70 protein-coding genes (1 of these 70 only partly in view) are annotated in these 52,887 nt (G+C 61.3%); 24 read left to right on the top strand and 46 right to left on the bottom strand.

Annotation, left to right across the window (positions count from 1 at the left end; all coding sequences use genetic code 11):
* From PMI38_RS23640 to PMI38_RS23515, 27 genes are all read right to left on the bottom strand, one after another.
* Nucleotides 1-125, bottom strand: the beginning of a protein-coding gene (locus PMI38_RS23640; RefSeq protein ID WP_008099765.1) for a phage tail tape measure C-terminal domain-containing protein. 2,284 nt of this gene lie to the left of the window's left edge; the window shows 125 of its 2,409 coding nt (coding positions 1-125); the start codon lies at nt 123-125; its stop codon lies off the left edge, out of view.
* Between the two features lie 30 nt (nt 126-155).
* Entirely contained in the window at nt 156-356 is a 201-nt protein-coding gene (locus tag PMI38_RS23635; RefSeq protein WP_008099763.1) for a hypothetical protein, read from the bottom strand.
* A gap of 17 nt (nt 357-373) precedes the next feature.
* Nucleotides 374-850 (bottom strand): phage tail assembly chaperone family protein, TAC, encoded by a 477-nt coding sequence (locus PMI38_RS23630; RefSeq protein WP_008099761.1) that lies wholly within the window; start codon nt 848-850, stop codon nt 374-376.
* A 3-nt stretch (nt 851-853) separates the two neighbouring features.
* The gene (locus tag PMI38_RS23625; RefSeq protein ID WP_008099760.1) at nt 854-1,345 is read right to left on the bottom strand and encodes a phage tail tube protein; all 492 of its coding nucleotides are present in this window, start codon (nt 1,343-1,345) and stop codon (nt 854-856) included.
* Nucleotides 1,346-1,407: 62 nt separating this feature from the next.
* Nucleotides 1,408-1,776, bottom strand: a complete 369-nt coding sequence (locus PMI38_RS23620; RefSeq protein ID WP_008099757.1) for a DUF3168 domain-containing protein — start codon at nt 1,774-1,776, stop codon at nt 1,408-1,410.
* Nucleotides 1,773-2,258, bottom strand: a complete 486-nt coding sequence (locus tag PMI38_RS23615; RefSeq protein ID WP_008099755.1) for an HK97-gp10 family putative phage morphogenesis protein — start codon at nt 2,256-2,258, stop codon at nt 1,773-1,775. Before PMI38_RS23615 ends, PMI38_RS23620 begins: the two co-directional genes overlap by 4 nt.
* Nucleotides 2,251-2,592, bottom strand: a complete 342-nt coding sequence (locus PMI38_RS23610; protein WP_008099753.1) for a phage head closure protein — start codon at nt 2,590-2,592, stop codon at nt 2,251-2,253. The genes PMI38_RS23615 and PMI38_RS23610 overlap by 8 nt, the downstream gene beginning before the upstream one ends.
* Nucleotides 2,592-3,068, bottom strand: coding sequence for a head-tail connector protein (locus PMI38_RS23605; RefSeq protein ID WP_008099751.1), 477 nt, complete (start codon nt 3,066-3,068; stop codon nt 2,592-2,594). Before PMI38_RS23605 ends, PMI38_RS23610 begins: the two co-directional genes overlap by 1 nt.
* A 2-nt stretch (nt 3,069-3,070) precedes the next feature.
* Nucleotides 3,071-3,316 carry a hypothetical protein gene (locus tag PMI38_RS23600; protein ID WP_008099749.1) on the bottom strand — a complete coding sequence of 82 codons (246 nt, stop codon included), beginning with the start codon at nt 3,314-3,316 and terminating at the stop codon, nt 3,071-3,073.
* A 41-nt stretch (nt 3,317-3,357) separates the two neighbouring features.
* Entirely contained in the window at nt 3,358-4,572 is a 1,215-nt protein-coding gene (locus tag PMI38_RS23595) for a phage major capsid protein (protein ID WP_008099747.1), read from the bottom strand.
* Complete coding sequence (locus tag PMI38_RS23590; RefSeq protein ID WP_008099746.1) at nt 4,569-5,456, bottom strand: head maturation protease, ClpP-related; 888 nt, start codon at nt 5,454-5,456, stop codon at nt 4,569-4,571. Before PMI38_RS23590 ends, PMI38_RS23595 begins: the two co-directional genes overlap by 4 nt.
* 14 nt (nt 5,457-5,470) lie before the next feature.
* Nucleotides 5,471-6,871, bottom strand: a complete 1,401-nt coding sequence (locus PMI38_RS23585) for a phage portal protein (protein WP_008099744.1) — start codon at nt 6,869-6,871, stop codon at nt 5,471-5,473.
* On the bottom strand, nt 6,871-8,595 hold the full coding sequence (locus PMI38_RS23580; RefSeq protein WP_008099742.1) for a terminase large subunit: 1,725 nt from the start codon (nt 8,593-8,595) through the stop codon (nt 6,871-6,873). The genes PMI38_RS23585 and PMI38_RS23580 overlap by 1 nt, the downstream gene beginning before the upstream one ends.
* Nucleotides 8,596-9,081 carry a phage terminase small subunit P27 family gene (locus PMI38_RS23575; protein ID WP_003250988.1) on the bottom strand — a complete coding sequence of 162 codons (486 nt, stop codon included), beginning with the start codon at nt 9,079-9,081 and terminating at the stop codon, nt 8,596-8,598.
* Between the two features lie 135 nt (nt 9,082-9,216).
* Nucleotides 9,217-9,585, bottom strand: coding sequence for an HNH endonuclease (locus PMI38_RS23570; RefSeq protein ID WP_008099738.1), 369 nt, complete (start codon nt 9,583-9,585; stop codon nt 9,217-9,219).
* Nucleotides 9,576-9,755, bottom strand: a complete 180-nt coding sequence (locus PMI38_RS23565; protein ID WP_008099736.1) for a YebO family protein — start codon at nt 9,753-9,755, stop codon at nt 9,576-9,578. The genes PMI38_RS23570 and PMI38_RS23565 overlap by 10 nt, the downstream gene beginning before the upstream one ends.
* Nucleotides 9,756-9,815: 60 nt before the next feature.
* Nucleotides 9,816-10,139: a phage holin, lambda family gene (locus PMI38_RS23560; RefSeq protein ID WP_008099734.1), complete on the bottom strand. Its 324-nt coding sequence runs from the start codon at nt 10,137-10,139 to the stop codon at nt 9,816-9,818.
* Between the two features lie 141 nt (nt 10,140-10,280).
* Complete coding sequence (locus PMI38_RS23555) at nt 10,281-10,574, bottom strand: hypothetical protein (protein ID WP_008099731.1); 294 nt, start codon at nt 10,572-10,574, stop codon at nt 10,281-10,283.
* A gap of 41 nt (nt 10,575-10,615) precedes the next feature.
* The gene (locus tag PMI38_RS27320) at nt 10,616-10,783 is read right to left on the bottom strand and encodes a hypothetical protein (protein WP_008099729.1); all 168 of its coding nucleotides are present in this window, start codon (nt 10,781-10,783) and stop codon (nt 10,616-10,618) included.
* Between the two features lie 122 nt (nt 10,784-10,905).
* Nucleotides 10,906-11,094, bottom strand: coding sequence for a hypothetical protein (locus tag PMI38_RS23550; protein WP_008099727.1), 189 nt, complete (start codon nt 11,092-11,094; stop codon nt 10,906-10,908).
* 206 nt (nt 11,095-11,300) lie between these two features.
* A complete protein-coding gene (locus PMI38_RS23545; protein ID WP_008099724.1) occupies nt 11,301-11,690 on the bottom strand; it encodes an antiterminator Q family protein in 390 nt (129 codons plus the stop codon).
* Nucleotides 11,691-11,700: 10 nt separating this feature from the next.
* A complete protein-coding gene (locus PMI38_RS27640) occupies nt 11,701-12,021 on the bottom strand; it encodes a hypothetical protein (protein ID WP_008099722.1) in 321 nt (106 codons plus the stop codon).
* Nucleotides 12,018-13,316, bottom strand: a complete 1,299-nt coding sequence (locus PMI38_RS23535; protein WP_008099720.1) for a tyrosine-type recombinase/integrase — start codon at nt 13,314-13,316, stop codon at nt 12,018-12,020. Before PMI38_RS23535 ends, PMI38_RS27640 begins: the two co-directional genes overlap by 4 nt.
* Nucleotides 13,313-13,741 carry a VRR-NUC domain-containing protein gene (locus tag PMI38_RS23530; protein ID WP_008099718.1) on the bottom strand — a complete coding sequence of 143 codons (429 nt, stop codon included), beginning with the start codon at nt 13,739-13,741 and terminating at the stop codon, nt 13,313-13,315. Before PMI38_RS23530 ends, PMI38_RS23535 begins: the two co-directional genes overlap by 4 nt.
* Nucleotides 13,738-15,117: a replicative DNA helicase gene (dnaB, locus tag PMI38_RS23525; protein ID WP_008099716.1), complete on the bottom strand. Its 1,380-nt coding sequence runs from the start codon at nt 15,115-15,117 to the stop codon at nt 13,738-13,740. Before dnaB ends, PMI38_RS23530 begins: the two co-directional genes overlap by 4 nt.
* The gene (locus PMI38_RS23520; protein WP_008099714.1) at nt 15,110-15,796 is read right to left on the bottom strand and encodes a helix-turn-helix domain-containing protein; all 687 of its coding nucleotides are present in this window, start codon (nt 15,794-15,796) and stop codon (nt 15,110-15,112) included. Before PMI38_RS23520 ends, dnaB begins: the two co-directional genes overlap by 8 nt.
* A 338-nt stretch (nt 15,797-16,134) precedes the next feature.
* Nucleotides 16,135-16,371 carry a helix-turn-helix domain-containing protein gene (locus tag PMI38_RS23515; RefSeq protein WP_008099712.1) on the bottom strand — a complete coding sequence of 79 codons (237 nt, stop codon included), beginning with the start codon at nt 16,369-16,371 and terminating at the stop codon, nt 16,135-16,137.
* A gap of 101 nt (nt 16,372-16,472) precedes the next feature.
* Between PMI38_RS23515 and PMI38_RS23510 the strand changes: the two genes are divergently transcribed.
* The 9 genes from PMI38_RS23510 (at nt 16,473) to PMI38_RS23475 (ending at nt 20,852) form a co-directional block, all read left to right on the top strand.
* Complete coding sequence (locus PMI38_RS23510; RefSeq protein ID WP_008099710.1) at nt 16,473-17,150, top strand: LexA family protein; 678 nt, start codon at nt 16,473-16,475, stop codon at nt 17,148-17,150.
* 335 nt (nt 17,151-17,485) lie between these two features.
* Nucleotides 17,486-17,923 carry a tellurite resistance TerB family protein gene (locus tag PMI38_RS23505; RefSeq protein WP_008099709.1) on the top strand — a complete coding sequence of 146 codons (438 nt, stop codon included), beginning with the start codon at nt 17,486-17,488 and terminating at the stop codon, nt 17,921-17,923.
* Between the two features lie 23 nt (nt 17,924-17,946).
* Nucleotides 17,947-18,114 carry a hypothetical protein gene (locus tag PMI38_RS27315; protein WP_008099707.1) on the top strand — a complete coding sequence of 56 codons (168 nt, stop codon included), beginning with the start codon at nt 17,947-17,949 and terminating at the stop codon, nt 18,112-18,114.
* 218 nt (nt 18,115-18,332) lie between these two features.
* On the top strand, nt 18,333-18,716 hold the full coding sequence (locus PMI38_RS23495) for a response regulator transcription factor (protein ID WP_008099705.1): 384 nt from the start codon (nt 18,333-18,335) through the stop codon (nt 18,714-18,716).
* A gap of 18 nt (nt 18,717-18,734) precedes the next feature.
* Entirely contained in the window at nt 18,735-19,073 is a 339-nt protein-coding gene (locus PMI38_RS23490) for a hypothetical protein (protein WP_008099702.1), read from the top strand.
* Complete coding sequence (locus PMI38_RS23485) at nt 19,070-19,567, top strand: single-stranded DNA-binding protein (protein ID WP_008099700.1); 498 nt, start codon at nt 19,070-19,072, stop codon at nt 19,565-19,567. Before PMI38_RS23490 ends, PMI38_RS23485 begins: the two co-directional genes overlap by 4 nt.
* 2 nt (nt 19,568-19,569) lie before the next feature.
* Nucleotides 19,570-19,731 (top strand): hypothetical protein, encoded by a 162-nt coding sequence (locus PMI38_RS27310; protein ID WP_177324926.1) that lies wholly within the window; start codon nt 19,570-19,572, stop codon nt 19,729-19,731.
* 81 nt (nt 19,732-19,812) lie between these two features.
* Nucleotides 19,813-20,061 carry a hypothetical protein gene (locus PMI38_RS23480; protein ID WP_008099698.1) on the top strand — a complete coding sequence of 83 codons (249 nt, stop codon included), beginning with the start codon at nt 19,813-19,815 and terminating at the stop codon, nt 20,059-20,061.
* A gap of 92 nt (nt 20,062-20,153) precedes the next feature.
* A complete protein-coding gene (locus tag PMI38_RS23475) occupies nt 20,154-20,852 on the top strand; it encodes a hypothetical protein (RefSeq protein WP_008099695.1) in 699 nt (232 codons plus the stop codon).
* A 32-nt stretch (nt 20,853-20,884) separates the two neighbouring features.
* Here the strand turns inward: PMI38_RS23475 and PMI38_RS23470 are convergent, their stop codons facing one another.
* Nucleotides 20,885-21,283, bottom strand: coding sequence for a hypothetical protein (locus PMI38_RS23470; protein ID WP_008099693.1), 399 nt, complete (start codon nt 21,281-21,283; stop codon nt 20,885-20,887).
* 111 nt (nt 21,284-21,394) lie between these two features.
* Between PMI38_RS23470 and PMI38_RS23465 the strand changes: the two genes are divergently transcribed.
* The 11 genes from PMI38_RS23465 (at nt 21,395) to PMI38_RS23415 (ending at nt 27,020) form a co-directional block, all read left to right on the top strand.
* On the top strand, nt 21,395-23,287 hold the full coding sequence (locus tag PMI38_RS23465; protein WP_008099691.1) for a DNA cytosine methyltransferase: 1,893 nt from the start codon (nt 21,395-21,397) through the stop codon (nt 23,285-23,287).
* A gap of 21 nt (nt 23,288-23,308) precedes the next feature.
* Nucleotides 23,309-24,160 (top strand): hypothetical protein, encoded by an 852-nt coding sequence (locus PMI38_RS27635; RefSeq protein WP_008099689.1) that lies wholly within the window; start codon nt 23,309-23,311, stop codon nt 24,158-24,160.
* Between the two features lie 78 nt (nt 24,161-24,238).
* Nucleotides 24,239-24,568, top strand: a complete 330-nt coding sequence (locus tag PMI38_RS23455; protein WP_008099688.1) for a hypothetical protein — start codon at nt 24,239-24,241, stop codon at nt 24,566-24,568.
* Nucleotides 24,565-24,861, top strand: coding sequence for a hypothetical protein (locus tag PMI38_RS23450; RefSeq protein WP_008099686.1), 297 nt, complete (start codon nt 24,565-24,567; stop codon nt 24,859-24,861). Before PMI38_RS23455 ends, PMI38_RS23450 begins: the two co-directional genes overlap by 4 nt.
* Nucleotides 24,858-25,061 (top strand): hypothetical protein, encoded by a 204-nt coding sequence (locus PMI38_RS23445; RefSeq protein ID WP_008099683.1) that lies wholly within the window; start codon nt 24,858-24,860, stop codon nt 25,059-25,061. Before PMI38_RS23450 ends, PMI38_RS23445 begins: the two co-directional genes overlap by 4 nt.
* Nucleotides 25,058-25,441, top strand: coding sequence for an ASCH domain-containing protein (locus PMI38_RS23440; protein WP_008099681.1), 384 nt, complete (start codon nt 25,058-25,060; stop codon nt 25,439-25,441). Before PMI38_RS23445 ends, PMI38_RS23440 begins: the two co-directional genes overlap by 4 nt.
* The gene (locus tag PMI38_RS23435; protein WP_008099678.1) at nt 25,438-25,830 is read left to right on the top strand and encodes a phage protein NinX family protein; all 393 of its coding nucleotides are present in this window, start codon (nt 25,438-25,440) and stop codon (nt 25,828-25,830) included. The genes PMI38_RS23440 and PMI38_RS23435 overlap by 4 nt, the downstream gene beginning before the upstream one ends.
* Entirely contained in the window at nt 25,827-26,177 is a 351-nt protein-coding gene (locus tag PMI38_RS23430) for a hypothetical protein (RefSeq protein WP_008099676.1), read from the top strand. The genes PMI38_RS23435 and PMI38_RS23430 overlap by 4 nt, the downstream gene beginning before the upstream one ends.
* 46 nt (nt 26,178-26,223) lie before the next feature.
* The gene (locus PMI38_RS23425) at nt 26,224-26,424 is read left to right on the top strand and encodes a hypothetical protein (protein ID WP_008099673.1); all 201 of its coding nucleotides are present in this window, start codon (nt 26,224-26,226) and stop codon (nt 26,422-26,424) included.
* Between the two features lie 165 nt (nt 26,425-26,589).
* A complete protein-coding gene (locus tag PMI38_RS27630) occupies nt 26,590-26,790 on the top strand; it encodes a hypothetical protein (RefSeq protein ID WP_238540213.1) in 201 nt (66 codons plus the stop codon).
* A 38-nt stretch (nt 26,791-26,828) separates the two neighbouring features.
* Entirely contained in the window at nt 26,829-27,020 is a 192-nt protein-coding gene (locus PMI38_RS23415) for a DUF4224 domain-containing protein (protein WP_008099670.1), read from the top strand.
* Nucleotides 27,021-27,064: 44 nt separating this feature from the next.
* On the opposite strand, the gene PMI38_RS23410 is transcribed toward PMI38_RS23415, so the two are convergent.
* The 3 genes from PMI38_RS23410 to PMI38_RS23400 are packed head-to-tail and all read right to left on the bottom strand — an operon-like array spanning nt 27,065 to nt 29,132.
* Nucleotides 27,065-27,715, bottom strand: coding sequence for a hypothetical protein (locus tag PMI38_RS23410; RefSeq protein ID WP_008099667.1), 651 nt, complete (start codon nt 27,713-27,715; stop codon nt 27,065-27,067).
* The gene (locus PMI38_RS23405) at nt 27,712-28,035 is read right to left on the bottom strand and encodes an STAS-like domain-containing protein (RefSeq protein ID WP_008099665.1); all 324 of its coding nucleotides are present in this window, start codon (nt 28,033-28,035) and stop codon (nt 27,712-27,714) included. The genes PMI38_RS23410 and PMI38_RS23405 overlap by 4 nt, the downstream gene beginning before the upstream one ends.
* 2 nt (nt 28,036-28,037) lie before the next feature.
* Nucleotides 28,038-29,132 (bottom strand): hypothetical protein, encoded by a 1,095-nt coding sequence (locus PMI38_RS23400; RefSeq protein WP_043274090.1) that lies wholly within the window; start codon nt 29,130-29,132, stop codon nt 28,038-28,040.
* Between the two features lie 98 nt (nt 29,133-29,230).
* Between PMI38_RS23400 and PMI38_RS23395 the strand changes: the two genes are divergently transcribed.
* The 3 genes from PMI38_RS23395 (at nt 29,231) to fdxA (ending at nt 33,296) form a co-directional block, all read left to right on the top strand.
* The gene (locus tag PMI38_RS23395) at nt 29,231-30,208 is read left to right on the top strand and encodes a tyrosine-type recombinase/integrase (protein WP_008099662.1); all 978 of its coding nucleotides are present in this window, start codon (nt 29,231-29,233) and stop codon (nt 30,206-30,208) included.
* 50 nt (nt 30,209-30,258) lie between these two features.
* On the top strand, nt 30,259-32,832 hold the full coding sequence (mutS, locus tag PMI38_RS23390) for a DNA mismatch repair protein MutS (RefSeq protein ID WP_008099660.1): 2,574 nt from the start codon (nt 30,259-30,261) through the stop codon (nt 32,830-32,832).
* Nucleotides 32,833-32,972: 140 nt separating this feature from the next.
* Nucleotides 32,973-33,296: a ferredoxin FdxA gene (gene fdxA, locus PMI38_RS23385; protein WP_004375459.1), complete on the top strand. Its 324-nt coding sequence runs from the start codon at nt 32,973-32,975 to the stop codon at nt 33,294-33,296.
* 603 nt (nt 33,297-33,899) lie between these two features.
* Here fdxA and rpoS read toward each other — a convergent pair.
* From rpoS to PMI38_RS23345, 8 genes are all read right to left on the bottom strand, one after another.
* The gene (gene rpoS, locus PMI38_RS23380) at nt 33,900-34,907 is read right to left on the bottom strand and encodes an RNA polymerase sigma factor RpoS (RefSeq protein WP_008099655.1); all 1,008 of its coding nucleotides are present in this window, start codon (nt 34,905-34,907) and stop codon (nt 33,900-33,902) included.
* 109 nt (nt 34,908-35,016) lie between these two features.
* Complete coding sequence (locus PMI38_RS23375; RefSeq protein ID WP_008099654.1) at nt 35,017-35,877, bottom strand: peptidoglycan DD-metalloendopeptidase family protein; 861 nt, start codon at nt 35,875-35,877, stop codon at nt 35,017-35,019.
* Nucleotides 35,878-36,069: 192 nt separating this feature from the next.
* Nucleotides 36,070-36,708, bottom strand: coding sequence for a protein-L-isoaspartate(D-aspartate) O-methyltransferase (locus PMI38_RS23370; RefSeq protein ID WP_162130469.1), 639 nt, complete (start codon nt 36,706-36,708; stop codon nt 36,070-36,072).
* 38 nt (nt 36,709-36,746) lie between these two features.
* Nucleotides 36,747-37,496, bottom strand: a complete 750-nt coding sequence (gene surE, locus PMI38_RS23365) for a 5'/3'-nucleotidase SurE (RefSeq protein WP_008099650.1) — start codon at nt 37,494-37,496, stop codon at nt 36,747-36,749.
* A complete protein-coding gene (gene truD, locus PMI38_RS23360; protein ID WP_008099649.1) occupies nt 37,484-38,542 on the bottom strand; it encodes a tRNA pseudouridine(13) synthase TruD in 1,059 nt (352 codons plus the stop codon). Before truD ends, surE begins: the two co-directional genes overlap by 13 nt.
* Nucleotides 38,539-39,012 (bottom strand): 2-C-methyl-D-erythritol 2,4-cyclodiphosphate synthase, encoded by a 474-nt coding sequence (gene ispF, locus PMI38_RS23355; RefSeq protein WP_008099647.1) that lies wholly within the window; start codon nt 39,010-39,012, stop codon nt 38,539-38,541. Before ispF ends, truD begins: the two co-directional genes overlap by 4 nt.
* A gap of 108 nt (nt 39,013-39,120) precedes the next feature.
* Nucleotides 39,121-39,975, bottom strand: a complete 855-nt coding sequence (gene fghA / locus PMI38_RS23350) for an S-formylglutathione hydrolase (RefSeq protein WP_008099645.1) — start codon at nt 39,973-39,975, stop codon at nt 39,121-39,123.
* 8 nt (nt 39,976-39,983) lie between these two features.
* A complete protein-coding gene (locus tag PMI38_RS23345) occupies nt 39,984-41,096 on the bottom strand; it encodes an S-(hydroxymethyl)glutathione dehydrogenase/class III alcohol dehydrogenase (RefSeq protein ID WP_008099643.1) in 1,113 nt (370 codons plus the stop codon).
* A 106-nt stretch (nt 41,097-41,202) separates the two neighbouring features.
* On the opposite strand from PMI38_RS23345, the gene PMI38_RS23340 reads away from it, so the two are divergent.
* On the top strand, nt 41,203-42,099 hold the full coding sequence (locus PMI38_RS23340; RefSeq protein WP_008099641.1) for a LysR substrate-binding domain-containing protein: 897 nt from the start codon (nt 41,203-41,205) through the stop codon (nt 42,097-42,099).
* A gap of 109 nt (nt 42,100-42,208) precedes the next feature.
* Here PMI38_RS23340 and ispD read toward each other — a convergent pair whose 3' ends face one another.
* The 7 genes from ispD to dnaE all read right to left on the bottom strand — a co-directional run bounded on the left by ispD (nt 42,209) and on the right by dnaE (nt 52,728).
* A complete protein-coding gene (gene ispD, locus PMI38_RS23335; RefSeq protein WP_008099639.1) occupies nt 42,209-42,916 on the bottom strand; it encodes a 2-C-methyl-D-erythritol 4-phosphate cytidylyltransferase in 708 nt (235 codons plus the stop codon).
* Nucleotides 42,913-43,194, bottom strand: a complete 282-nt coding sequence (gene ftsB, locus PMI38_RS23330) for a cell division protein FtsB (RefSeq protein WP_008099637.1) — start codon at nt 43,192-43,194, stop codon at nt 42,913-42,915. Before ftsB ends, ispD begins: the two co-directional genes overlap by 4 nt.
* Before the next feature lie 162 nt (nt 43,195-43,356).
* Complete coding sequence (eno, locus tag PMI38_RS23325; RefSeq protein WP_008099635.1) at nt 43,357-44,646, bottom strand: phosphopyruvate hydratase; 1,290 nt, start codon at nt 44,644-44,646, stop codon at nt 43,357-43,359.
* 196 nt (nt 44,647-44,842) lie between these two features.
* On the bottom strand, nt 44,843-46,471 hold the full coding sequence (locus tag PMI38_RS23320; protein ID WP_008099634.1) for a CTP synthase: 1,629 nt from the start codon (nt 46,469-46,471) through the stop codon (nt 44,843-44,845).
* Nucleotides 46,472-46,740: 269 nt separating this feature from the next.
* Nucleotides 46,741-48,021, bottom strand: a complete 1,281-nt coding sequence (gene tilS, locus PMI38_RS23315; protein ID WP_008099632.1) for a tRNA lysidine(34) synthetase TilS — start codon at nt 48,019-48,021, stop codon at nt 46,741-46,743.
* Nucleotides 48,022-48,150: 129 nt separating this feature from the next.
* Nucleotides 48,151-49,098 (bottom strand): acetyl-CoA carboxylase carboxyltransferase subunit alpha, encoded by a 948-nt coding sequence (locus PMI38_RS23310; RefSeq protein WP_008099630.1) that lies wholly within the window; start codon nt 49,096-49,098, stop codon nt 48,151-48,153.
* 105 nt (nt 49,099-49,203) lie between these two features.
* Nucleotides 49,204-52,728, bottom strand: coding sequence for a DNA polymerase III subunit alpha (gene dnaE / locus PMI38_RS23305; RefSeq protein ID WP_008099627.1), 3,525 nt, complete (start codon nt 52,726-52,728; stop codon nt 49,204-49,206).
* Nucleotides 52,729-52,887: the final 159 nt, after the last annotated feature.

Raw genomic sequence — 52,887 nt, 5'->3', positions numbered from 1 at the left:
GCGTTTTTCTCGACATCCTTCCGCCATTTCTCGGAGCTCCGCCCGGCCTTGTCCATACCCTCAACGAAGCCGCCTACCTTGGCGATGACATCCAGGGTCAGGGTGCCCAGAGACCTAGAAGCCATACCCTTCTCCAACAAATCGAAACGAACGGATCACGCCCAGGTGCTCATCGCCTCTTCGAGCGAGATCTCCCGGTTGTCGTGTTCATGCGGGGCAAAGTCCGCAACGGTGTAGGGCGCCGGCCGCTTCTGGTGGTCGCGGTGCACATTGGCCGTCAGCGCCGCGAGCACGGCCACCGAACGCTCAATACGCATGCCCAGATGCAGAGAGCCGCGGCGCTGCCGGAACTTCACCCAGGAGCGAAACTCACTCAGGCTGAGGGATTCTTTGGCTTGCGCGATCGTCTGCCCACCGACGCCGGAGAGGACGAGCTCGTGCCAGACTTCATCGAGTTCGGTGAGCTCTGCGTCTTTCCCAGGTCATTGACCTCCTGGATGGCGAAGAGCAGAGCAACCGACAGAGCCCCATCGAGGGAGCCCAGACGCTTGGTGCTTTCCGGGTCTTTCGCAAGCTCGACCGGATCAAGCGGGCCATGGGTGATGTCCATGGGGCTGCTGAACACCGGGTTTCCCTCCTCGTCACAGATCGAGGCCGCGATCTTGCCGGCAATACTGTCCTGCTTGCCGTTGAACGAGAGCACATCGCTCACGGCAGTCTGGTAGCCGAGAGGACGAACGAACACGGTCGCATCGAAGTCGGTGCCGTTCTGGCGCCACTTGATCTTCTTTTCCACTGGGCGCCCAGTGAACGACCCTGCGCCCTTGAGCGCGTCGAGTGTCAGCTTCATGGGTTACTCCTTGATGATCCAGTTCAGCTTGCCGGAGCGCTGAATGGTTGCCGCAGTGCTCACCGAGGTGTTGCTGGCAAAATCGAATGGGAAGTCCGCAACGTACCCGGCGAACAAGCACCAGGTGCGAGTGGCTGGGAGCTCGAAGTCATCGCCGGCAGTATTCACCGTCGGGGCGATGTCCTTGCCGTCAGACCAGCCCAGCGCCCACAGGATGTCCTCGTCGCTATCATCCTGGGACAGCTGGAACATGCGAACGTGGCTAGCATTGCGCGGATCGGCCAGGATGGTGGCGGTAGCTTGGCCTGGGGTGCGCAGACCCTTCTTGTACTTTCGCTCGGTATCGGCCAGGCAGGTGTCGTCAATCTGATCTGCCGGCGAACCGCCTGGGTTGAACGCGGTGAGGCATTCAACCTCCATCACGGTCCTTGGGCCTGTGCCGCTCAAAGGCCGCACCAAAGCATAGAGCTGAGCGCCCTGGGCTTTCATCGACATGGGTTATCTCCAGTCAGAAATAAAAAAACCCGCACTCGGCGGGCATGGGTTAAAGCGATTCTTCAGCGGTAAACCATCCAGTCCACGTCGAAGCTGGCTCGGTAATTCTTTGTTTCGGGGTCGCGGCCTTCAGCGCCCCAGCGGGTGACGTATGCGTCCAGTTCGATCGCATCGCGAATGGCGTCCCTGACCTGTCGCGCCTTATCGCCGGTGGCGGCGTACACGTCGACCTGCAGGGTGAAGCTGTCTACATCCGGGCGGCCGGCCAAGTAGTTCTCCGGCTCGCCCTTCACCAGATGCCAGACCGCATACGGCTTGACCACACCCTCCGGCGCCTCGCCGAACGAGTACAAGCGCAGGCTGCTCCCGTTACCGAGAAGCGCGGTCACGCCGGCATCTTGGGAGCAGACCTGAAAAATTGGTGGAGTCATGAGGATGCCGCCTTCTTCGCTGCGCGCCGGATCGCCCGGTCAATCGACTTCTCGTATTCGGTTGCGAAGGTGTTGGTAACCTCGCTGATGCTGTTGGCCAGGGCTGGACGCATGAACGGGGCGGCCGCCATCTGCTCGGTACCGAACTCGATCAGACGCCAGTGCGGTGTCGGTGAGTTCGGACTGAGGTCGCCGCCGTCCTTGAGCACCGCGCCGTGCAGCACGCCAATGCGGAAGCCGAGGTCGCCCGTCTGCTTGAATAGCTTGCCGTTCCAGCGCAACGCGATGTTGTCGGAGATCGCCCGGCCGGTGGCCTTGTCGTCGATTCGCTCGGCTCCTTCCTTGGCCTTCCTCACCACCACTTGGGCGGCCTTCCGTAGCGCGGCCCGACCACCCTTTCGGCGAATGTCATAGCTGACCGAGTCCAACTTCCCCAGCAGGCTATCCAAGCCGGTGATGCTGAACTCGACGCCGTCAGCCATCTTTCACCCCTTTCGAAACGAGGATCGTTAGGTACTCCAGCCCGGACTTATCGTCCTCCAGAGGCGGGCCTTCGATGCTGTACACCTCGCCGCGGTAGACGATCCGCATGGTGGGCAGCACACCTTGGCGATACCGGATCACCATGCGCGCTGTGGCCTCGGACTGATCCGCCTTTGCTGCGACCAAATCGCGGGCTGACAACGGCTCAACCCGGGCCGGGCATTTCGCCCAGCGTGGCACCCAATCAGGTTCACCAAACTCGCCGTTCGCTTCATCGCGAACGAGGGTGAACTCCTCGATGTCGATCCGGTGCCGGAGCTTGCCGGCCTGCATCACACACCCATCCGGATGCGGTGCGGCATCAGAAGGTGCTGGGACGCCAGCGGCAGCTCGGTGGCAATGGTGCCGGTAACGACATCCTCGCGGTTGGCGAACAAGTGGCCAAGCTTGAGCAAGCAGGCCGCTTGGATCTGGGCATTGATCACCATGCCATAGGCGATTGCGTCGGCCTGGTCGTAGGCGTCGGCCAGTACCTGACGGGCATGCTCGAGCAGGCGGCAGCGTAGCGCGTGGTCCGGCTCGCCCTCTGCGTCAGCCACAGCGGCGGCATTCGCCTCTTTGGCCGCCCGCATCGCCGCCGGCACGCCGGCACGGGCCTGGTCGAGCGCTACCTGATCCAGATAGAAGCGTCGATTGAGGAATTGCATCGCCGCCCCTTCTGCCGCATCAAGCTGTTCCTGTACCAGCACCTGGTCGTCTGGCTCGGCCAGCAGGTGATGCATGGCAATGTCGATGGCAATGACGGACATGATCAGTCAGCCTTCTTCTTGGCAGTGGCCTTGATCTTGGTATCGGCGGCTACCGAGGCAGAAGTAGTTGCGGCCGGCCGAGCATCGCCCTGGGTCAGGTCGACCAGCGCCTCATCGTCGCCTTCATGCTTCTCCGCATACCCCTTCTGGATGAGCTCGCGGCCGTGCTGTTCATCGGTGATAAACGGGCTACCTTCAACCAGGGTTTTCCCACCCAGGTAGAGCGGCTTCAAGGGCTTCATCTTCATGACAGCCTCCAGTGGGCCGCCGCGCGGGCGGCCCATTCAGGTCAAGGGGTGGTCGGAGCGGTGAAGTTGCCGTAGATGAAGGCCTCAGGGCGCTTCACCGCCAGCGCAACACGCTCCTCGCAGCGGATCGAGATCATGTTCTTCTCGAAGTCGTCGGCGTTCTCGGTCGAGATCACCACGTTGGCGTCCTCGCGATCGAACAGCTGAGCGCCAGTCTGGAACGCGCCGGTCAGGAACTTGCCCTGGAAGGCGGCGATCTCGGTGGCAACGACAGGCAGGCCCCACAGCAGCGGACCGGTCAGGCCCAGCGGGTTGGCCAGGATGTAGCGGCCAAGGGTGTCCTTGGTCAGTTCGATCTTTGCCCAGTCGATGAAGTGCAGAACGTGGCCCGAGGCAGGCAGGCGCGCCAGTTGCGCCTGCAGCATGGCAAGACGCAGGTCATCGATACCGGACTGCTGCTCGACCTCGAACGCCGCCGCGAATGCGGTGGCTTGCGGCACGATGCCGTGCAGATGAACGCCAGTGCCATCACCGAACAGAATTTCCTGCTCTTCGGCATACTTCAGGCCGTAGCGCATTTCGGTATCGATGGTAGATTGCAGCTGCGCGAAGTCGTCCAGAATCTGCTTGGACGCCTTGAACATGTGAGCGATGGTGCTCACCGGGGTGATCTTGGTAGCAAACTGGATATCGCTGTACGGCTTGGCGGTGTTCTCGGCCACGACGCGCGCGGCGTTGGTGAAGCCGGTCTGCTGAACCCAGAAGATCGCGGGAGAAGTGGTTCGGCCCGGGGCAATCAGGTCGCGGATGAACAGACGCTGCTTCGGCTCGGTATCGATGCCTGGCAGGCGCTGCGGCTCAACCACGCCCTCAGCAACGCCGGAGCTGATCAGGGCAGCTTGAACCGGAACGCTCACACGGCGATTACCCTCGACGCTGGCCGCAAACTGCTTCAGCGCTTCGCTCTTGATAACGACGCCGCCAACGGTGTCGCGTGGGGTCGCAGCGCTGTTCCCTGGGTTGCGCACCAGCTCCTGCTCCATTTCACCCAGGCGGGCCTTCAGCTGCTTTTCGGCTTCGGTGAGTGAGTTGAACTTGGTGGCCAGTTCGTCGACGGTTGCCTTGGTCTCGCTCGACAGAGAGCCTGCCTTCTTGGCTTCGGCCAGGGCATTTTCGGCCTGCTTGCTGAATTCATCGGTCGCCTTCTTCAGTTCGGCGGATACGTTCTTCAGCAGATCTGCGGTGGATTCGCTCATGGTTTTGCTCCGGTTTGAATAGCTGCTGCCGAGAACCGCGCGAGTGCGGCTTGTAGGTCGGCGATGGGGTTGGCCAGTTCGGCCGGTGTTTCGGCAGCGTTCTGCTTGCCGGAGCTGGTAGCGCCAGGCGTACCAGCTTTGAGGTCTTGAATCAGCGCGCGCCGGTCGGTGCGCGACATGCCTTGCTTGGCGAGAATCACGTCCAGGCGGCGAGCCGCCACCTGATGAGGTGCGGAGGCCTGCGGGTCTTCCTGGATCGCATCCGAGGCAAGCAGGCTGTCAGCGAAACCTGCCTCTATCGCGGCGCTGCCGCCCATCCAGGTCTCCACGTCCATCAGCTTGCGCATCGCTTCCGGCTTATCGCCGGTGCGAACTGAGTAGATATCGGCCAGCGTCCCGTCGATTTGCTCGAGGAAGTCAGCTACCTCGCGGATCTCGTTACGATCTCCTGCGGCCATGGTCCAGCTGTTGTGGATCATCAGGAAGCCGGCCCGGGCGACCTGGACTTCATCGGCGGCCATCGCAATGAAGGATGCGGCCGAGGCAGCCAGGCCCAGCACCTGGACGGTCACCTTGCCTTTGTGCTCGCGCAGCAGGTTGTAGATGGCCAGGCCTTCGAAGACATCGCCGCCAGGGCTGTTGATCTTCACGGTCACATCGTTGTCGCCGATGGAGCGCAGCGCAGCGCTGATCCGCTTGGCTGTTACGCCTTCGCCAGTCCACCAGTCGAAGCCGATCGGGTCGTACATGGTGATAGTGTTGTCGTCGGTCGCGGCGGCCTTGATCGACGGGTTCCAGCGCTCCAGCGCCATCGGCATGAGATCGCAGTGGATCTGCGCGCGCGGGCGTGCCGCCGGAGCCTCCGGAATGGTCTTCAGTGTCATGAGTTACTCCAGGGTCAGGCTGCTTTGAGCAGTGGTAGCGAGATCAGGGCATGGGCCATCACTGGGCCGTCGGGGTTTCCTGATTCCAGCGCCTTGGACGCCAGGTCGAATGCATCACTGATCGCCCCCTTGTCACCGCTCTGGTTGGCAGCGGCGATGCGCAACATGAATGCGGTGGCCGCCGGCGACATGCCAGCGGACTGCTTGCCCAGCTGATCGAGCGGGACAAGCGCTGATTGCACGGTGAAGGTATCGCCACCCGGGATCGGTGCCAGGTTTTCGAGGCGGCGTACTTCATTCCGGCTCATCCAGCCATTTTGCAGGGCCGTGTTGTACCAGGCGCCGCGACCGGAGCTGTCAGCGCGCAGCAGGCCCTCTACGGCAAACTCAGCAAAGAACTCATCGGCATCAACCTCACCGATCAGGCATCGGGTGATTTCCTGCTCGATGTTGACGAGCAATGGCCGCAGGCTGTTGGTCAGAAAGTGCAGGTTCTGCGCCTCAACCGAGCTGGCCCAGCTGGACTGCTTATCCATGTGCCCCACCATGAATGGCGGCACGCGGAACCATCGGCAGATTTCTTCAACGTTGAACGACCGAGACTCCAGCATCTGGGCCGCCTCAGGGTTCATCGTTATGCCCTGGTACTTCATGCCGGCCTCGGCCACCATGATCTTGCCGGCGTTCTTGGACCCCATGAAGGCGCCAAGGCTTGCCCTCAGCTGCTCACGCTGCTCAGGCTTCAGTAGCGTGTCGCTGCTGAGGATGCCTGAGGCCTGCATGCCCTGGGCAAACACCTTCGCAGCGGCCTCCTCAGCCGACATGGCCGAGCCGAAAATGTCACGGCCTGTAGTCACGGGGAGCAGGCCGCACACACCATCCAGGCCAAACCCACGGATGTGCATCAGGCTCTTTTCGGGGATGTCCCGGTCAGTACCGTTTTCAACGTATGTGTACTTGAGCCTACCGTTGTCCTGCCGCTTCACCTTCATGCACTGAGGCAGCAGCGGCACCAGTGCGACCAGGCGGTTGCCAATGAACTTCTTCTCGACGAAGGCATTGCCTCGAAGGCAGATGCTCGCCACCACCAGCAGCATGAATCGTTGCGGGGTCATTTCACTGTTTGGCACCCGGCACAGCAGCCGGAACAGCGGGTGATCCTTGGCGGTTTCACGCGACCCGTCGGGCATGCGCCGGTACAGCTTCAGGGGCAAGGTAGAGACCGACTCCGATAGCAGCCGCACGCAGGCCCAGACGGTGGACAGATGCAGCGCCTTGTCGACCGTGACATGCTGGCCGCTCGCCGAGGTGCCAAACCACTCCTGCCAGAAGGCGCCGTCCTTCAAGCTGATGGGCACACCCAGCCAGTCCAGCACAGCAGACTTGATCCGCCCTGGTTTCTTTTCGCGTGCCATTACAGTCCCACCATAATCGGGTTTTCAAAGAAGCCGCTTGCGTCCGGTTCGCCAGCATTCGCCAGCACTCGCCCGATCGCCATGATCAGCGCGACTGCGCCGTCTATCTTGTTGTCGTCGCCCTGCTTGATCGGGCGCACTACGTCGTCGTTGCCAGGCAGGAACTTGCCGATCACGTTGCCGATACACCAAGTCATGATCGGGTTACCGTCATGGTGGAACCGGCCAGCGGTGATAGCCGCTTCCAGCTCCTTCATGGCGTCCGACATGTTGGTGTAGTTCTGCGTGATAGTGATCGGGTTGAATCCCTCGTCGTCCAGGTCGTGGCTCAGTCCTGTCGCGCCATGCGGGTCAATCGGCGACTGGCGCAGCGGTGCCTGGTGATTGGCTTCCTTGGTGTCCTCGAGGATCTCGCGGTAATCGATCTCAGCGCCATCAGTAACATCCAGGTGCTTGGAGTTGACCCAGGCCTGGAACCGCTCCGACATGCGCTTGTTGTCGGTATTGAATGCCGTGTCGTAAGGCACCCAGAACTTGGGACCGACACTGTAATAGTGGGTCTTGCCATCGATGACTCGCCAGAACAGCCGTGCCCGCGAGTTCATGTCGAGCTTGCGAGCCAGGTCGAAGCCAGCAATCCACTCCTGCCCCTCGAATTGCTCCAAGGTCAGGGCCGTGTCTTCGCAGGCCTTCCAGTCCTCCATGTTGAAGAAGCCGGATTTGGCGCTCACCCAGAGGTTCAGGTGCTTCGTCTTGAACGTGTTGGTGAAGCGAGCGGAGCGGATCGCCCGCGCCTGCTGGCTTTCCAGGTACTCCTGAAACACCGAGATCCCATGGTTGGGGTTGGCCTTGGCCAGCATCTTCGGGTCGGTCCAGTCGTCACCTTCATCAAGCGTCCAGATGTACCCGAACAGCTCGTCGTCAGGAACCGTGCCCTCGAGCATCTCGATCACCTGGCGGCGCTTGTCGTAGCATGGTCCTTCGATATCAGCCCCTGCAGTGGTGATGATGAACATCAAGGGCTGTCGGCGCGCGCCCATGCCGGTGAGCATGGTGTCGTACTGCGCCGAGGTTCTGTGCTCGTGGTATTCGTCGACGATGGCACAGCTGGGCGACGCACCGTCGCCTGGGTCGCCGATCAGTGGCTCGAAGCGGCTGAAGTCGGACGGTATGTTCATGTTCGAGGCGTTGACCTCGATGCCAGCAGCCTGGATCAGCATTGGCGACTTGCTCACCATCAGCTTGGCCGGCCGGAAGACCTCCCAAGCCTGATTCTCAGTCGTCGCGCCGGAGTAGACCTCGGCACCAAACTCACCGTCTGCAACGAACATGCTGATGCCCACACCGGCCGCGATTACCGATTTGCCGTTCTTTCGCGGCACCTCCCAGTAGCTTTCTCGAAACCGGCGGTGCCCGCCCTTCTTCCTGACCCAGCCGAAGGTGACCGCCATACCGAACAGCTGCCAAGGCTCCAGGCTGATTAGCTGCCGTTTGAAGGCCCACTCACCCTTGGTGTGGGGAAGTAGCTGGATAAGCTTCAGCTTCTTCTCAGCCTTGGCCGGGTCGAACTTGAAGCGGAAACCCCGCTTTCGGCTCGCAGCCAGGTCATCGAAGTGGCGCTGAATGGCCAGGTGAATGTATCGGCAGGCTGGGACTTTCCCGCGCAGCACGGAGCGCCCCCACGCCATCGCCTTGTCGACGTTGGGGTGCAGGGCCTTGGTCATCTATGAGCTCAGTAGTTGGGCAAATTCGTTGGTGGCTTTTTCTTTATTTCCGCCGATCAGCCGGGTGCGACTGGACGGATCAAGACCCAGCAGCGAGCCGAAGGTCACCATCTGGCGCATTGTTTCGTTGGCGGCGGTCAACGCCGGGTTCTTTACCGGCCCGCCCGTTGCTCCTGCCACCACGATGCCGTGCTCCTTGATCGACTCCTGGGCCATCCGCCAGTTGTCGTAGGCGGTGCAGAAGGCTTCGACGTTGTGCAGATCGGTGAGCGCGACGACGTTCTCGCGCAGTAGCTCTGGAAGGATCATCTTCCACATCACAGCGGCCCGCTCGCTCAGCCACTCTGGCGGATCGACATCGGTGATCTTGGAGAACTCCGGCTCAGCGTTATTCAGCGCTCTCTTGCCGGGGTTGCCGGCGAGCTTTTTCTTGGCCGTCGGCTTGGGTTTGCGACCACGGCCGGCGACCGTGGCGGTGCCTCCCATCGCGCAACTCCTGAATTTTTAATTTCGCGGGTGTAAAAAAACGACTGAGGGCGCGGTGTCCGAGCGAAAGGGCCTGAACTTTTGACCCTCCCCCTCCCCATAGACGAGATTTCGTCTCATTCTCGCCGTTTTCGATCATTTTTTGATCGTTTTCGACTCCCGCTGCGTCTTGGCCTTGTGGCAAACGCGATTGATCGCCCGCAGGTTGTGGTCATCGTCGGTGCCGCCATGAGCCAGAGCCACGATGTGGTCAACCTCATGCGCTTCGCGGATGCGACCAAGCTGGACGCAGTCGTCACAGCGACAGAGGTACTGGTCTCGCTTGAGGATGCGTTCGCGGATGCGGCGCCATGGCCTGCCACCACGCCCTGAGCCCTTGCGAGTAGCCCAAGCCTTGCCCTGCTCTGCTGCCAGCTCGGCATGAGCATCGCAGTAGCCGTTGGCATTGCGGTGCAGTGAGCGGCATCCCTGCGCCCTGCATGGGCGCTGCGGCCTCATCGGCATGGCGTGCCGTCCAGATAGGTCGACGGCGGCGCATCAGGGTCCGGACCGTCACCATCAGCCAGCGCTTCGATCAGCGCCAGGTTCTGGGTCGCGATCTGTTCGAGCAGGTTGGTTTGCTTCTGCTGCTGGTCCAGGATCTGCTGGAGTAAAGAGATTGCTTGCTCGTTCACGGGCCACCTTCATCCATTTGTTGATCCATTCGCGCCGGGCGGCGCATCCGGTGCAGCTCATCAGCCCTGAGCCTTGCGAGACAGGAACAGGTCAGAGTAGCCGCGAAGCTTCTCCACACCCATGAAGCCAACCATGCCGCCGGCGAAGGTGGCCATGCCCTGTGGCAGGCCCATCCATTCGAGCAGCGGCACCAAGGCCAGGGTGATGAGGCCGCACAGGGCGCCCTCCAAGAACATCTGCCGTCGGGTGCCGCCGCCATACACCACCCGGAGGACGGCGATCGCAACGGACAGGCCGGCGGCGCCAAGCTGGGGCTGGTGGGCAATCACCCAGGTGAGCAAAGCGGCCCACAGGCCAGGATCCTTCTCGGGCATGTTTGGCATCTCTGTTCCTCCCTTTTGGGGAGTGCAATAGGTTCGGCCCCAGCATCACTCCCAGCTCGGAGCAATGGGCGTGGCGGGGCCGAAAACGAAAAAGCCCCAGCGTTTGCCAGGGCTTCGGGAAGTTTCAGGTAAGTCAGTCGTCTATCGGGTTGGACCTGCCGGGAGCGGCCCCAACTCAACGTCAGCGCCGTGCGATCGCATCAAGTCAGCGATCCGGTCAAGCTCTTCTTCACCCAGGGTCAGCAGTGCCGCCATGTAAAAGTGCATTTGCATGCCCAGCTCGCGCGGCGCCGCGCCGCCCGTGTACTTGCGCCATTGAGCGCCTTGGGTGAGCCCAGCCAGGTCTGCCATCTGGGGGCTGGTGAACTTGAGATCTTCTTTCAGGCGGGCAAGATCGCCTGCCGACGGCGGGTCGTAATGCTTGATGCGCTTCATCGGATATCCGAAGCCCCGACGAATGCCGGGGCAGTTATCAGTCAGGAAAAGAACTTGAACGCTACCCAGCTCACCGCCAGTGCGAACACTGCGCCTGCAGCAGCCGACAGAAATATGCTGCGCGCTTCGTGCTGGGAGCCTTCGCGAACCTCGCTGCCCAGCTGGGCCAAGGTTTCCCGCATCTGCTTGATAACTTGATCGTGGCTCATGGTCTTCCTCGCTTGGGATGTCGGGTCACGCCTGTTGCAAGACCCTGTGACGGTACTGTCGCCCGAATCGGCGTAAAGCTCAAGACCGCTGGGCGGAAGCCCCGATTTCTCGGGGCTTAACGTTAGAGCTTTTGGATGAAGGCGGCGGCGGTGACTATCACTGTGACTAGACCTCCTACCGCTACAAACGGGTAAAACATCGTCTCCCGCTTCATCTTGTTAGCCTCGGCGATCATCTTCCTGGCCTCGGCGGTGAGCTTGTGAACTTCGGCTTGAAGCTTCTCAAGCTCTAGCTCTTCCTTCTCAGTCATTCGTCTTCCTTTCGGGCTTCGGGCTGCACCCTTTGTGCTTCCCATGTGTCGCATTATGTACCTTTAAGGTACGGAACACAACAAATATTTTCACGCCCCGGAAACGAAACGCCCCGGCTGCAATGGCCGGGGCTTCAATGTGTCGCGTGGCTTGCAAGCTGGACACGCTGCTATGAAAACAGGTGTTTATCCGCGCGGAAAGCTTTTTATGCAGCCTCGCGCAATTGCTCCAGAGCACAGTCGATCCATGCCACTCCAGTGTTGATCAGTTCGCGCGCCTTGGCTTCGCCCATCTTGTGCTCTCGGGCGATCCGCAACGCAGGCCACTTAGCGCCGAAGTACAACCAGACGAATCCGCCCATCTGCGGGTTGCGCTTATTGAGTCTGGCTACGGCGCCGTCCACCGCCAGGGCGAGGTCGTCCGTGATCACGTATTGCTTGAGCCCACCTTCCGCAGGGACGTGCTCCTTCATGAGTGCATAGAGCGGGCAGACATACTGAGGCACGCCCATCCCATCCATGCGCCACCAGCCCCATTGCTCGAGCATGTACGCGGTGTCACCAAGGGCCTTGTCGACGTAGGTTCGATTCTTCATGTCCTTCCCCCTAATCTCCGGTGTGATTGGTGCCGCCGGCGCCGCGCCGGTTGCTTCCCTGATATGTAGCCTCAGGCCCGGATGCCTGAGGGTTCTTCAACTGTTCGATCTGCCGGAGCGCCGCCCGCAGCCTCATACTGAGCTGGGTCACCAGTTCATCCAGGGCCAGGGCCTCGCCGGTTGCAGCCGCCACAAAGCCCGAGGCGTTGCAATGGTCGCAGGGCAGTTCGTGAAACACACCCTGAGTGACCGCTCTCCCACGGCACAAAGGGCACTGAGCCAACCTGATCACAGCCTTCTTGAAGGCAGGGCCATGGCTCTTCCCTGTCACTTTGAATCCTCGCTAATTACAAATGCGGTAAGGTCGCTCGGCGCCACGGTTGCTGTGGCCTCTGGCGAGTTCTGCGAAATTTCAATTAAGGCCTTGGTAAGGCCGTGAATGCCTGCGAAGCCAACCCGGTCAAGCCAGGCATGCCACTTCTCCAGCGCGGCGCGACGCTGCTGCATGGCCTGGGTGTGGATGTAGGTACTGGCGATCTTGCCCAGCTTATGGTTCAGCAGCATCTCGCCGATGTGTCCGTCGATGCCGAGGTCGGTCCAGGTGCTGCGGGACACCTTGCGCAGGTCGTGGCTGGTCCACTCGCCCTTCCCCAGGCGCTTGAACACATTGCTGGCCTGCGTCTCGCTCAGGCACAGACCACGGCGATTCGGAAACAGGTAGACACCCTCATAGCCGCCGGACTGCTGGATGGCCCGGTACCGGGTCAGCAGCGCCTGCACCTGATCGGTCAGCGGCAAGCGGTGCTCGGTGCGGGTCTTGGCGTTGGCTGCGGGAATGAACCACTCGGCAGCGGCCAGCGAGATCTCGTTCCAGCGCGCCATGCGGGTCTCGCCGATCCGGGTCCCGTGAGCCAGCATCATCAGGGCCAGCATGGCGTCGCCTGGCTCCTGCTCGAATGCCTGGGCCAGCTGCTGCATCAGCTCCGGCAGCTGCACGTCACGCAGACGGGCCGCCTTGGGCAGGATCTTGGCCTTGGTGAAGTCGTTGAAGCGCATCCCGGCCATCGGGTTGCGGTCGATCAGGCCCAGCTGCAGCGCCTGACGGAAGGCGGTCAGCAGCAGCGCGAACATCTGCCGCAGGTAAGACAGCGACACTTCGGCCTGGCATGGCCACATGAGGTGCTTGTCCAGGGCATCGGCATTCACGGCCGCCACGGCCAGATCATCCAGGCGCGGCTTCAGGTGCTGGGCGATGGCAGAGCGGGCGCCGGCCTTGCGCTTCGCCGACAGTGAGCGATCCCGCGCCATCCGATCGCCGTACCAGTCCAGTAGCTGCCCCACGGTGGCCATACCCGACACCACCGGCGCGGTGGCCGGGGAACGCAGCAGGCGCTGACGCAGGGCAGGCAGCTCGGCAATCACTGCCGCCACGCTCAGTTCTGGCCAGCGGGCGACCGGCACCCACTTCTTGCCGCGCACCAGGTGCCAAGTAGCACGCTCGCGGTTGCTCCAGAAGCGCAGGTACAGGCCGGGGTGACGCGGGTCGCGCAGGTCGCGCACTGACATGTCGGCGGCCTGTCGGCGCACTTCGGCCTCGCTCAGCTTCACTTCGCGGGTAGCGCTCATGCGGCCACCGTGGCGGGCTGCAGCAGGTAGGCGCGGATGGCCTCGATTGCGTCGATGTTGCCCCGGCACACAATGGCCAGGTAGTTCTGACTGGTCAGCATCTGCAGGAAGGCATCCTGGCTGGCCGACACCGGCGCATCGAACGGCGGCTTGGCCTTGAACTCGATGTACAGGCCGAAGTACCCGCCGCGCGCCATCGGCAGCACCAGGTCGGGCACGCCGGCTTTCACGCCCTGCCCCTTCAGCTTGGCGGCCACGGCCTTGATCCGGTGACCACCGTTCGGCACGTGATAGATCAGCTTGTAGGCCTCCGGATAGCGCAGCTGCAGTTCTTTCATCAGCGCGGCCTGCTCCTGCCCTTCCCTGTCGACGGGCTTGGCGCGAGCCGCTTTGGCCTTGAACGGGCGAAGGGCGGGTACTGTCATGCGACTTCCTTGCGAGCATAGCGGGCCGACAACGGCCGCTCGGATTGGCTTGGGGCCTTGACTGGCGGCTGCCAGCTGGCCGAGAGGGTTTCGAAACGGTTGTACTGGCCGAGGAAGGCTGCGCGGACGGTGCCGGTTTCGATGTCGCGGCCCTTGCCGACAATGATCTCGGCTACGCCCTTGAACTCGCTGTTCTCGTGGTAGACCTCGTCGCGGTACACGAACAGGATCACGTCGGCATCCTGCTCGATGGCCCCTGATTCGCGCAGATCGGAGTTCACCGGGCGTTTGTTCGGGCGCTCCTCGCATTTGCGGGAAAGCTGGCTGAGCAGCACCACCGGAATGCCCAGCTCGCGGGCCAGCAGCTTGCAGCCGCGGCTGATGCTGCTGACCGCTTCAGTGCGGTTGCCGCCCTCGCCGTCCATCAGCTGCAGGTAGTCGACCATCAGGATGTCCAGGCCGTACCGCATCTTGTGCCGGCGAGCCAGCGAGCGGATGCGCCCGACCGTGGCGGCGGCGCGGTCGGCGATGAACAGGTTGGCGTGCTTCAGCTTGGCCGCTGCAGCGCACAGCTCGGCGCCGTGCGATTCACAGGCTGAGCCGTTCTTGATCAGGTTGAGCGGGATACGGCCTTCGGCGGCAACGGCGCGGTCGATCAGCTGGCTTTTGCTCATCTCAAGGCTGATGACCAGGCCGGACTTCTTCTGGCGCACCACGGCGTCCAGCACGAAGCCCATGGCCAAGGTGGTTTTGCCCATGGCCGGACGACCCGCCACGATAATCAGTTGCTCAGGCTGCAGGCCGCCCAGCTTCTCATCCAGGTCAGCCAAGCCGGTCGACAGGCCGATCAACGTCTCGCCGCGTGACAGCCGGTCGTGACGTTCCTGCCACACCTCCAGCTGGTCAGCCATCAGGTCTGCGGCCTTCACGACCTCCTCCCCGTCACCGCCAGCGTCGATGCCCATGGCCGCCGCCTGCACGGCCGCGATCTTGTCCTGAATATCGCCACTGCCCTGCACGATCTCCAGGGTGCGGTCACTCAGCTCGTACAAGGCGCGCTCAATGGCTCGATCCCGAACGATGCCGGCGTAGGTGCCAGCGCTGGCCACACTTGGGGTGTTGTGGACCAGGGAAGCGCAGTGGCCCAGAGCGCGCTCGCCGTTGTGCAGCACGCCGATCTGGTCGGCGACGGTCAGCAGGTCGACTGCCTTGCCAGCAGCGCGCAGAGCCTGGATCCCCCGGAACACCTCGGCGTTCTCGGCGAAGTAGAACGACTCGGGTGACAGGTCATCGGACAGGGTGTCGATCAGCTCCGGGCGCTGCAGCATGGCACCCAGCAGGCCGTGCTCGGCCTCAGCGTTGTAGGGCTCATGCATGGTAATTGCCCTCTACCACTTTCACGAAGTTGGATGGGGCAATCAGCCAGTCGAAGGTCGCTCTGAACGGTGCAGCGCCGAACTTGCCCGCAGCGCGCCCCATCAGGAAGTCGGACCGGGATACGTCGGCAAAGTACTCGCCCCAGAATTCGAGGCTCTGGTGAACAGCACTCTGGTTCCAGCGGGCACGGAGTTGCTTTTTGCGCGCTTCGGATACGAGCACCACCGCAGGCAAGGCAGGCGTTAGCACTCGGTTGAATAGATCAACGATGTCCTGAACCGGGCAAGACGGTGAGCGCGGAACGCGTTCGCCATCAGGTGACGGTTCAATTGATGGTTCCTTTACGGTTCTGGGGGCATCTGGTGCCGGGGTGGGGGGCATTTCCTGCCGGGGCGATGGGGCATCTTGTGCCGGGGGGCATGTCGTGCCGGGGGCATATGCTGCCGGGGTTAATGTGTACCAGGTCGAACGACCGAAACGCTGATGGCTTTTCAGCAGGCTAGCCTCTTCGAGCCAGCGCAGCGCGTTTCGAACGGCGCGCTCTGAAAGGCAGGTTCGTGAACCAATCGTGGCCACAGAAGGCCAGCAAACGCCATCATCGTTGGCGTTGTCAGCCAGAGAAATCAGCACGGACTTCTGCGCCGGGCTCATGCCCTGCAGCGGCCAGCATGCCGTCATCACGATCGTGCTCACGCCTCACCTCCGCACAGCGATGCCCGCAGATGCTCTACACACTCACGACGGAGAGCGGCCTTCGAGGTGGATGCGTACTGGAGAGGGATCATTCGCGCGGCATGGAGTGCTGCGGACTGGTGGTATGCTTTCTGGTGCGAAACGGCCAAGGGTGCGGTGTTGCTTGCATCCATTGCAGAGTGCATAATCGACCTCGATGTTTGTTGTAGAGAAGCCGCCCTGCCAGGCGGTTTTTTTTCGCCTGTGATTCCGGTACTGGATGGATTCGCAGGTGTTTTGGGCATCTACTGGCACAGCGCCAGGTACGCCCATAATTCACTTCATCAGGCAGCTGTCTTGTCAGCGAAGCGGTCCGGGTAGAGCACATGAATCTCAGTGAGAGAGCGCTTCCCGAAGACCTTGCAGATGCTTTCAGCCATCTTGGTCGAGGGACGCTGTATGCCTCGCTCAATGCGGGAAAGGTTCCCAGTGTCGGTAACCTCTCCGATAGCTTGCAGACGCTCAACCAGGTCAGCTAATCGCCAGCCCTTTTCTTTTCTGGCTTTCCTCAGCGGGGTCACTTTAAGACCTCAAACGTGTTTACTTGCAGAAGATTCTGCGCAGTGCGCAGATAAAAAGCAACCTATAATCTGCGCAACACGCTTTGCGTAGGAGGCGCGTCATGGCGAGGATGAGCGCCCTACTAGAAGGGCTGTTAAAAATGGAAATCGGACAAGCTATAAGGGACGCGAGGAAAGCGAAGAAAATGACGCTTGAGGAGCTCGCGGACCTGGTGGGCACCGATAGCGGTAACCTCTCGCGACTAGAGCGCGGAAAGCAGGGTGCCAGTCAGGAGCTATTGCTCAAGATCCTGGAAGCGCTGGGCCTCCCCCTCAGCAGCGCCTTGGCTGCTGGATCAATGCGATCAAACGTTGAGAAAGCCCATGTCCAACCAAGTGCCGTACCCGTAATATCGTGGGTGCAGGCAGGCCAATGGACTGAAGTTATGTCGTCGTTTACCGCTGCAGACGCAGTGGACTGGGTAGCTTGCCCAGTTCCACACGGTCCGCGCACATTCGTATTGAAGGTGAGGGGTGAGTCTATGTTCAACCCTCATGCTCGCAGGTCATTCAGAGAGGGAGATTTGATCTACGTTGACCCGGATCGCCAAGCCGAAAACGGATCTCTTGTGGTTGCGCAACTGGTCGATTGTCCAGAGGCAACCTTCAAGCAGTTGGTAATCGAAGGTCACCAAAAGTACTTGAAAGCCATCAACCCATCCTGGCCTGAACAGTTCATCCCCATCAATGGAAACTGCGATATCAGCGGTGTAGTCATCTTCAAAGGTGAGTACTTGTAAGCCCCTTCCAAGACTATCCCCCCTCCCAGCCCGCAGATGATGCGGGCTTTTTTTTGCTCGCCAAAACGCAAATTTGCGCTTGACGCAGATTTTCTTCTGCGCATAATACAACCCATGTTCTGCGCCACACGCAGAAACACAGCTCTTTAAAAACCAGCAGATGAGCCACCAGGCGCCGAGTGAATCCGGCCGTTGAGCCCTGGTGGACAGTACGCAACACAGCAAGCTTCCTCGCTCGACATGTCGGCCCGCAGGTTCGCTGAGAAACACCGATTTCACTGGCTGGCCTTGGCGACAGGGCCAGACGGGAAATCAACCCCACGGAGCAACACCCCATGCTTGGAAAACTGTTCGGCAAGAAAGGTCGTGAAGCCCGCGCTGCGATGCAGGTGGTTCAGAACCGCGACCTGATGCAGGCGATCGTCTACGGCGCCTTCTACGTCGCAGCCGCCGACGGCGATATCGGCGAGGACGAGATCAAGAAGACCGAGAAGCTGATCGCCAACACGCCTCAGCTCAAAGGCTTCGGCCCGGAGCTGTCCAACACCATGGACCGCGCCGAGAAGGATTTCCACGACGGCGGCCATCGCATCCTGCGCATGAACGCCGAGAAGGAACTGAAGGACCTGGCCCACTCGCCCGAGGAAGCGGCCATCGTTATCAACGTCATGCTGACCATCGCCGAAGCCTCGGGCGACATCGACGACAAGGAAATGGCCGTCCTTGAGAAGTCGGCGAAGCTGATGGGCCTCAGCCTGAAGGACTACCTGTGATCCGAATCGGATCGTTCGCGATCATGACCGTCGCCGTTGTGTGGCTGGTCATGCGCGGCATCGACTACGGGACCTGCGCCTGGTACGGCCATCAGACCGAGCGCGACACCCGCTACGCCGCATTCGTCGGCTGCATGGTGAAGACCAGCAGCGGATGGGTGCCCCGCAACGAACTGCGCACCCAGCAGTAACACCGCGTCAGCCTGACGTTAACTGCCCGATCTACCTGGTTCCCCATCACCAGGCTGCATCGGAGCGTGATCTGGCTCTCTCTGCCGCGGTAAGACGCGATGCGGGCCGCCCAGTGACGGAAGTAAGGGCGCAACCCTGAAACGGCAAGCGCAGAAAAATCCAGGGCCTTGAGCAAGCCCGCAGATCACGCCCCAATGCAGCCCACCGAGGACACTTCATGGAAACGATCACTTGCGGCTCATGGATTGGCCAGCTCGGCAAGGCCCTGGCTCCCCGTGAGCTCGAAGCACTGCTGTGGGTGGCTCAAGGCCTCACCACCAAAGAAATAGCCCGCCAGATGGCGGTCAGCCCCGGCACCGTGGCCAACCGCATCGAAGCCGCGCTCTTCAAGTTGGAAGCCGGCCGACGCATCGAGGCGGTCACCAAGGCCATGCGCCGCCAGATCATCAGCCCGCTCTGCATCGCCTTGGCCGCCCTCATCACCATGCACGCGGTGATCGATGACAGCGACCCAATGCGCCGCGATCGCCGCACGCCGGAGCGCCGCACCGCCCAAGTTCGAATCGTTCGCAAGGCCGAGGCCTTCGAGCTCCACGCCTGACCCACTGAGGACCAACCCATGCAAGCAGCCATCCAACAGAGCCAGGACAAGCTCGAAACCCTGCGCCAGGAAGTGATCACGGCCACCGAGGCATTCCGCGCCAAATCGCGCTTCTATGTCACGCAAAGCGGTAACGGCTGGATTGTCGTCTCTTCCAGCAACAACCGCGTGTACGGCCGCAACACCAGCTACCCGCAGGCTGTCCGTTATGCGGAGAGCCTTGAGCGTGCGATCGATGCCAAAACCCTTCCGGTGGTGGCCGTGGTGAAGGTCCGCCAGATCGGTGAAAGCGCAACACGCTGGGTGGCACTCTTTGCCTTGACGTTGATCTTGTTGGCCGGGGCGGCGTCGTCATGAGCCGCGGGGTAAACAAGGTCATCCTGGTCGGCACCTGCGGCCAGGACCCGGAGGTGCGCTACCTGCCGAACGGCAACGCCGTCACCAACCTCAGCCTGGCCACCAGCGAGCAATGGACCGACAAGCAGTCGGGCCAGAAGGTCGAGCGCACCGAGTGGCACCGTGTTTCGCTGTTCGGGAAGGTCGCCGAGATCGCCGGCGAGTACCTGCGCAAAGGCTCCCAGTGCTACATCGAGGGCAAGCTTCAGACCCGCGAGTGGGAAAAGGACGGCATCAAGCGCTACACCACAGAAATCATTGTCGACATCAACGGCACGATGCAGCTGCTAGGCAGCCGGCCGCAGGGTCAACAGCCAGGCCAGGTGCCAGATCGGCAACCGCAACAACGTCGGCCGGCGCGCCAGCAGCCGAACCAACAGGCGGCGCCACCTGATCACGACAGCTTCGACGACGACATACCGTTTGCGCCCCTTCCGTACCTCGCCGGTGCGTAGCGATGAAGCGCCGGCAGCAGGTTCACCCGTCAGCCTACTACCTGGGCCGCGCCTGCCGCGACAACAGCCAGTCACGCGATGCCCAGCCCTATGGCTGGATGACCGTGGACTGCGGCTGGTGGCTTGCCGGCTGGCACGACCGAGACATGGAGCTTTCCGCTTGAAACGCATCACCGCGCGCGTCCGCCACGGCCGGCGCCAGCAGCAAATCAATTTGCCGCCCAGCGGCTTGGGAGGTATCAGCAATGGCGAAGACGCCAACCCAGCGCAAGCAAGAACAGCGCGAGCGGGACAAGCTGACGAAGGAAGAGCGCGAAGCCCTTTTGCTGTCACGTCGCATTGTCACGGACCTCTATCACAACACGGACAACGCGCTTAAACGCTCGATGGCCCGCGCCGGGATCGAGGAAGAGCAGGACCTGATTTCGCGCCTCATCCACGGCGCCGATCGCCTCACGGACAAGCAACTCGAGCGGCTTATTCGCACAACGTGACATGTCGCCGTGACAGGCGCCCACAAAAAACAGACCTCTTGCCACCATGCCGCCACCAGCACGGAGGGCGGCGCATGCCTAGGAGAATCACCATGCAACTCGACATCAACATCGAAGGGATCGTAGCCGAGTCGGTAGCCGCTGCGCTGAGCCTGGAAAAGCTGCAACCGATCATCGAGAAAAACGTGGAAGCGACAGTGAAACGCGCCATCGAAGAACAGTTCAGCTACAGGTCGCCGTTCGAGAAGCTGCTCAACGAAAAGCTAGCAAGCGTGATGCCGACCGATGTACAGGACATCGGCCGATATGGCGACCTTGTGCTGAAGACTGTTTCCAGCTACCTGGAAAACATGCAAAACCAGGCAGTAAAGCAAACGATCGAGGAAAAGCTCACGGCGATGCTGAAGCCACTTCCGGCCCGCATGACGCTCACTGAGTTGGTCAAGCAGATCACCAGGGCCTTCGAGGAACGGTCCGATATCGCTGGAGAGGACGGGCCATCCATCATCATTGAAAAGTCAGAAGGTGTCTGCGAAGGCTATTGGCAGCTTTATGCCGACGCCGAGCAGAACAAAGACAAATGGTCTTGCTCGGTAAAAATGATGTTCCGTAGCGACGGCGAGTGCTTCGACCTCACAGTCAATGAGTACGACCCGAAGAAAAGCCTGTACCTGGGAGCGACTTACGGCATCGAGGCGTTACTGCTCAACATCTACACCGGTGGCGTGAAGATCGATTTCGAAGAGATCTACACCGGCGACATCCGCTACGCCGGATCTGACGATTACTGACCCTCCCGCGCTGCCCGCCAGCGCCTGACAGTCTAGGGTCTGTCTTCTTTCTGCAGCCAGTATTTGTGGCGCGCCTCAACGTTCTCCATGAGCTCCTTGCACAGGTCAGCGTAATCGTTGATCACGATGGAGAAGTTCGCGAACGAATTATCCATGTCACGCATCATTGATTTGAGCGCCATGTTGTATCGAGCCATTGCTAGCTTTTCGCTTGTCAACTGGATGGATGCGTCAATTGCTTGGGATGCGGCTTCGGTTGAATTGGTAGCCAGCTGGCCTCCCCCTGACCCCTTTGCTACCAGCATGTAATAGGCCGCACAGTTCGCAAAGTCATGCGCGAGGTTGTTAGCAGCCTGCTCTGGTCCATACGCGTATGCGTGCTGCCCCAGCAAGGCGCTTAGAAGCGCAGGGGCAAACTGCCTGATCTTCATTCCCACTCCCTCCACGGTCGCCATGAGTGTAATTCGGAACCGAGGAGTCTTCCCCTATTCAACGATAACGCCTCCCCGGCGAGGGCGGCGCCTGCACGCAAGGACCACAACATGACCTGTATGACCTCCCTCGCCCTGCCCTTCGAAAAGGAGCTGGTTGTCGATCTCTTCGCCGGCGGCGGCGGCGCCAGCAGCGGCATTGCCGAGGCGTACCGCGAACCGGATGTGGCGGTGAACCACAACCCAATCGCCCTGGCTGTGCACCGCGCCAACCACCAGCAGACCGAGCACTACGTTGCAGACGTTTTCGAAGTCGATCCGATCCTGGCAACGAAGGGGCAACCGGTCGGCATCTTGTGGGCTTCGCCAGACTGCCGGCACCACAGCAAGGCCAAGGGCGGTAAGCCACGTGACCGCAAGATTCGCGGCCTCGCATGGGTGATCATTCGCTGGGCATACCAGACTCGTCCGCGACTGATCTTCCTTGAAAACGTGGAAGAGTTCGCCGACTGGGGGCCGCTCGACGATGAAGGTCGTCCGATCAAGGCAGAGAAAGGCCGCACTTTCCAGGCGTTCGTGAACGTGCTGGGCAACGGCATTCCAGAGGACCACCCGGACCTACCGGAAATCCTCGCCGAGATCGGCGACCACGTGCCCAAGGAAGCACTGGTGCGCGGCCTGCGCTACAACTTCGAGCACCAGGTGCGCGTCGCAGCCGACCAAGGCGCGCCTACGATTCGCAAGCGCTTGTACGGCATCGCCCGGCGCGACGGCAAGCCAATCGTCTGGCCCGCGCCGACGCATCACAAGACCCCCGGCAAGGGTCAGCAGGCCTGGCGATCCGCCGCCGAGTGCATTGACTGGGAGCTGCAGGGCCGCACGATCTTCCGCGACGATGCTCTGGTGGAGAACACCATGAACCGGATCGCCAAAGGCCTGTGGCGGCACACCCTGGCCTGCAACGATCCGTTCATAGTCCCGCTACGCGGAACCTCGAAGTCGCACACCAGCACCCACAGCGTCGCTGAGCCGGCCTCGACCATCAGCGGTGGCGGTACCCATCACGCCCTAGTACAGCCGACGATGGCGATGGCTGGATGCCTTACTGAGCATGCGAATGGGTCGAACCAGCGCACCTTTGACACTCTTGAGCCACTACGAACCCAAGTCGCTCAAGTCAAGGGAGGGCACTTTGCGCTGGTCGGCGCACATCTGACGCACCTGACGCACCATGGAAATCGATCAGGCTACCCTGCCACGGACCCGGCCATGACGGTGACAGGCGCGAATCGCGGCGAGCAGGCGCTGGTTTCTGCCTCCCTAGTGACGTTACGCAAGGGCTGCGTGGGTAGTGCCGCAAGCGGCCCTCTCAGTTGCATAACGCAGAACAGCGGTCACCACGCTATTGCGTCCGCCCACCTGGAGCAGGCCAATGGTGGCTTCTATAAGGGCGACGGCCGCGCAGCTGACGATCCGTTTTCGACCGTCCTGGGCAAAGGCTCAAACCAGCGCCTGGTCACTGCCTACATGGTGAAGTACTACGGCGCCGAGAAGGACGGGATCTCACTTCGTGAGCCGGTCCACACGATCCCGTCGAAGGATCGCATGGCTGTGGTCGAAGTCGTCCAGTTGCACAGCCACACGCTGACAGATGAGCAACTGGCCGGTGCCCGCAAGTGTGCGGAGTTCCTCCGCAAATACCTGCCGCAGCACTTCACCGAGCACGCCGATATCGTCATGGTCGGCGACTACGTGCTGATCGACATTACCCTGCGCATGCTGCAGCCGCACGAGTTGAAACGCGCCCAAGGCTTCCGACCCGACTACATCATCGACCGAGGCCTGTTCCTCGATGAAGTGACCGGCCAGCTGTACTGGAAAGCCATCAGCAAGACTGACCAGGTGAAGCTGCTGGGCAACAGCGTCTGCAAGGACGAAGCTCGGGCCCTTGTCGCGACCAACGCAGCCGACCTCATCGAACTCTACCAGCGCCTGGCGGCCTGAAGCCGCCAGCAGGAGACACCCATGCCCACAGAAAACCGATCCAGCACCATCGAGCAGCATGACCATATCGAGGGGATCATCGATATGGTCGGAGTGCCCGAAGGCTACATGCTGGTAGAGCGCAGCATCTGGACCGAAAAGCAGGTCGACGCTGCTACAGCGTGCATCACTCGCCTGAAGGGCGTTCCGACCATGACTGACCGCGCCCTAGCCATGGCAGCGATTGATGCTGCCCAGTGCACCGCGCCGGATATCGCGCTATCCGATCTATTGCCAGCCCCGCAGCCCCACCCCGAGCCTATGGCCTGGATGGTTGGTACTGCCTTCTGGTGGACCAAAGAAGAGGCCGAGCGGGATGCAGCAGAGACTGGGCTGCCGATTGTTGGCCTGGGGCCGATGACCGATCCTGGCGAGGTTGAGCGGCTGAGGTCCATTGAGAGGTCATATGGCCTACGCGAAGCGCTATTGGAGCAGGTGAAGGGCGAGCGTGACCGGATGATCGCTCGCACCATGGAGCTGTCCGGCCAACTGGCCGATCAGGATGCGCTGCTGCACAAGCTGAAGGAGACACTTCAGCGCGAATACTGGGATGAGTACGCCGGCCTGGACGAGACGCGAGAACTTATCGACGTAGCTCTGTCAGCCAGCGCAGAGCCGAGCGCGCCCGACAAACAAGGTTCGTCTCTTGGAGCAGTGCGGGCGCCTGAGATTCAAGACTTGCTGGATCGAGCAGCCACCGCCATCGGCCAGTACGGCGACTCATTGCTTGGCCGCGGCCAACGAGAAGATAGCGTCGACCTCCTTGACCTAGAGCGCGAGGTCCGAGACCTGGAGCAAGAGTTTAAAGGCGCCTTCGCTCTCCCCAGCAGGTAAGAGAACATTTGTACTCCAACCAGCTGTAACCCCTCTCCCCTCTATTCACTGCCGCGATATGGCGGCCAAGGAATCGTCATGCCTGAAGAAATCAAGCTGATCCAGCCGGCGCCGGTTGAGCGCGATGAGTACGGGATGTTCCAGCATCCCGACCTGCCCGACTTCGACGAGGGCGACGGCGAGAAGTGCAAGGCCTGGATCGCGCAGCAGGGCCTGCAGCTCGTCATGGTCCACCTGGAAACAGACGCGCCGGAAGAGATCGCAGATCGCTACTTCCAGTCCGATGAGCCGCACTGCGGCTACTGGGAGCCGGGCAAGCCTGAAGGCGATGGCTGGTTCTGTCTGGCGATCCACGACACCGATGACGGCCCTGTGTGCTGGTGGGGCCGCCGCGAGGTGAAGCCATGAGGCTGAAACAGTATCCGCTGAACGTGCAAAGCGTCGGCAGTGACACCTACATCGCGATGAGCAAGGGTCACCACGACCTTGAAGCGTTCATGGCCGCAGCCGTGAAGGAATGCCCTGGCCAGTTCCTGGGCGGGCCGCAGCACAAATGGTGCAAGACGGTACCGGACCGCTCGGGCGAGTTTGCACATCGATATGTCTTTGTCGAAGAAGGGACGCAAGGCGCGTGGCCGGCCACCTACTGCTGGGAATTCGGCGAGGACTACAAGCGCTACAACGCCGAGATGCAGCCATGATCGGCTGGCTGATTGAGGCCCTGACATACGGCGCCATCGGCGCGCTGATCGGCGCCTCATGGATGAACCAATACAAGGTCGAGCAGGCGACGCCTTGCGTTACCCATCACCAGCGCCAGCTCTCCCCGCACGAAACACAACCCGAACCTACACCCGCACTGGCGCCTGGGCGCTGGATTGATGAGAGGTATCAGCTGTGAAAGCACTTTCAATCAGACAGCCATGGGCCTGGCTGATCATCAGCGGTGGCAAGGACATCGAGAATCGAACCTGGCACACGAAGTTCCGGGGCCGCTTCTTGGTACACGCCGCAACCGGCATGACCCGTCGTGAGTTCCTCTCGGCTTTTGATTTCATGGCCCGACAGGGGATCAAGTCGCCCTTCCCGGTGCCGCCTGACAACCTGTTGCGAGGCGGGCTAATAGGCTCAGTCGAGCTTATCGACAGCGTCGATCACAGCGAATCCCCCTGGTACATGGGTGAGAAAGGATTCGTGCTGCGCGATCCAAAGCCGCTCCCGTTTGTCCCGATAAAGGGGCGCCTCGGATTCTTTGATGTTCCCGACGAGGTGCTGGTATGACCGACTTGATCGAAGTGCGCACAGCACACCTGGCCGGCGAGCCCCTGGCCTGGGCGGTTGGCAGGGCGGAAAGCTTGGACGTGCTCCTTGCCCCACCCATTTACGGCAACCCGTGGCGGGTGTTCGTCCGCTACACCGGCGAGGTCACAATCCGCGAAGTGCGCTATGACCCGCAGGAGAACTGGGCAGTCGGTGGACCACTGATCGACAAGTACCAGGCAGGCTTGAGCCATGACCGGTACTTGTCAGGCGGCCCATGTGGCTGCAGCGCAGGCCCGATCAACTCAACATGGCTCTCAGGGCCTACGCCCCTTATTGCCTTCTGCCGCGCCCTGGTCCACGCAAAGCTCGGCCCGATCGTGCGAGTTCCTAAGGAGTTGATGCCATGAAGACCCTCGGCGAGATCATCGATGCTGCGAAATCCGGCGAGCGCCCGGAATACGACGAACTGCGGCTGGCCGTGTGCGCCATGGACGGGCTCATGACCTTCGACCGTCAGGCAATCTGGAAGCTGGCCGAGGGTGAGGAGAAAGGCAAGAAACCGTTCTTGACCTGGAGCAGCGTCTGGCAGCGTGACGAGCAATTCCAGCGCATCAAGCGCGCCATGGCCACCGACCCGAAAACTTATCTCGGCCCGAATTACGATCCGGATAGCCCGGCCGTGCAAGAACGGCGGCGCATGTCGATCGCCATCATGGAAGGTGTTTCACGCCGCGCACAGGAGAAGCAGCAATGATCCTGCCCCTGATGGACATGGCCTACCTGATCTACCGAGGCCCGCGGTGAACAACCACCAGTACCAGCCATTCTCTGCCAGGGGCTTCGGCAGTTGGTACACCTGCAGCATCTGCGGCACATCCAAGCACAGTGGCTACTACTGGCTCGGCGGCTACAAGAGCAAGACCGAGCCGCCCTGCATTGCCTGGAAGATGGACGCCGAGTGGAAAGCCCAGGCCATCCCGGCACCTCTCACAGAATCCTAATCCCCCAACTACTCAAGCCCGCCGACATGCGCGGGCATGGAGAGACTCATGCTCAATTTCTTGGCTCGCATGTTCAAGCGAAAGAAGAAGCCCGAGCCGCGCCCGATTATGGCACCGACAGGGTTCGCACGCGGACTCAGCCCGGCAGCCGGCAGGCAAGATCCGATGCTTGATCCGCTCAACCCGTTGAGCCCCGTCAGGCCGCTGCATCCAGCCTACCAGGCCGACAACTACGAACCATCGCGCAGCACCAGCAGCTACTGCTCCAGCCGTGACTACAGCAGCTACGACAGCGGCGGCAGTTACTCGTCAAGCGACAGCAGTAGCTCCAGTGATAGCGGCGCCAGCTCCAGCAGCTGCGACTAACCCACAACCTGCCGCCACCGGCGGCGTGGAGACCAACCATGTTCATGACACCGGATGAAGTAGCCGACATGACGGGCTACCTCCGCCCCAAGGACCAGGTACGCTGGCTAGAGGACTGGAAATTTGGCTATGTGATTGGAGCAGACGGGAAACCAAAAGTGCTGAGGCAAGTCGTACTCGCCCGACTGGGTGGCCAAGCCGAAAAGAAAGGACCGCAGTTGCGGCTTTGAGAGGGGCATCACAATGCCGCTCTGAAGAGCGGCTGAGCGGAAAGCTATTTTGTCAAAGGCTCGATATACTTCCGATGCCCAGGAATGTCATTCAACGGGGGGGCTATCGGGCCCTGGACGCACTGCGATCCGTAGACGCAAGTCCCAATCGGAATGTGGATATAATTCTTATAGAACTGGCAAAAAGCAAATAGGAGAATCAAAAGCACAACTAAAGCAATACCACCTCTAAACCAGTGATAGTAGTCATTCAGTGCCGCGACAACACCTCGTCTTGCGAAGTACTCTTGATCGCAGCACATTTCGATTTGCTCAGTTACATCAGCAGCCGCATCGCGGATGAGATAAGGCGTTTCGGTGTTATCCTCGGCCTTCTCATGTATCTCGATCTCACGAATACTTGAGAGAAGACTTGCATCGAAAACTTCTTTTCCGATATGACGATTTAGGTGCCCAATCCTAACCTCAATCTGAGTTACGAGACCAGAAAAAGTCGATTCAGTCCGCACAGATGAAAAGTCATCCTTACCAATCTCGGACTCAACCCAATCTGCAAGATCTTCAAGTTTATCAATGATCTTATCTTTACGCTTTAAAGCTTCCGCACGCCGATTAGATCTGTTCTGAATAAATACAGTAAACGACCAACCCAAGGCCAACGCTATGAGTTGACCAGGAACATTCTCTAAATTCATTCACAGGCCTTCCTGGCAGCTTCAAGCCTGTCAGCGATAACTATCTCGATGCTTTTGACCAAGGAATGGGTGTACTTCAATCTACGCTTCAGGTCTTCGAATTTAAAGCCCTCGTCGCGAATCAACCCTCCGAATGCCTCGTCCAAAAAAGACCTTCCATAGCGGTTATAACCATCAAGCACCACATGCACTTCGTCATAATCACGGAGCGCAGGCGCCAATACATTTTGCCGAAAAAACTGACCGCAACCCTCTCCATCCTCGGGGTAGCGACCATAGGGCCTTTTGTTGAAGTCTTTTACCACCGTTATGGTATGCATAATTAAGGCAACTCAATATTCCACTGGACCAAAGTTCCTGGAAAAGACTTTGGCAACCGATACAACTCAGGCTTCTTGTCCGATTGATTGAACTTATAAAGCCCTTTGTTACTAAACACCCACAAAACACCATCTTCCGTATCGTTAACAAGGGCCATAATGCTCTTACTACCTTGACCATGCTTATCAACTTTCGTTCCAGATACATCACCCTGCATTGACAAATATATCAGATCCTCATCAGATATCTTAGTCGGGACCAGTGCTAAAAGCAAAGATTTCTCTCGTTCAGGATAGGCCGCCACAAGATCAGAGTACTTATCAGGATGAGTAATTTCCACGGCACGCCAGAACCACGGGCGATCAACTACAGTTTTTGGAATGCCGACCCCAGTATCATAGATAGCCAAATATAGTTGCTTACCAACAACACTGCACATCAACCACCATTTCTTATCATTTGAAGCCGCATCAGGATAAGCATGCAATCTGACGTTATTTATAGTCTCAGACACGGCATCGCCGTATATATGCTCAGTCGCAGGACTCATATCGACATAGACACGCTTCTGGATAAAGTCAATGATATCTTCCATCATCTCATTACCAACACTAGAGACAACAGGCATAGCCTTCACACTGTCGAGCGCATAGCTAAACTTAACGCCCTTAATGAGCTTGTGTATATTATTCGCCCTAAGGATTGCATTAACTCTTTTGTTGGTCTTGGACCAAATAACCTCGGCTTTCCCAGATCGCTTAATTCGGACATCATCCAGCGCTGCATAGACAACCACCAGAGCCGCCGCGGTAATACTAGTAGTCTTACTAAAATCTATGAAGCAGTCTTTTCTGAGGAATCGACGTTTTATGTCGTCCAAGAAACGGAGCGTTTCCTCGTAATGCTTTGTGCGTTCGCCAAAGCTATAAATGGAAATGATCTTCGGGGCGACGATGACTTCCCAGCCAGCCCCTTTGGAAACGCGAGACTCCTTCCTGACCGAATACGAAAGGCCCTTTCTCGACAGCTCGTTAAGCCAGCGAGCGACGCCTGCTCTGCGTCGATAAAGCTCCCGATTCGGATCGATTTTTTTCAATTGCAGCTGCTCCAGTGCTTAGCAAATCCTTTCTGGGAGGTGCTAATAGCATCTGGTGCTAGACCCGTCAACGCAAATGGCGTGAAGGAGCCGGACTGATGCGTCCACGGAAAAAAGACAGACACCTGCCGCCGTGCATGTACATAAAGCACGGCGCTTACTACCTGGTGAAGAAGGGGAAGTGGGAGCGACTTGATAGCGATTATCAGGGGGCCCTGCTGGCATACGCGAAGATCATGGGCGGCAAGGGCAAGGGCGGCATGCCCAAGCTGATTGACGACGCCTTGGATGCCATGCGCGGACGCCTGGCGGCAAACACCGTGAAGCAATACGAGGCAGCATCGGCAAAGCTGAAGCATCACCTGGCCGAATTCGAGCCACGCCAGGTGCTGCCACGTCACGTTGCAGCCCTGAAACTGCACATGTCTGACACTCCGAACATGGCAAACCGTGTGATCTCGTTCCTCCGCATGGTGTTCGCCTACGCGCTGGAGCAACAGATCGTCGACTCCAACCCCTGCACTGGCATCAAGCGCCATACCGAGAAGAAGCGTGACCGCTACATCAACGATGACGAGTTCTCAGCCATCTGCGACGCGGCATCACCCTACATCAGGTCCATACTCGAGATGTGCTACCTCACTGGCCAGCGGATCGGCGACGTGCTCGCCATCAGGCTGTCCGACATCAGCGACAAGGGCATTGCCTTTGACCAGCAGAAGACGGGCGCCAAGCTCATCGTCGGGATGACGCCGGACCTCGAACAGCTGATAGTCCGGGCCAAGGCCCTGCCCCGGAAGGTGCGCGGGCTGACGCTGTTCTGCACCCGGGGCGGAGGCAAGCCAGTCTCCTATGAGACGGTCAAGGACGCCTTCAAGAAAGCGTGCGAGAAAGCGAAGGTAACTGGAGCGACCATCCACGACCTGCGCGCCAAGTCGCTGACCGACACCGACAAGCAGGGCAACGACGCCCAGAAGCTCGGTGGTCACACCGATGCGAAGATGACCAAGCGCTATCTGCGGCTTCGTGAAATTGATGTGGCACAGCCACCAGCATTGCCGAAAAAAAGCCTGTAGTATTAGACACTTTGCCATTGTCTAATAGACGCATTGCTTCAAGGCCTTGAATGTCCAGTCTTTCCGATCACACCCCAATGATGCAGCAGTACTGGAAGCTGAAAAACCAGCACCCGGACCAGCTGATGTTCTACCGCATGGGCGACTTCTACGAAATCTTCTACGAAGATGCGAAAAAAGCCGCGAAACTGCTGGATATCACCCTGACCGCGCGCGGTCAGTCGGCCGGCCAGTCGATCCCCATGTGCGGAATTCCGTTCCATTCGCTGGAAGGCTACCTGGCCAAACTGGTCAAGCTCGGCGAGTCGGTGGTGATCTGCGAACAGATTGGCGACCCCGCCACCAGCAAAGGCCCGGTCGAGCGCCAGGTGGTGCGCATCATCACCCCTGGCACGGTCAGTGACGAGGCGCTGCTGGACGAGCGCCGCGACAACCTGATCGCCGCGCTGCTGGGTGATGAGCGCTTGTTCGGCCTGGCGGTGCTGGACATCACCAGCGGCAACTTCAGTGTTCAGGAAATCAAGGGCTGGGAGAACCTGCTGGCCGAGCTTGAACGCCTCAACCCGGTCGAGCTGCTGATCCCCGACGACTGGCCGCGCGACCTGCCGGCCGAGAAGCGTCCGGGTGCACGTCGGCGCGCCCCCTGGGACTTCGACCGCGACTCGGCGCGCAAGGCGCTGTGCCAGCAATTCGCGACCAAGGACCTGAAAGGCTTCGGCTGCGACAAGCTGACCCTGGCCATCGGCGCTGCCGGCTGCCTGCTGACCTACGCCAAGGAAACCCAGCGCACTGCCCTGCCCCACCTGCGCAGCCTGCGTCACGAACGCCTCGATGATACGGTGATCCTCGACGGCGCCAGCCGCCGCAACCTCGAGCTGGACATCAACTTGGCCGGCGGGCGGGACAACACCCTGCAGTCGGTGCTCGACCGCTGCCAGACTGCCATGGCCAGCCGCCTGTTGACGCGCTGGCTGAACCGCCCGCTGCGCGACCCCAAGGTATTGCAAGCGCGCCAGGATTCGATCCGCTGCCTGCTCGATGGCTATCGCTTCGAAAAACTGCAGCCGCAGCTCAAGGACATTGGCGATATCGAGCGGATTCTCGCCCGTATCGGCCTGCGCAATGCCCGCCCGCGCGACCTGGCGCGCCTGCGCGATGCCCTCTGTGCCCTGCCTGAACTGCAAAACGCCATGGCCGAGCTGGAGGCCCCGCACCTGGCGCGCCTGGCCGCTATCACCGGCACATACCCAGAACTGGCCAGCCTGCTGGAGCGGGCGATCATCGACAACCCGCCGGCGGTGATTCGCGACGGCGGCGTGCTCAAGGCCGGATACGACAACGACCTGGATGAATTGCTGGCCATCAGCGAAAACGCCGGCCAGTTCCTGATCGACCTGGAAACCCGCGAGAAAGCCCGCACCGGCCTTGCCAACCTGAAGGTCGGCTACAACCGCGTGCACGGCTACTTCATCGAACTGCCCACCAAGCAGGCCGAACAGGCACCGGGCGACTATATTCGCCGGCAAACGCTCAAAGGTGCCGAGCGCTTCATCACGCCCGAGCTGAAGGCGTTCGAGGACAAGGCACTGTCGGCCAAGAGCCGTGCCCTGGCCCGCGAAAAAATGCTCTATGACGCGTTGCTGGAAACCCTCATCAGCCATCTTGCTCCGCTGCAAGACAGCGCCGCCGCCCTGGCCGAGCTGGATGTGCTGAGCAACCTGGCCGAGCGTGCGCTGAACCTCGACCTCAATTGCCCGCGCTTCGTCGACGAGCCTTGCCTGCGCATCGACCAGGGCCGTCATCCGGTCGTCGAGCAGGTGCTGACCACCCCGTTCGTGGCCAACGACCTGAGCCTGGACAACAGCACGCGTATGCTGATCATCACCGGCCCGAACATGGGCGGTAAATCCACTTACATGCGCCAGACCGCACTGATCGTGCTGATGGCGCATATCGGCAGCTTCGTTCCGGCGGCCAGCTGCGAGCTGTCGCTCGTCGACCGCATCTTCACCCGCATCGGCTCCAGCGACGACCTGGCCGGTGGGCGTTCGACCTTCATGGTCGAGATGAGCGAAACCGCCAACATCCTGCACAACGCTACCGACCGCAGCCTGGTGCTGATGGACGAGGTCGGCCGCGGCACCAGCACCTTCGACGGCCTGTCGCTGGCCTGGGCTGCCGCCGAGCGTCTGGCGCAACTGCGCGCCTACACCTTGTTCGCCACCCACTACTTCGAGCTCACCGTACTGCCGGAAAGCGAACCCCTGGTGGCCAACGTGCACCTGAACGCTACCGAGCACAACGAGCGCATCGTGTTCCTGCACCATGTCCTGCCTGGCCCCGCCAGCCAGAGCTATGGCCTGGCCGTGGCGCAACTGGCAGGCGTACCTTCCGTGGTTATCCAGCGCGCGCGCGAGCATCTGGGCCGCCTGGAAACCAGCAGCCTGCCGCATGAATTGCCCGTTACCAAGAAAACCAAAGGCGAGCCACAGGCACCGCACCAGAGTGACCTGTTCGCCAGCCTGCCACATCCAGCCATCGAGAAGCTGGGCAAGCTGGACTTGGACGACATGACGCCGCGTCAAGCTATCGAAACGCTATATCAACTAAAAAACCTGTTATAACGGCGCCCACTACAAGCTGGTAGAATCCGCCGCGGTTTGCTGGTGCTGCAGGTTATTAGCCTGGCCTGCAGCCATGTACCCGTAAACCGCGCGGCCCTGAGAGGAAGGGCCGCCGCCGTCGCCTGAGGAGAAAACTAGAAATGACCTTCGTCGTCACCGACAACTGCATCAAATGCAAATACACCGACTGCGTGGAAGTCTGTCCGGTGGACTGCTTCTACGAAGGCCCGAACTTCCTGGTCATTCATCCCGATGAGTGCATCGACTGTGCACTGTGCGAGCCTGAATGCCCCGCCCAGGCGATTTTCTCGGAAGACGAAGTGCCTGCTGGCATGGAAAACTTCATCGAGCTCAACGCCGAGCTGGCAGAGATCTGGCCGAACATCACCGAGCGTAAGGATGCCCTGCCGGACGCCGAAGAGTGGGATGGCAAAACTGGCAAGATTGCCGATCTGGAACGCTGATAGCATCCAGATAACAAAAAGGCCCGCAACGGGCCTTTTTTCATTTCTTGCAGGCAAAAAAAAGGGGCGGTTTGACCCGCCCACATTTTTTCCGTAGTCCCTGCTTGTCCCAAACATCATCCTGATGAATCGCTTCTTGCGATGTCCTTGGCCTTCTTCCTGAAAGCCTGTGCGTGTCCGTGTGCACAGTTCGAATACTAGCGACTTCCGCTGGGCAGGCAACTGAGAAACCTCACAAGACATTACCGGGGACACATTTCCACATATTCAGAAAGTTGTTTATTTTCAACTAGATGCGAATTTTATGGATCTGGAAACGACAATGATTTACTAACCCCTGCATCAATGGCTTACACCACGAGTAAGCAAAGGCTTACACGCAATGCATCTGCGCTAGCGCGATTCATGAAATTTGCGCCCGTCTGCGCCAGCCCTTTCGCGGGACAAGCCCGCTCCCACAGGAACACCACAGGCTTTGAAAGCTGCGGTGCGTCTGCCTGTGGGAGCGGGCTTGTCCCGCGAAAGGGCCGGGTCAGGCATACAAAAAGCACAAACAAAAACGCCCCGAGGTCATCGGGGCGCTCTGCATTCGGGAATCAACGCTTACTGGAACAGCGACTCGCTGGACAGCCCATTCTTTTCGAGAATCTCACGCAGGCGCTTGAGCCCCTCTACCTGAATCTGCCGTACCCGCTCGCGAGTCAGCCCGATTTCCAGGCCAACGTCCTCCAGGGTGCTGCTTTCATGACCGCGCAGGCCGAAACGACGCACTACCACCTCACGCTGCTTGTCGGTCAGCTCGCCCAGCCACTGGTCGATGCTCTGCGACAGGTCGTCATCCTGTAGCAACTCACAGGGGTCGGTTGGACGATCGTCGGTCAGGGTATCGAGCAGGGTCTTGTCCGAATCCGGCCCCAGGGACACATCCACCGAGGAAACCCGCTCGTTGAGACCGAGCATGCGCTTGACCTCGGCAACAGGCTTCTCCAGCAACGTGGCGATTTCTTCCGGCGAAGGTTCGTGATCGAGCTTCTGGGTCAGCTCCCGCGCGGCGCGCAGATAGACGTTGAGCTCCTTGACCACGTGGATCGGCAGGCGAATGGTGCGGGTCTGGTTCATGATCGCCCGCTCGATGGTCTGGCGAATCCACCAGGTCGCATAGGTCGAGAAACGGAAACCGCGCTCCGGGTCGAACTTCTCGACGGCACGGATCAGCCCCAGGTTGCCCTCCTCGATCAGGTCGAGCAGCGACAGGCCGCGATTGACGTAACGACGGGCGATTTTCACAACCAGGCGCAGGTTGCTTTCGATCATGCGCTTGCGGCCAGCGGGGTCGCCCTTTTGCGACAAGCGCGCAAAGTGCACTTCCTCTTCCGGCGAAAGCAGCGGCGAGAAGCCGATTTCGTTGAGATACAGCTGGGTAGCGTCGAGCGCCCGGCTGTAATCGATGTACTTATGCTGTTTGAGCGAAGAGCCTGATTTGGCCCTGGTCCGAACCGACGGTACAGCAGGTTCGTCTGACACCACATCCGTTTCCAAAACGATGCCCGTCTCCATCAGGAGGACGTCATCGTCGATGTCAAACTCCGGCGCTTCTTTATTGAGAGCCATTGTTATAGTCCCTTTGCTGAGTTCGAACTCAGACTCGAGCGGCGCCTGTATCCCTGGCAACGCAGGAGCCTGTCCCCTCTACATCACAGGAACAGGCCGGGTACAACGGTCAACGACGTGGCAGGAACTGGAGTGGATCGACGGGTTTGCCCTGGCGGCGAATCTCGAAATGCAGCTTCACCCGATCAGTGCCCGTGGACCCCATTTCAGCAATCGACTGCCCTGCCTTGACCTGCTGCCCCTCCCGAACCAACAGCCTGCGGTTATGGCCGTAGGCACTGACGTAGGTGTCGCTGTGCTTGATGATGATCAGTTCGCCGTAGCCCCTCAAGCCACTCCCGGCGTAAACCACCGCACCATCAGACGCAGCAAAAACAGGCTGTCCCAAATCACCGGCGATATCAATGCCTTTATTCAAACTACCGTTTGAAGCGAATTTGCCAATCAGCACGCCGTTGGCAGGCCAGGTCCAGCCCCCTACGGCGCGCTCTGCAGCGGGCACCGTGGTAACCACCGGGGTAGGCGTGGCGGGCGTTGTTGGCGTCGGTTTTCCGCCGTTGGCGGGCGGGGTGATAGGCGCAGTAACAGGCCGACGAATGACGGTGGTCTTGCTTGAAGACGACGGGCTGGAGACTACCGTGGTGGTGCCCGTCGATGCGCTGCTGAAGCGTATCGGCTGACCTGGGCGGATCGTGTAAGGGGCAGTGATGCCATTGCGGGCGGCCAGCTCCTTGTAATCCCAGCCATAGCGGAAGGCGATTGAGAACAAGGTATCGCCCGGCTTGACGATGTATTGGCCAGAGGTCACCGTTGGCCGCTTGGGCGCCGCATTAGTGTTGCGGTCGACCACGCGCGCACCGCTCGAGCCGGTGCTGGAGCAACCTGTCAGCAGGGTGCCAATGGCCAGAGCAACCACCAGAAGCTTGAAACCCGATTGATCCTTGCGCTGCAGAATGACTGTGTGCCCCACCCGCGCTCCCCTCATGGTGCCGAAATCGATAAAACGACCAGAAATGCAATATTGTTGCAATTATAACCGAGCCCACCGTCTCTGCGAGGAAGGCCAAGGCCTGCCCGCCCCCTTGACGGTATCGGCATACCCCGCCAGATAGACAGGGCGAAACGGCAAGAATTCTTCGCCGCTGGAAATATTCCGTCTGGCTCAGGCCAACGGGCCATTGAGCAATGGCACGAAACGCACCGCGCCCAATACGCGCTGGGAAAAACCCTGCTCTTCACGGACGATCAGCATCAGGTGTTGCACCTCGCCAGCCGGCCCCACCGGGATCACCATGCGACCGCCTGGTGCCAGTTGGTCAAGCAAGGCCTGCGGCACTTCCGGGGCCACCGCTGTGACGATGATGCCATTGTAGGGGGCCAGCGCCTGCCAGCCATCGCAACCGTCGCCCCAGCGAAATACCACGTTGCGCAGGTTGAGCTCGAGCAGGCGTTCCTTGGCCCGGTCCTGCAGGACCTTGATTCGTTCTACCGAGAAAACCCGTTCGACCAGCTGGGCCAGGATCGCGGTCTGATAGCCAGAGCCGGTGCCGATCTCCAGCACCTTGTCCAGCGGCCCGGCCTCCAGCAGCAGTTCGCTCATGTGCGCGACCATGAACGGCTGGGAGATGGTCTGGTTGTGCCCGATCGGCAACGCGGTGTCTTCGTAGGCGCGATGGGCCAGGGCCTCATCGACGAACAGGTGGCGCGGGGTACGACGGATGGCATCGAGCACCTTGGGGTTGGACACCCCTTCCTCGCACAGGCGCTGGATCAGGCGCTCCCGGGTTCGCTGGGAGGTCATGCCGATACCACGATGCTGCAGATCGTCCTGTTCACGCATCAGAGCAGGCCCTCCAGCCAACCGTGGAGCTGCTCGAAGGCATCATTGAAGGTGCGATCCAGCTGCAACGGAGTAATAGAGACGTAACCTTGCATCACCGCATGGAAGTCGGTGCCAGGCCCGCCGTCCTCGGCATCGCCGGCCACCGCAATCCAGTATCCCTCCTTGCCACGCGGGTTGACCACCTTTGTCGGAGCCGCCGCCCGCGCCCGATGACCGAGGCGGGTGAGCTGGATACCACGGATGTGCTCCAGCGGCAGGTTGGGGATGTTGACGTTGAGCACGGTGCGCGGAGGCAGCTCCAGGCGCGACTGCGCTTCCACCAGGCGGCGAGCGATGAAGGCCGCGGTCGGCAGGTTGTCGGGCAAGCGCGACAACAGCGAGAATGCCAGCGACGTGCCCCCCAGGAAGCGTCCTTCCAGCGCGGCGGCGACCGTGCCGGAATAGATCACGTCATCACCCAGGTTGGCGCCCAGGTTGATACCCGAAACGACCATGTCCGGGGGCTCAGGCAACAAGCCGTTCAACCCCAGGTGCACGCAATCGGTGGGCGTGCCATTGAGGCTGATGAAGCCGTTGGCCAAAGTCTGCGGGTGCAGCGGCCGGTCCAGCGTCAGCGAACTGCCAGCGCCGCTCTTGTCTTGATCTGGGGCGATCACCACGCACTCGGCATAATCCGCCAGCGCACCATGAAGTGCGGCGAGGCCAGGTGCGGTAACACCGTCATCATTCGAAATCAGAATACGCATGGGCTGTCCGTCTGCCCTGCCGGCACCAGATCGACGAGTTCGCGCACCACCACGGTGGCGAAGCATCCGGCCGGAAGGACGAATTCCAGTTGCAGGATATCAGGCTCGGGATAATGCCACGTCAGGCCGCCAATAGGGAGCCGCAGGATTCGCCGTTCGTGACTCATGCCTGCATTGGCCAGCCATTGGCAAAGGGCCGGGTGCTGCGCGGCGATCGCCGACTCCAACGCGCCGGTGGCACCGGCCGCAGGCGAAGGCCCTTCGCCCCACATGGCGCCGGTCGGGTGCAAGTCGAGAATGGCCAGACGCGGGTCTGAGCATTCCTGTTCGCCTGCCGGAAAGAAACTGCGGCTGTCGGTGAACGCCAGCAGGTCGCCGACCTGGGCGCGCTGCCAGCTGCCATCGGCAACACGCGCCGCCAGCACCTGGTTGAACACATAACTGCGCGCCGCCGAGAGCAGGCGCGAACGCACGTTGCGCTGCTCTGGCAGGGCCTTGCGCGCCGCCCAGTCCTGGGCATCGTGAACGTTGCCGCCGCCATGGCCGAACCGCTGGCTACCGAAGTAGTTGGGTACGCCGTGTTGCTTGAGGGATTCCAGCCGCGCATCCAGCGCCTGGTGATCAGCCGCCAACGCAGTCAGGCGCAGGGTGAAGCCGTTCGCCGAATGGGCCCCGCGTTGCAGTTTGCGCTGGTGGCGCACCTGCTTGAGTACGCGCAGGGTTTCGTCCTCGGCGCGCGACAGATCGGGGTCGGCCTTGCCTGGCAGGTGCAGGCTGAACCACTGGCGGGTCAGGGCCTGGCGGTCCTTGAGGCCGGCATAGCTGATGGCGCGCGCCGGCACACCTGCAGCACGCGCCAGGCGACGGGCCGCTTCTTCGGTGTTGAGGTCGCGCTTCTCGACCCACAGCCACAGGTGCTCGCCCTGGCCGGACAATGGAATGTCCAGCACTTCGTCGACCTGAAAGTCTTCCGCCACCGCCTTGAGCACGGCGGTGCCCAGTGATTCACCCGATGCGCGCGGGCCCAGCAGATCCAGTTCGGTCATGCTGGCAGCAGCAGGGCTACCGCATGCACGGCGATGCCCTCCTCGCGACCGGTGAAGCCGAGTTTTTCGGTGGTGGTCGCCTTGACGTTGACCTGGTCGAGCTCGACCTGCAGGTCTTCGGCGATCAGTTGGCGCATGGTTTCGATATGCGGGGCCATCTTCGGCGCCTGGGCAACGATGGTGGCGTCGACGTTGCCGACCTTCCAGCCCTTGGCCAGGACGATGCCGACTACGTGGCGCAGCAGCACGCGGCTGTCGGCGCCCTTGAACTGCGGATCGGTGTCGGGAAAGTGCTTGCCGATGTCACCCAGCGCCGCAGCGCCAAGCAAGGCATCGCTCAGGGCGTGCAGCAGCACGTCGCCGTCGGAATGGGCCAGGAGGCCGTATTTGTGGGGGATACGCACCCCTCCCAGGGTAATGAAATCACCGTCGCAGAAACGGTGCACATCGTAGCCGTGGCCAATACGCATAGAAAAACGCCCTGATAGAGTCAGGGCGTGATTCTACCTGCTTTATGCCGTATTGGGGCTGCTTCGCAGCCCATCGCCGGCAAGCCGACTCCCACGCCGAGCGAGGCGTTACAGGCGGCCCAGTGCCATCGCGTGATGGCGCAAATGCTCATCGATGAAGCTGGCGATGAAGTAATAGCTGTGGTCGTAGCCGGGCTGCAGGCGCAGGGTCAGATCATGCCCTCCTTTGCGTGCCGCCTGCTCCAGCGTTTCAGGCTTGAGCTGCTTCTCCAGGAAGTCATCACGATCACCCTGGTCCACCAGCATCGGCGGGCACTCGCCTATCGGGGTTTCGGCCAGCAGCACACTGGCATCCCACTCGCGCCAGCGAGCACGGTCTTCACCCAGGTAACGGCTGAAGGCCTTCTCGCCCCATGGGCAGTCCATCGGGTTGCTGATCGGCGAAAACGCCGACACCGAGCGGTAGCGCCCCGGGTTGCGCAAGGCGCACACCAGTGCGCCGTGCCCGCCCATGGAGTGGCCGCTGATACTGCGCTGATCAGAGGCCGGGAAGTGCGCCTCGATCAGTGCCGGCAGCTCCTGCACCACATAATCGTGCATGCGGTAGTGCTGCGCCCAGGGCTGCTGGGTGGCGTTGAGATAGAAGCCAGCACCCAGGCCAAAGTCCCAGGCCCCGTCCGGGTCGCCCGGCACCTGCTCGCCACGCGGGCTGGTGTCGGGGGCGACGATGATCAGGCCAAGCTCGGCAGCCAGGCGCTGGGCACCGGCCTTCTGCATGAAGTTCTCGTCGGTACAGGTCAGGCCGCTGAGCCAGTACAGCACCGGCAGCTTCTCGCCCTGCTCGGCCTGCGGTGGCAGATAGACGGCGAACACCATGTCGCACCCCAGCACCTTGGAGTGATGCCGGTAACGCTTGTGCCAGCCGCCGAAGCTCTTCTGGCAGGAAATGTTATCCAGGCTCATGACGGACCTCAGAAGTGGATCACGCTGCGGATGCTCTTGCCTTCGTGCATCAGGTCGAAGGCTTTGTTGATGTCTTCAAGGCCCATGGTATGGGTGATGAAGGTATCCAGTGGAATCTCGCCCTTCTCGGACATTTCCACGTAGCTTGGCAGTTCGCTGCGGCCGCGCACGCCACCGAAGGCCGAACCGCGCCAGACACGCCCGGTCACCAGCTGGAACGGACGTGTGGCGATTTCCTGCCCGGCACCGGCCACGCCGATGATCACCGACTCGCCCCAGCCCTTGTGGCAGCATTCCAGGGCCGCGCGCATCAGTTGCACGTTGCCGATACATTCGAAGGAGAAGTCCACGCCGCCGTCGGTGAGGTCGACGATCACTTCCTGGATCGGACGGTCGTAGTCTTTCGGGTTGATGCAGTCGGTAGCGCCCAGCTGGCGGGCGATTTCGAACTTGGCCGGGTTGATGTCGATGGCAATGATGCGCGAGGCCTTGGCCTTGACCGCGCCGATCACGGCCGACAGGCCGATGCCGCCCAGGCCGAAGATGGCCACGGTGTCACCGGGCTGGACCTTGGCGGTATTGAGCACCGCACCGATACCGGTGGTGACGCCGCAGCCGAGCAGGCAGACCTTCTCCAGCGGGGCTTCCTTCTGGATCTTGGCCACGGAAATTTCCGGCAGCACGGTGTACTCGGAGAAGGTCGAGGTGCCCATGTAGTGGAACAGCTGCTGCCCCTTGTAGGAGAACCGCGTGGTGCCATCCGGCATCAGGCCCTTGCCCTGGGTGGCGCGAATGGCCTGGCACAGGTTGGTCTTGCCCGAGCGGCAGAACTTGCACTGGCTGCATTCGGGGGTATACAGCGGGATCACGTGGTCGCCAACGGCCACCGAGGTGACACCCTCGCCCACTGCCTCGACGATCGCGCCACCCTCATGGCCGAGAATCGACGGGAAGATACCTTCAGGGTCGGCACCGGACAGGGTGTAGGCATCGGTGTGGCAGACACCACTGGCCACCACGCGCAGCAGCACTTCGCCAGCCTTGGGCATGGCCACGTCCACTTCGACGATTTCCAGGGGTTTCTTGGCCTCGAAGGCAACGGCAGCACGGGACTTGATCATGGGGATCTCCAGGCAGAGGTTCGGTTCAGTCTTGCAGTGTAATTGACGCTGATTTGATGAATAATCCAGGCAAAGACAAAACATTATTGCCATTCAGGGATAATCCATGACCAGTCGCTGGGAAGGGATCGACGAATTCGTCGCCGTGGCCGAGTCTGGCCAGTTCACTGCGGCGGCCGAACGCCTGGGTGTTTCGTCGTCGCATATCAGCCGGCAGATCGCCCGGCTGGAAGAACGCCTGCAGACGCGATTGCTGTACCGCAGCACCCGACGCGTGACCTTGAGCGAAGCCGGGCAGACGTTCCTGCAACATTGCCAGCGCCTGCAGGACGGGCGCGAGGAGGCATTGCGGGCCATGGGCGACCTCGCCAGCGAGCCCAAGGGGTTGCTGCGCATGACCTGCGCGGTGGCCTACGGCGAGCGTTTCATCGTGCCGTTGGTGACCCGCTTCATGGCGCTGTATCCGCAGTTGCGGGTGGAGGTGGAACTGAGCAATCGCACCTTGGACCTGCTGCACGAAGGCATGGACCTGGCCATCCGCCTGGGCCGGCTCGCCGACTCTCGGCTGGTGGCTACCCGCCTGGCACCACGGCGCATGTACCTGTGCGCTTCACCGGGCTATCTCGAACGGTACGGCAGGCCGCACAGCCTGTCGGAACTGGCTCGGCACAACTGCCTGGTGGGGAGTTCCGACCTGTGGGCGCTGCAGCAGGATGGCCGGGAAATCAGTCAGCGGGTACAGGGCAACTGGCGCTGCAACAGCGGGCAGGCGGTGCTGGATGCGGCGCTATTGGGCATGGGGTTGTGCCAGCTGCCGGATTACTACGTGCTGGAGCATCTGAACAGTGGTGCGCTGGTGTCGCTGCTGGAGGCGCATCAACCGCCGAATACGGCGGTGTGGGCGTTGTATCCGCAGCAACGGCATCTGTCGCCGAAGGTTCGGCGGCTGGTGGACTATCTGAAGGAGGGGTTGGCGGGGTTGCCGGAGTATCGGGGGGGCTGATGGCATGAGCTGGAGTTGCTGGCCTCTTCGCGGGACAAGCCCGCTCCCACAGGGCTTGCATGTCCTTGTGGGAGCGGGCTTGTCCCGCGAAGAGGCCGGTACAGACTACTCAGCGACGCCCGGCCCAACGCTGGCGCAACCACTCCAGGTCTTCCGGCCGGGTCACCTTGATGTTGTCGCTGCGCCCTTCGATCAGCCGCGGCGCCTGGCCGGACCATTCGATGGCGGACGCTTCATCGGTCACCACCACATCGGACACCAGGCACTCGGCCAGTGCCCTGTGCAAGGCACCCAGGCGGAACATCTGCGGCGTATACGCCTGCCAGATAGTGCTGCGGTCGACGGTAGCACTGACCCGGCCTTTGGCGTCCGCGCGCTTGAGCGTATCGCGCGCGGGAACTGCCAGCAGTCCACCTACCGGATCATCAGCCAATTCCGACAACAAACGGTCCAGGTCCGTACGCGCCAGGTTCGGCCGCGCCGCATCGTGCACCAACACCCAGTCGCTGTCCGCGGCCCCTTGGGCATGCAGCAACAGCAAGGCATTGAGCACCGAGTCGGCACGCTCGCGCCCACCCGACGCGCGCTGGATGCGCGGGTCGCTGGCACAGGGCAAGCCAGGCCAGTAAGGGTCGTCTTCAGCAATGCTGACCACCACGCCCTTGAGCGCGGGGTGGCCGAGAAAACAGTCGAGGCTGTGCTCGAGAAGGGTCTGCCCCGCCAGTTGCAGGTATTGCTTGGGGCGATCGGCAGCCATGCGAGCACCTACGCCCGCGGCAGGAATCACGGCCCAGAAGGCCGGTAGCATTTCATTCATTTTTGCGGCAGCTGGAAGAGGGTTTCGCCCTCTTTGACCATTCCCAATTCATGACGAGCCCGTTCTTCCACGGTCTCCATACCTTTCTTGAGCTCCAGCACCTCGGCGTCGAGCACGCGATTACGCTCCAGCAGCCGCTCGTTCTCGGCATGCTGCTCGTCGATCTGCTGCTTGAGCTCGGTCACTTGCGCCAGGCTGCCATTACCCACCCAAAGGCGGTACTGCAGGCCACCGAGCAGCAGGAGCAGGACAAGGAACAACCAATAGGGACTGCGCATCAAGGTATCCAGGTTAAAAAGACCGCCGCACCGGGGCAAGTCTCAAATAGCACAAAGCCTGGCCGAGGCCAGGCTTCGTAGACAGAAACCCGCTTGAAGCGTCGGAAATTTCAGCACGAAAGTTCCGACAGCCTCGGCTGCTGTCTTTTTACCATCTCTTGCTTAGCCGCGAAACTCGGCACGACCACGGTAAACCGCTTTGGCACCCAGTTGCTCTTCGATGCGCAGCAGCTGGTTGTACTTGGAAACGCGGTCGGAACGGCACAGCGAGCCAGTCTTGATCTGGCCAGCAGCGGTACCGACGGCCAGGTCGGCGATGGTCGAGTCTTCGGTTTCACCGGAACGGTGCGAAATCACCGCGGTGTAGCCAGCAGCCTTGGCCATCTGGATGGCTTCCAGGGTTTCGGTCAGCGAACCGATCTGGTTGAACTTGATCAGGATCGAGTTACCGATGCCCTTCTCGATGCCTTCCTTGAGGATCTTGGTGTTGGTCACGAACAGGTCGTCACCGACCAGTTGGACCTTCTCGCCGATCTTGTCGGTCAGGATTTTCCAGCCAGCCCAGTCGGACTCGTCCAGGCCATCTTCGATCGAGATGATCGGGAAGCGCTCGGTCAGGCCTTTCAGGTACTCGGCGAAGCCTTCGGCGTCGAACGACTTGCCTTCACCGGACAGGTTGTACTTGCCGTCTTCGTAGAATTCGGAAGCCGCGCAGTCCAGGGCCAGGGTCACGTCGGTGCCCAGCTTGTAGCCGGCTTTCTCGACGGCTTCGGCAATGGCAGCCAGGGCGTCTTCGTTGGAAGCCAGGTTCGGGGCGAAGCCACCTTCGTCACCCACGGCGGTGTTCAGGCCACGAGCCTTCAGCACAGCCTTGAGGTGGTGGAAGATCTCGGTGCCCATGCGCAGGCCATCGGAGAAGGTCTTGGCGCCAACCGGCTGAACCATGAACTCCTGGATGTCGACGTTGTTGTCGGCGTGCTCGCCACCGTTGATGATGTTCATCATCGGAACCGGCATCGAGTACTGGCCAGGGGTGCCGTTGAGGTTGGCGATGTGCGCGTACAGCGGCAGGTCCTGGTCCTGGGCAGCGGCCTTGGCGGCAGCCAGGGAGACGGCGAGGATGGCGTTGGCGCCCAGCTTGGCCTTGTTCTCGGTACCGTCCAGTTCGATCATGGCGCGGTCCAGGGCCTTCTGGTCGGAAGGATCCTTGCCCAGCAGCAGGTCACGGATAGGGCCGTTGATGTTGGCGACTGCCTTCAGCACGCCCTTGCCCAGGTAACGGCTCTTGTCGCCATCACGCAGCTCCAGCGCTTCGCGCGAGCCGGTGGAAGCACCGGACGGCGCGCAAGCGCTGCCGATGATGCCGTTGTCGAGCAGTACATCGGCTTCCACGGTGGGGTTGCCACGCGAATCGAGAACTTCACGACCTTTGATGTCGACGATTTTTGCCATTGTTGTAAGCACTCCAGAATTGACGAAAACAACGCAGCTTTAGGAAATTCTTGCCTTGTGCCAGGCGGATATGCAGCAGGCAGGCCTGGCAGAAGCAGCCCCTGACCGGCGGGTCAGGGGCAGAACGGGCGGTACTTTACCCGAGAAATGAGCTTTGCGCGGTTTCTACCGTCGGAAAACTCATCAAAGCCTGAGGTCAGGCCTTGTTCTTCTGGGCCAGGGCCGCCTTGACGAAGCCGCTGAACAGCGGGTGACCGTCACGCGGGGTGGAGGTGAACTCCGGGTGGAACTGGCAGGCAACGAACCATGGGTGGTCCTTGGACTCGACCACTTCGACCAGCGCACCGTCTTCGGAACGGCCCGAAACCACCAGGCCAGCGTCGACCAGTTGCGGCAGCAGGTTGTTGTTCACTTCGTAGCGGTGGCGGTGGCGCTCGGTGATCACGTCCTTGCCGTAGCAGTCGTGCACCTTGGAACCGGCAGTCAGCTGGCAGTCCTGCGCACCCAGGCGCATGGTGCCACCCAGGTCGGAAGCTTCGGTACGGGTCTCGACGGCACCGGTGGCATCGGCCCACTCGGTGATCAGGCCGACTACCGGGTGGCCGCCGTTGCGGTCGAACTCGGTGGAGTTGGCGTCTTTCCAGCCCATCACGTTACGGGCAAACTCGATCACGGCCACCTGCATGCCCAGGCAGATACCCAGGTACGGCACCTTGTTCTCACGGGCGTATTGCACCGCGGTGATCTTGCCTTCCACGCCGCGCAGGCCGAAACCGCCCGGTACCAGGATGGCATCGGCGCCTTCCAGCAGGCTGGTGCCCTGGTTCTCGATGTCTTCCGAGTCGATGTAGCGCAGGTTGACCTTGGTGCGGTTGGTGATGCCGGCGTGGCTCATCGCTTCGATCAGCGACTTGTACGCGTCCAGCAGCTCCATGTACTTGCCGACCATGGCGATGGTCACTTCGTGCTCAGGGTTGAGCTTGGCATCGACTACCTTGTCCCATTCGGACAGGTCGGCGCCATTGCATTGCAGGCCGAAGCGCTCGACGACGAAATCGTCCAGGCCCTGGGCATGCAGCACACCCGGGATCTTGTAGATGGTGTCGACGTCTTCCAGGGAGATGACCGCACGCTCTTCGACGTTGGTGAACAACGCGATCTTGCGGCGCGACGAAGCATCGACCGGGTGGTCGGAACGGCAGATCAGCACGTCAGGTTGCAGGCCGATGGAGCGCAGCTCCTTGACCGAGTGCTGGGTCGGCTTGGTCTTGGTTTCGCCAGCGGTAGCGATGTACGGAACCAGGGTCAGGTGCATCAGCATGGCGCGCTTGGAGCCCACTTCGACACGCAGCTGGCGGATCGCCTCGAGGAACGGCTGCGACTCGATGTCGCCCACGGTACCGCCGATTTCCACCAGGGCCACGTCGGCGTCGCCGGCACCCTTGATGATGCGACGCTTGATTTCGTCGGTGATGTGCGGGATGACCTGGATGGTCGCGCCCAGGTAGTCACCACGGCGCTCCTTGCGCAGCACGTGCTCGTAGATACGGCCCGTGGTGAAGTTGTTGTTCTGGGTCATGGTGGTGCGGATGAACCGCTCATAGTGGCCCAGGTCAAGGTCGGTCTCGGCGCCGTCGTGGGTGACGAACACCTCACCATGCTGGAACGGGCTCATGGTGCCAGGATCGACGTTGATGTACGGATCCAGCTTGAGCATGGTGACCTTGAGCCCCCGCGCTTCCAGGATGGCCGCCAGGGAAGCCGAGGCAATGCCTTTCCCCAATGAAGAAACAACACCGCCCGTGACGAATATGTAGCGCGTCATGAAAAACCCTAGAAGTCTGCGTTAAGGCGGTTTGCGCCGCCGGAGAAAGCGAAGGAAGGCCGAAGCCCCCGATCACCTGCGTCAATCACAGTGCATCTCGAAAAACTGCCGCGTCTGTACAGACCAGGGGTATCCCCGGCATGGAGCTCGCTCGTCATTTCCAGAATCAGCCCAGCAAAAAACTGCGTGGTAATCGGCAACTGCCGTGTTTCCGAGGAAGCCACAGAAGTTGTATCAAGAAGGGAGGGTAGTCTACCGGAATGTACCCTTCAGCTCAAACCTTGCGCGTTCGTCGGCAGCTGCCAGTGCAGCTGGCAATCCGCCTGCCCGAGCGCAGGCAGGTTGGCCACCGCCAGCAAGCGCTCGCCGCAGTACAGCAATGGCAGGCGCGGGCGCACGAAGTGCGGTACCTGCAGCTCGTTGAGCAGGCGCTTGAGGTCGCGTCGGCCGCGGCCTGGGACGTCCAGCCATTCGCCGCCCTGACGGTAGGCGATATGCAGATCGCCATGGGCATGCCCCTGCAGTTGGACACGGCCGTTGCCGGGCAGCGACAAAGGGGTCTCGGGCTGGCCCCAGCACAGCGCCCCAGTGACAGGCTGCAACCAGTCGCCACTCAGCCACCAGATCCGGCCGTGACTGCGCACAAGGTGACCGTCTGTCAGCTGCCACACGGGTCGGGCGTCGACTGCAGCGTCGCGCAGATCTGCCCAGCCGGCCCAGTGACGGGTGTCCGGCAACCGGGTTCGCGGGGCTAGCCAATACTGCAACGCATTGCGCTGGCGCGCAGGCGACAACGCGACAAGCGGCGCAAGGTCGAGGGAGTCCAGCCCTGGCCAGTTATCGGGTGCGCCCTCCCCGGCCACTGCCAGGTCGCCCTCGGCCAGCTCGTCGAGCAGCCCCTGTGCTTCGCCCAGGTGCTCGGCACAGCGGGCAAGGTTCTGGCTGGCCTGTGGCCAACGCTGCTGCAGCAGCGGGAACACTTCGCCGCGCAGGAAATTGCGGGCAAAGGTCGTGTCGCTGTTGGAAGGGTCCTCGATCCAGATCAACCCGTGGGCTTGGGCATAGTCGTGCAGCTGTTTGCGTGAAGTCGTCAGCAACGGCCGGACCAGCCTGCCCTGCCCCAGCGGACGCTGCTCCGGCATCGCGGATAGCCCTCGCAGGCCGGCACCGCGCAGAAGACGGAAAAGCAGGGTTTCGGCCTGATCTTCGCGATGTTGGCCGGTGAACAGCACCTCGCCGGGGCCGAGAATGCGCTTGAATGCCGCGTAGCGGGCATCGCGGGCCGCTTGCTCAAGACTGGGGCCGGAGGCGACCTGGACGCGGATGACCGCGAGTTCGATGCCCAGCCGTTCACAGACAGCCTTGCAATGGTCTGGCCAGGTATCGGCGGCGCCTTGCAGGCCATGGTGGACGTGGATGGCGTGCAGCGGAGGGGTTGCGTGGCTGTGGGCGTAGTCGGCCAACAGGTGCAGGAGGACGGTGGAATCGAGGCCGCCAGAGAAGGCGATGTGCCAGGCAGGGGCATTGAGCCAGGGGGTGAGGTTGATCATGGGGGCCTCACTTGGCTTGAGATTGCCGGGGGCGCTTTGCACCCCAATGGCCGGCAAGCCGGCTCCCACAGGGGGAAGTGTGGGAGCCGGTTTGCCGGCGATTGGGCCGCAAAGCGGCCCCAGGCTCTATCAGAGGCCGTAGCTCATCAGGCGCTCGTAACGACGGGCCAGCAGCGCGTCGTGGTCGAACTTGCCGAGCATGTCCAGCTGCTGGACCAGGTCGGCGCGAATGCTTTCGGACATCTTCGCCGGGTCACGGTGGGCGCCGCCCAACGGCTCCTGGATGACCTTGTCGACGATGTTCAGGCTCTTCAGGCGCTCGGCAGTAATACCCATGGCCTCGGCTGCGTCAGCTGCACGGTCGGCAGTCTTCCACAGGATCGAGGCGCAGCCTTCCGGCGAGATCACCGAGTAGGTGGAGTACTGCAGCATGTTCAGCTGGTCGCAGACACCGATGGCCAGTGCACCGCCGGAGCCACCTTCACCGATCACGGTGGCGATGATCGGGGTTTTCAGGCGCGCCATGACGCGCAGGTTCCAGGCGATCGCTTCGCTCTGGTTGCGCTCTTCGGCGTCGATGCCCGGGTAGGCGCCCGGGGTGTCGATGAAGGTCAGGATCGGCATCTTGAAGCGCTCGGCCATTTCCATCAGGCGGCAGGCCTTGCGGTAGCCTTCAGGGCGCGGCATACCGAAGTTGCGGCGAACCTTTTCGCGCACTTCGCGGCCCTTCTGGTGACCGATGACCATCACCGCCTTGCCATCCAGGCGTGCGGTACCGCCTACGATGGCGGCGTCGTCGGAGAAGTGGCGATCGCCGTGCAGCTCTTCGAACTCGGTGAAGATGTGATCCAGGTAGTCCAGGGTGTAGGGACGACGCGGATGGCGGGCAAGGCGCGCGATCTGCCAGCTGGTCAGGTTGCCGAAGATGCTTTCGGTCAGGGTGTTGCTCTTGTCTTGCAGACGGGCAATTTCATCGCTGATGTTCAGCGAGTTGTCGTTGCCTACCAGGCGCAGCCCTTCAATCTTGGCTTGCAGGTCGGCAATCGGCTGTTCGAAATCGAGAAAATTCGGGTTCATAGTCATCCGTCTTGGGTCTACGGCCAGGCGGCCGGCCGGTTGATCCGTTTGGCGCCTTACCTTAAGGGATCAGGCGCATTCAGGTCGAGATTAAATTTGGTCGGTTCAACGATATTGCAGGAAGACGTTCTCACGCCCGAACTGGTCACGCAGCGCCTGAATCAGGCCATCGGCCGGGTCGATCGACCATTGGTCGCCGAACTGCAGCATGGCCTTGGCGTCGCTGCCTGTGTACTCGAGCGTGATCGGGCATCCGCCGCGGTGGCGGGTGATCAGCTCGCCCAGCCAGTTCAGGCGATCGCCCTTGAGGGCATCATGGGCCACCTTCAGGCGCAGGCTCTCGGCCAGCTTGGTACGGGCATCCTCCATGGTCATCACCTGCTTCACGCGCAGGCGCAGGCCACCGGAGAAGTCGTCATTGCTGACCTCGCCCTCGACCACCACCATCGCATCGTTCTGCAACAGCGCCTGGGCGCCCATGTAGGTATCGGCGAACAGCGACGCCTCGATGCGTCCAGAGCGGTCGTCCAGGGTGACGAAGCCCATCTTGTCGCCCTTCTTGTTCTTCATCACACGCAGCGCAATGATCATCCCGGCGATGGTCTGCGTCTCGCGAGACGGCTTCAGATCGATGATGCGCTGGCGTGCGAAGCGGCGGATCTCGCCCTCATATTCATCGATCGGGTGGCCGGTGAGGTAGACCCCAAGGGTGTCCTTCTCGCCCTTCAGGCGCTCCTTCAGGGTAAGTTCGCGCACCTTGCGATGGTTGGCATAGACGTCGGAGTCCTCCTCGACGAACAGCCCGCCGAACAGGTCGACGTGACCGCTGTCAGCGGTGCGCGCGGTCTGCTCGGCAGCCTTGATGGCCTCTTCCAGGGCCGACAGCAAAGTGGCGCGATTGACGTCGATACTGGCGTGGTAAGCCTTGATCTCATCATGGAAGTGCGGCCCGAGGCGGTCCAGCGCGCCACTGCGAATCAGCGCATCGAGGGTACGCTTGTTGACGCGCTTGAGGTCGACGCGCTCGCAGAAGTCGAACAGGTCCTTGAATGGCCCGCCCTGGGTGCGCGCTTCGACGATCGCCTCCACCGGGCCTTCACCGACACCCTTGATGGCGCCCAGGCCATAGATGATGCGGCCGTCGTCATTGACCGTGAACTTGAACTCGGAGGCATTCACGTCCGGCGCATCGAGGCGCAGCTTCATGCTGCGCACTTCCTCGATCAGCACTACCACCTTGTCGGTGTTGTGCATGTCCGCCGACAGTACCGCGGCCATGAACGGCGCCGGGTAGTGCGTCTTGAGCCAGGCGGTCTGGTAGGAGACCAGGCCATAGGCCGCCGAGTGGGATTTGTTGAAGCCGTAACCGGCGAACTTCTCTACCAGGTCGAAGATGTTACCGGCCAGGTCCGCCTCGATATTGTTGGCGACACAACCTTCGATGAAACCACCGCGCTGCTTGGCCATCTCCTCGGGCTTTTTCTTACCCATGGCCCGACGCAGCATGTCGGCGCCGCCTAGGGTATAGCCGGCCATGACCTGGGCAATCTGCATCACCTGTTCCTGATACAGGATGATGCCGTAGGTCGGCGCCAGCACAGGCTTGAGCCCTTCGTACTGGTAGTCGGAGTGCGGGTAGGCCAGCTCGGCGCGGCCGTGCTTACGGTTGATGAAGTCGTCCACCATGCCCGACTGCAACGGACCTGGGCGGAACAGTGCCACCAGAGCGATGAGGTCTTCCAGGCAGTCGGGCTTGAGCTTCTTGATCAGCTCTTTCATGCCGCGCGATTCGAGCTGGAACACCGCCGTGGTCTCGGCCTTTTGCAACAGCTCGTAGGTCTTGCGGTCATCCAGCGGAATGAAGTCGATGTTGAGGTCGGGCAGGTTGTTCTTGGCCTGCTCGCGGTTGATCGTCTCCATCGCCCACTTGATGATGGTCAGGGTACGCAGGCCGAGGAAGTCGAACTTCACGAGGCCCGCCGCCTCGACGTCGTCCTTGTCGAACTGGGTCACCAGGCCGCCGCCCTCTTCGTCACAGGCGATCGGCGAGAAGTCGGTGAGCTTGGTCGGGGCGATAACCACACCACCGGCGTGTTTGCCGGTACCCCGGGTGACGCCTTCGAGCTTGAGCGCCATGTCCCAGATTTCGCGGGCATCTTCGTCGCCCTTGAGGAAGTCGCGCAGGATCTCTTCCTGCTCGTAGGCCTTCTCCAGGGTCATGCCCACTTCGAACGGGATCATCTTCGACAGGCGGTCGGCCAGGCCGTAGGACTTGCCCTGCACCCGCGCCACGTCTCGCACCACCGCCTTGGCAGCCATGGTGCCGAAGGTGATGATCTGGCTGACCGCGTTGCGGCCATAGGCTTCGGCCACGTAATCGATCACCCGGTCCCGGCCATCCATGCAGAAGTCGACGTCGAAGTCGGGCATGGATACACGTTCAGGGTTGAGGAATCGTTCGAACAGCAGGTCGTAGGCCAGCGGATCCAGGTCGGTGATCTTCAGCACGTAGGCCACCAGGGAACCCGCACCCGAACCCCGGCCAGGGCCGACCGGCACGCCGTTGTTCTTGGCCCACTTGATGAAGTCCATAACGATCAGGAAGTAACCGGGGAAGCCCATCTGGATGATGATGTCCAGCTCGAACTTCAGGCGATCCAGGTAGACCTGCCGCTTCTCTTCGTAATTCGGCGTGGTTTCCTTGGGCCAGAGCACCGCCAGACGCTCTTCCAGGCCTTCGTGGGAAACGTGGCGCAGGTAATCGTCGATGCCCATGCCATTGGGCGTCGGGAAGTCAGGCAGGAAGTACTTGCCCAACTGCACCTGGATGTTGCAACGCTTGGCGATCTCGACCGTGTTGGCGATGGCGTCAGGCAGGTCGCTGAACAGCTCGGCCATTTCCTCGGCCGACTTGAGGTACTGCTGGTCGCTGTAGCCACGTGGACGGCGTGGGTCGTCGAGGGTCCAGCCTTCGCCGATGCAGACACGGGTTTCGTGGGCATCGAAGTCGGACTGCTTGATGAACCGCACGTCGTTGGTCGCCACCAGCGGCGCACCGAGCTTGTCGGCCAGGGCCACGGCAGCGTGAACGTACGTTTCGTCACCGGCGCGATTGGTGCGCTGGACTTCGACGTAGAAGCGCTCGGGGAACATGCTCATCCAGTCGCCCAGCAGCGCTTCGGCTTCGTCGTCCCTGCCGGCCATCAGGGCCATGCCGATATCGCCTTCCTTGCCTGCGGAAAGGGCAATCAGGCCTTCGCTGGCCGGGGCGATCCAGTCACGCTGGAGGATGACCAGGCCATTGCGCTGGCCGTCGGTCCAGCCCCGCGAAATCAGCTCGGTGAGGTTGCGATAGCCCTTGGGGTTCATCGCCAGGAAGCAGATGCGCGACAGCGGCGCCTCCGGGTCGGCGCCGGCCAGCCACAGGTCGGCACCGGAGATCGGCTTGATACCGGCTCCCATGGCGGTCTTGTAGAACTTTACCAGCGAGCACATGTTGCTCTGGTCGGTGATCGCCACCGCTGGCATGTTCATCCCCGCCAGCGCCTTGGCCAGCGGCTTGATACGCACCAGGCCGTCAACCAGCGAGAATTCGGAGTGGACGCGCAGGTGAACGAAGGGAACCGACATGGATGATCCTGTAGCAGTGCTGAACGACAAGGGCGGGATTGTAGCGTAAATGCGAGGGGGTTTTTGGGCTGCTTTGCAGCCCATCGCCGCGGTTCGTCGCCACGACAAGCCGGCTCCCACAATGTCCGCGTCGCCGCCGATTCCCTGTGGGAGCCGGCT

It is taken from the genome of Pseudomonas sp. GM84, assembly GCF_000282535.1.
GTDB lineage: Bacteria > Pseudomonadota > Gammaproteobacteria > Pseudomonadales > Pseudomonadaceae > Aquipseudomonas.
Note: the sequence above shows the minus strand (reverse complement) of the source record. Positions and strands in the feature narration are given on the sequence as shown.

Bases quoted from the DNA above. Each gene is read 5' to 3' on its own strand.
- PMI38_RS23630 (WP_008099761.1), bottom strand. From the start codon at position 850: ATGAAGCTGACACTCGACGCGCTCAAGGGCGCAGGGTCGTTCACTGGG.
- PMI38_RS23625 (WP_008099760.1), bottom strand. From the start codon at position 1,345: ATGTCGATGAAAGCCCAGGGCGCTCAGCTCTATGCTTTGGTGCGGCCT.
- PMI38_RS23620 (WP_008099757.1), bottom strand. From the start codon at position 1,776: ATGACTCCACCAATTTTTCAGGTCTGCTCCCAAGATGCCGGCGTGACC.
- PMI38_RS23615 (WP_008099755.1), bottom strand. From the start codon at position 2,258: ATGGCTGACGGCGTCGAGTTCAGCATCACCGGCTTGGATAGCCTGCTG.
- PMI38_RS23610 (WP_008099753.1), bottom strand. From the start codon at position 2,592: ATGCAGGCCGGCAAGCTCCGGCACCGGATCGACATCGAGGAGTTCACC.
- PMI38_RS23605 (WP_008099751.1), bottom strand. From the start codon at position 3,068: ATGTCCGTCATTGCCATCGACATTGCCATGCATCACCTGCTGGCCGAG.
- PMI38_RS23600 (WP_008099749.1), bottom strand. From the start codon at position 3,316: ATGAAGATGAAGCCCTTGAAGCCGCTCTACCTGGGTGGGAAAACCCTG.
- PMI38_RS23595 (WP_008099747.1), bottom strand. From the start codon at position 4,572: ATGAGCGAATCCACCGCAGATCTGCTGAAGAACGTATCCGCCGAACTG.
- PMI38_RS23590 (WP_008099746.1), bottom strand. From the start codon at position 5,456: ATGACACTGAAGACCATTCCGGAGGCTCCGGCGGCACGCCCGCGCGCG.
- PMI38_RS23585 (WP_008099744.1), bottom strand. From the start codon at position 6,871: ATGGCACGCGAAAAGAAACCAGGGCGGATCAAGTCTGCTGTGCTGGAC.
- PMI38_RS23580 (WP_008099742.1), bottom strand. From the start codon at position 8,595: ATGACCAAGGCCCTGCACCCCAACGTCGACAAGGCGATGGCGTGGGGG.
- PMI38_RS23575 (WP_003250988.1), bottom strand. From the start codon at position 9,081: ATGGGAGGCACCGCCACGGTCGCCGGCCGTGGTCGCAAACCCAAGCCG.
- PMI38_RS23570 (WP_008099738.1), bottom strand. From the start codon at position 9,585: ATGCCGATGAGGCCGCAGCGCCCATGCAGGGCGCAGGGATGCCGCTCA.
- PMI38_RS23560 (WP_008099734.1), bottom strand. From the start codon at position 10,139: ATGCCAAACATGCCCGAGAAGGATCCTGGCCTGTGGGCCGCTTTGCTC.
- PMI38_RS23555 (WP_008099731.1), bottom strand. From the start codon at position 10,574: ATGAAGCGCATCAAGCATTACGACCCGCCGTCGGCAGGCGATCTTGCC.
- PMI38_RS27320 (WP_008099729.1), bottom strand. From the start codon at position 10,783: ATGAGCCACGATCAAGTTATCAAGCAGATGCGGGAAACCTTGGCCCAG.
- PMI38_RS23550 (WP_008099727.1), bottom strand. From the start codon at position 11,094: ATGACTGAGAAGGAAGAGCTAGAGCTTGAGAAGCTTCAAGCCGAAGTT.
- PMI38_RS23545 (WP_008099724.1), bottom strand. From the start codon at position 11,690: ATGAAGAATCGAACCTACGTCGACAAGGCCCTTGGTGACACCGCGTAC.
- PMI38_RS23535 (WP_008099720.1), bottom strand. From the start codon at position 13,316: ATGAGCGCTACCCGCGAAGTGAAGCTGAGCGAGGCCGAAGTGCGCCGA.
- PMI38_RS23530 (WP_008099718.1), bottom strand. From the start codon at position 13,741: ATGACAGTACCCGCCCTTCGCCCGTTCAAGGCCAAAGCGGCTCGCGCC.
- dnaB (WP_008099716.1), bottom strand. From the start codon at position 15,117: ATGCATGAGCCCTACAACGCTGAGGCCGAGCACGGCCTGCTGGGTGCC.
- PMI38_RS23520 (WP_008099714.1), bottom strand. From the start codon at position 15,796: ATGACGGCATGCTGGCCGCTGCAGGGCATGAGCCCGGCGCAGAAGTCC.
- PMI38_RS23510 (WP_008099710.1), top strand. From the start codon at position 16,473: ATGGCGAGGATGAGCGCCCTACTAGAAGGGCTGTTAAAAATGGAAATC.
- PMI38_RS23505 (WP_008099709.1), top strand. From the start codon at position 17,486: ATGCTTGGAAAACTGTTCGGCAAGAAAGGTCGTGAAGCCCGCGCTGCG.
- PMI38_RS27315 (WP_008099707.1), top strand. From the start codon at position 17,947: ATGACCGTCGCCGTTGTGTGGCTGGTCATGCGCGGCATCGACTACGGG.
- PMI38_RS23495 (WP_008099705.1), top strand. From the start codon at position 18,333: ATGGAAACGATCACTTGCGGCTCATGGATTGGCCAGCTCGGCAAGGCC.
- PMI38_RS23490 (WP_008099702.1), top strand. From the start codon at position 18,735: ATGCAAGCAGCCATCCAACAGAGCCAGGACAAGCTCGAAACCCTGCGC.
- PMI38_RS23485 (WP_008099700.1), top strand. From the start codon at position 19,070: ATGAGCCGCGGGGTAAACAAGGTCATCCTGGTCGGCACCTGCGGCCAG.
- PMI38_RS27310 (WP_177324926.1), top strand. From the start codon at position 19,570: ATGAAGCGCCGGCAGCAGGTTCACCCGTCAGCCTACTACCTGGGCCGC.
- PMI38_RS23480 (WP_008099698.1), top strand. From the start codon at position 19,813: ATGGCGAAGACGCCAACCCAGCGCAAGCAAGAACAGCGCGAGCGGGAC.
- PMI38_RS23475 (WP_008099695.1), top strand. From the start codon at position 20,154: ATGCAACTCGACATCAACATCGAAGGGATCGTAGCCGAGTCGGTAGCC.
- PMI38_RS23470 (WP_008099693.1), bottom strand. From the start codon at position 21,283: ATGAAGATCAGGCAGTTTGCCCCTGCGCTTCTAAGCGCCTTGCTGGGG.
- PMI38_RS23465 (WP_008099691.1), top strand. From the start codon at position 21,395: ATGACCTGTATGACCTCCCTCGCCCTGCCCTTCGAAAAGGAGCTGGTT.
- PMI38_RS27635 (WP_008099689.1), top strand. From the start codon at position 23,309: ATGCCCACAGAAAACCGATCCAGCACCATCGAGCAGCATGACCATATC.
- PMI38_RS23455 (WP_008099688.1), top strand. From the start codon at position 24,239: ATGCCTGAAGAAATCAAGCTGATCCAGCCGGCGCCGGTTGAGCGCGAT.
- PMI38_RS23450 (WP_008099686.1), top strand. From the start codon at position 24,565: ATGAGGCTGAAACAGTATCCGCTGAACGTGCAAAGCGTCGGCAGTGAC.
- PMI38_RS23445 (WP_008099683.1), top strand. From the start codon at position 24,858: ATGATCGGCTGGCTGATTGAGGCCCTGACATACGGCGCCATCGGCGCG.
- PMI38_RS23435 (WP_008099678.1), top strand. From the start codon at position 25,438: ATGACCGACTTGATCGAAGTGCGCACAGCACACCTGGCCGGCGAGCCC.
- PMI38_RS23430 (WP_008099676.1), top strand. From the start codon at position 25,827: ATGAAGACCCTCGGCGAGATCATCGATGCTGCGAAATCCGGCGAGCGC.
- PMI38_RS27630 (WP_238540213.1), top strand. From the start codon at position 26,590: ATGCTTGATCCGCTCAACCCGTTGAGCCCCGTCAGGCCGCTGCATCCA.
- PMI38_RS23415 (WP_008099670.1), top strand. From the start codon at position 26,829: ATGTTCATGACACCGGATGAAGTAGCCGACATGACGGGCTACCTCCGC.
- PMI38_RS23410 (WP_008099667.1), bottom strand. From the start codon at position 27,715: ATGAATTTAGAGAATGTTCCTGGTCAACTCATAGCGTTGGCCTTGGGT.
- PMI38_RS23405 (WP_008099665.1), bottom strand. From the start codon at position 28,035: ATGCATACCATAACGGTGGTAAAAGACTTCAACAAAAGGCCCTATGGT.
- PMI38_RS23395 (WP_008099662.1), top strand. From the start codon at position 29,231: ATGCGTCCACGGAAAAAAGACAGACACCTGCCGCCGTGCATGTACATA.
- mutS (WP_008099660.1), top strand. From the start codon at position 30,259: ATGTCCAGTCTTTCCGATCACACCCCAATGATGCAGCAGTACTGGAAG.
- fdxA (WP_004375459.1), top strand. From the start codon at position 32,973: ATGACCTTCGTCGTCACCGACAACTGCATCAAATGCAAATACACCGAC.
- rpoS (WP_008099655.1), bottom strand. From the start codon at position 34,907: ATGGCTCTCAATAAAGAAGCGCCGGAGTTTGACATCGACGATGACGTC.
- PMI38_RS23370 (WP_162130469.1), bottom strand. From the start codon at position 36,708: ATGACCTCCCAGCGAACCCGGGAGCGCCTGATCCAGCGCCTGTGCGAG.
- surE (WP_008099650.1), bottom strand. From the start codon at position 37,496: ATGCGTATTCTGATTTCGAATGATGACGGTGTTACCGCACCTGGCCTC.
- truD (WP_008099649.1), bottom strand. From the start codon at position 38,542: ATGACCGAACTGGATCTGCTGGGCCCGCGCGCATCGGGTGAATCACTG.
- ispF (WP_008099647.1), bottom strand. From the start codon at position 39,012: ATGCGTATTGGCCACGGCTACGATGTGCACCGTTTCTGCGACGGTGAT.
- fghA (WP_008099645.1), bottom strand. From the start codon at position 39,975: ATGAGCCTGGATAACATTTCCTGCCAGAAGAGCTTCGGCGGCTGGCAC.
- PMI38_RS23345 (WP_008099643.1), bottom strand. From the start codon at position 41,096: ATGATCAAGTCCCGTGCTGCCGTTGCCTTCGAGGCCAAGAAACCCCTG.
- PMI38_RS23340 (WP_008099641.1), top strand. From the start codon at position 41,203: ATGACCAGTCGCTGGGAAGGGATCGACGAATTCGTCGCCGTGGCCGAG.
- ispD (WP_008099639.1), bottom strand. From the start codon at position 42,916: ATGAATGAAATGCTACCGGCCTTCTGGGCCGTGATTCCTGCCGCGGGC.
- ftsB (WP_008099637.1), bottom strand. From the start codon at position 43,194: ATGCGCAGTCCCTATTGGTTGTTCCTTGTCCTGCTCCTGCTGCTCGGT.
- eno (WP_008099635.1), bottom strand. From the start codon at position 44,646: ATGGCAAAAATCGTCGACATCAAAGGTCGTGAAGTTCTCGATTCGCGT.
- PMI38_RS23320 (WP_008099634.1), bottom strand. From the start codon at position 46,471: ATGACGCGCTACATATTCGTCACGGGCGGTGTTGTTTCTTCATTGGGG.
- tilS (WP_008099632.1), bottom strand. From the start codon at position 48,021: ATGATCAACCTCACCCCCTGGCTCAATGCCCCTGCCTGGCACATCGCC.
- PMI38_RS23310 (WP_008099630.1), bottom strand. From the start codon at position 49,098: ATGAACCCGAATTTTCTCGATTTCGAACAGCCGATTGCCGACCTGCAA.
- dnaE (WP_008099627.1), bottom strand. From the start codon at position 52,728: ATGTCGGTTCCCTTCGTTCACCTGCGCGTCCACTCCGAATTCTCGCTG.